A 57,435-nucleotide genomic window follows, 5' to 3' on the forward strand; every position below is an offset into this window, starting at 1 on the left:
GCGAAGTAGAAGTCGGTGACTTCCTGTCCGTCATCCGTCGTATCGGCTGACGCGGCCGTCGCGGGTATCAGCAGGAGCACGAAGGCGAAGAGCGTGCCGAGGAGGGCGCTGACCCACCGGCTGCCGCTCCGTTTCGCCGAGATCGTCGGACTCACAGAACCTCCCAGTCCAGTACACAGGCCATGACAGGGTGTTCATCAGCCTTGATGTACGACGCTATGAGCGTAGTGTGTCGATTCTGTTTCGACCAAGACACGATCGTGCGCATCATGGGGAACCTGCCCGCTGAACGACTGCGGCACAGGGAATTTACGCAGGGTCCTCGCGCTTAGAATTGGTACACCGTCGCCACACTCGCGCTCGCAGGAGGACACCCATGGAACAGCACGACCCGTTCGGATTCGTCGGACTCACCTACGACGACGTGCTGCTCCTGCCGGGGCACACCGACGTGATCCCGAGCGAGGCCGACACCTCCTCTCGCATCACGCGCCGGATCTCGGTCGCGACCCCGCTGCTCTCCAGCGCGATGGACACGGTGACCGAGTCTCGCATGGCGATCGCGATGGCGCGTGAGGGCGGCATCGGCATCCTGCACCGCAATCTCTCGATCGCCGATCAGGCGGCGCACGTCGACCGGGTGAAGCGCAGCGAATCGGGCATGATCACCGACCCGATCACCACCACGCCCGATGCCACGGTCGAAGAGGTCGACGCGCTGTGCGCGAAGTACCGCATCTCGGGCCTGCCGGTGGTCGACCCCGACGGACGCCTGGTCGGCATCATCACCAACCGCGACATGCGTTTCGTCTCGGGCTTCGAGCGTCAGACCACCTTCGTCAAGGACGTCATGACATCCGAGGGCCTCGTGACGGCGCCCGTCGGTGTCGCCGCCGGAGAGGTCATCGCGCTGTTCGCGAAGCACCGTGTCGAGAAGCTGCCGCTGATCGACGGCGACGGCAAGCTCGCCGGACTCATCACGATCAAGGACTTCGACAAGAGCGAGAAGTACCCGCTCGCCACCAAGGACGATCAGGGCCGTCTGCGCGTCGGTGCGGCCATCGGCTTCTTCGGCGACGCCTGGGAGCGGGCAGAGGCGCTGCGCGACGCGGGGGTCGACGTGCTCGTCGTCGACACCGCCAACGGCCAGTCGCAGGGGGTCATCGACCTCGTCAAGCGCCTGAAGGCCGACGAGTCTTTCGCTCACATCGACGTCATCGGCGGCAACGTCGCGACCCGCGAGGGCGCCCAGGCGCTCATCGACGCCGGAGTCGACGCCGTCAAGGTCGGCGTGGGCCCGGGCTCGATCTGCACCACGCGCGTCGTCGCCGGAGTCGGTGTGCCGCAGGTCACCGCCGTGTATGAGGCGTCGCTCGCCGCTCGCCCCGCCGGCGTGCCGGTGATCGCCGACGGCGGCCTGCAGTACTCGGGCGACATCGCCAAGGCGCTCGTCGCCGGGGCGGATGCTGTGATGCTCGGCTCGCTGCTCGCCGGCACCGATGAGTCGCCGGGTGAGATCGTCTTCCAGTCGGGCAAGCAGTTCAAGCAGTACCGTGGCATGGGCTCGCTCGGCGCGATGCAGACCCGCGGCAAGCAGACCTCGTACTCGAAGGACCGCTACTTCCAGGCAGACGTGCCCAGCGACGACAAGCTCATCCCTGAAGGCATCGAAGGTCAGGTGCCGTACCGCGGCCCGCTCTCGGCCGTCGCTTATCAGCTGGTCGGTGGCCTTCGTCAGTCGATGTTCTACGTCGGCGCCCGCACCATCGAAGAGCTCAAGCAGCGCGGCAAGTTCGTGCGCATCACCTCGGCAGGGCTCAAGGAGTCGCACCCGCACGACGTGCAGATCGTCGTCGAGGCGCCGAACTACAAGCGCTGAGACAGACAGTGAAGGAGGGGACGGATGCTGCGGCATCCGTCCCCTCCTTCTGCGTCCCGGATCAGCGGGCGGCGAGAGCCGGTTCTTCCTCTACGGCCTGGACGGGGACGGGGGCGGTCGACTTCCCTGACGGCAGCCACAGCGCGACGACGGTCGCGGCGAGCAGCACGGCGGCGCCCGTGAACACGGCGGGCTTTGCCGCGTCCACGTAGAGGTCGGGGGTGAGCTGGCCACCAGCGCCGACGAAGATCGCGGTCATCACCGCGGTGCCGAGCGCGACGCCGAGTTCGCGGACGGTCGAGTTGACGCCCGCCGCCTTTGCGTGGTCGACGAGCCCGAGGGTCGCGAGCAGCGCCGTCGCCGACGGGGCGAACACAAGTCCCATGCCGACGCCCGCGATGATGAACGGGGCGATCAGGTTCGGGTAGGGCAGGTCGGGAGCGGTGATCTGCGCTATCCACGCGAGGGCGATGCCCTGCAGCAGCAGGCCGGGCACGAGCAGCGCGCGTGTGCCGATGCGCGGCGCGATCATGCCGGCGAGCGGCGCGACGAACATCGGAGCGAGGGTCCATGGAGTGGTCTGCACCGCGGCCTCGAGGGGAGTCGATCCCTGCACGACCTGCAGGTACTGGATCAGGATGAACACCGAGCCGAAGGTGCCGAAGCTGAAGGCGAAGCCGACTACGTTCGTGATCGAGAAGGAGCGGTCTCGGAACAGTCGCAACGGCACCAGCGGCGCCTTCGCGCGCTTCTGCCAGATCACGAATGCCGCGAGCAGCACGGTGCCGAGCGCCAGCTCGAGGATCACGCCGAGCGAGTCCCAGCCGTCGTCGTTGCCTCGAACGATCGCGTGGACGAGAGCGAGGACGCCGGATGCCGCGAGCACGGCTCCGGGGATGTCGATACGAGAGCGGGCGCCGAAGTCGTTACGGAGCACGAGCAGAGCGAGGGGGATGGCGACGATCGCGACGGGGATGTTGATCCAGAAGATCGCCTGCCAGTTCCAGCCTTCCATGATCGCGCCGCCGACGAGCGGCCCGACCGCGACCCCGAGTCCTGAGACGCCGCCCCAGATGCCGATGGCGAGCGGGCGGCGGGATGCGGGGACCGCTCCGGTCAGGAGAGCGAGGGAGAGGGGCATCACGGCTGCCGCGCCGAGGCCCTGGACGGCGCGTGCGGAGATCAGCTGACCTGGGTCGGTGCTGAGGGCGGCGAACAGGGAGCCGGCGCCGAAGAGGGCGATGCCGATCGCGAAGACCGTGCGGCGGCCGAATCGGTCGCCGAGCGCGGAGGCGATCAGGATCGCTCCAGCGAAAGCGAGAGCGTAGGCATTGACGAACCATTGCAGCTCCTCGACGCTCGCGCCCATCTCCTGGTGCAGCACCGGCAGAGCGTTGGTCATGACGAGGTTGTCGAGTGTGGCCATGAACATCGGGAGGGACGCCGCGGCGATGACGAGCGCGACCGGGCGGCGGCTGATCACGGGGGTGGGCTGAGACATGATGCTCCAGTTGTAATTGAATGATTACTTGTCTTGAAGCAATGTAGTAATCGAATGATTACAAAGTCAAGTGATTCGCTGATAACCTTTCGGCATGAGCTCAGCTGCGGCATCCGGCGTCCTCTCCGACGAGTCGGGCAGGCGACTCTCTTCGGACGAGCGGCGCGCGCAGATCGTCCAGGCTGCGCTCGCGGTGTTCGGCGCGCGCGGGTACGAGGGCGCGAAGACCGACGAGGTCGCCAGAGCGGCCGGCGTGAGTCAGCCCTACGTCGTCCGCCTCTTCGGCTCGAAGGAGAACCTCTTCCTCGCCGCGGTGGACGAGGCGCTCGCTCGACTGCTGACGTCGTTCCGAGCGGCGCTCGCCCGCGACGACGACCTCCCTGTGGGCAAGCGCATCGGCGAGGCGTACGTCGACCTCATCGAGGTGCGCGGACTGCACCAGACGCTCGCGCACTCCTACCTGCTCGGCAGCCACCCCGTGATCGGCCCCGCCGCCCGCCGAGGCTTCGCGCAGGTCTGGCGCTTCTTCCGAGACGAGGTCGGGATGGATGCCGACGAGGCGCGGGCTTTCTTCGCGGAGGGCATGCTCATCAGCACCTTGATCGGGCTCCGCATCGTCGACGACTACGGCTCCGACCCGCAGATCACCGAGCTTTTCCGCTCCTGCTTCCCGAGCGAGTTGCCGCACGTGCTCGACGTGCTCCCGCGTGGCGCCGAACGCTGGTGACCGCGGTGAGAACGACGTGATTCGGCTCTCGGTCGCGGTGACCAGCGTCTGCATCTCCGGAGACATGCAGGGCAGAGACATGCAGGGCACGTTCTTCGTCCCACGAACCGAGGGACTGCGTCAGAGATGAGCCGGCCGCACACCTCGTGTGTCGCGCTGTGACGGCGGGTGACCGCGGGTGACGTCGCCCGCACGTCACCGTAGGTCGCCCGGATACCTTCGCCGCATGACTCTTCTCCAGGAACAGCTCTCGCTCGTCGCCGACGTCACCGCCGAGGAGCGTGCGCGGCGTCTCACCTCCGCGGGCACCGCGTGGAATGAGCGCATCACCGCCGACGCGGGTGCGGCCGCCCTCACCTACCGGGTCATCGGTCGCGGCGTCGGATCCGTGGCGACCGAGATCCGTGCGGGCAAGCACCTCTTCCTCGTCGACGAGCCGGGCGCCCTCGCCGGCGATGACGCGGCGGCGAGCCCCGTCGAGTACGCGCTGGGCGCGCTCGTCTCCTGTCAGGTCGTCGTGTTCCGCCTGTATGCACAGGCGCTGGGCCTCACGATCGATGAGATCGAGATCACAGCAGAGGGCGACCTCGACGTGCGCAAGCTGTTCGGCATCGACGAATCCGGTCGCGCGGGATTCCACGACGTGCGCGTGCGGGTCGACATCACCGGACCCGACACGGCCGAGCAGTACGAGGAGCTGCGCCGGGTCGTCGATGCGCACTGCCCGGTGCTCGACCTGTTCGCGAATCCGGTGCCCACCTCTGGGGTGCTGGTCTGAGCATCCGTTCGTCTGCGTCTGTGGCTGTCCGATCCTCGGCCGCGATCCGGTGCCGCTGCGACCGTGATCTCGGCGTTCCGGTCGCGATTCGTGCCGTCTGAATCGCTCGTCGACGGCACAATCTGCGACCGGAACAAGGCTTGAGGCTGAGGAGACGGCGCGGACGGCGACCGGAACAAGGCTTGAGGCTGCGGGCGGGCGGCCCGAATCCCGACCGGAGCACGGCGAAGCGGTGCACATCGAAAGCCTGATAGCCTGGTCGGCTCGCCATGCGGGCGGAAGGACGGCCACGCACGGTGGGGTATATCGATGTCTCCGGCGTCTCATTGACGCTCCCAGATGGCAGACCGCTTCTCGATGAAGCGACGTTCCGCGTCGGTTCCGGTTCGACGAGCGCGTTGATCGGACCGAACGGCGCAGGCAAGACGACGATGCTGCGGATCATCCGCGGCGATCAGGCGGCAGATGCGGGCGTCGTCACGATCGACGGCGGACTCGGCGTCATGGATCAGTTCGTCGGTCACGGCGAGGCGGGCCAGACGGTGCATGAGCTGCTGGTGCGCGTCGCGCCCGGGCGCATCCGTGCGGCGGCCGACGCCCTGGAGGCGGCGGAGAACGCGCTCATCGAGCGCGACGAGCACGACACGCAGATGGCGTACGCGACGGCGATCGCGGAGTATGCGGATGCCGGTGGATACGAGCACGAGACCGTATGGGACCAGTGCACGGTCGCGGCTCTGGGCGTGCCGTTCGAGCGGGCGAGGTACCGCGAGCTCACGACGCTCTCCGGGGGAGAGCAGAAACGCCTCGCGCTGGAGGCTCTGCTTCGCGGACCCGACGAGGTGCTGCTGCTCGACGAGCCCGACAACTACCTCGATGTGCCGGCGAAGCGCTGGCTCGAAGAGCAGTTGCGGCAGACTTCGAAGACCGTGCTGCTGGTCTCGCACGATCGAGAACTGCTCGCACGGGCCGCCGATCGCATCATCACTCTCGAGCCGGGCGGAGCGGGGGCGACCGCGTGGGTGCACGGCGGCGGGTTCGCCACATATCACCAGGCGCGGAGCGACCGGATGGACCGGCTCGACGAACTGCGCCGGCGATGGGATGAGCAGCACGAGAAACTGCGGATCCTCGTGGCGAATCTGAAGGTGAAAGCCTCGGCCAACGACGGCTTCGCGTCGCGATATCAGGCGGCGCAGACCCGTCTGCGCAAGTTCGAAGAGGCCGGCCCGCCCGAAGAGCGTCCGCCTGTGCAGGACTTCGACATGCGCTTGCGCGGAGCGCGGACCGGCAAACGTGCAGTCGTCGCGACAGCATTGGAGCTCACCGGACTGATGAGCCCGTTCGACGCCGAGATCTGGTACGGCGACCGGGTCGCCGTGCTCGGTTCGAACGGATCGGGCAAATCGCACTTCCTGCGGCTGCTGGCTCGAGGCGGCAGCGATCCTGATCCGACCCTCGGCCATGTCACATCCACCGGTGAGCAGCTGAGCGAAGTCGCCCACGCCGGGAGTGCGGTGCTCGGCGCGCGTGTCGTTCCGGGACTGTTCGCACAGACGCATGCGCATCCGGAGTTCCTCGGACGCACTCTGCTCGACATCCTGCACCGCGGGGACGAGCGGCGCACCGGCCTGCCGCGCGACGCCGCGAGCAGCGCACTCGACCGCTACGGCCTCGTGCGGCAGGCGCAACAGAGCTTCGACTCGCTGTCTGGCGGGCAGCAGGCGCGGTTCCAGGTGCTGCTGCTCGAGCTCTCGGGTGCGACTCTGCTGCTGCTCGACGAACCGACCGACAACCTCGACCTCGAGTCCGCCGAGGCCTTGGAAGACGCCCTCGTGCGCTTCGAGGGCACGGTCTTAGCGGTCACGCACGACCGCTGGTTCGCCCGCTCCTTCGACAGATTCCTCGTCTTCGGCTCCGAGGGCGAGGTCTACGAGGCCGACGCCCCCGTCTGGGACGAGAAGCGGGTCGCGCGAGCGCGCTGAGCGTCATCGGGGCTGCTGTTCCGTGTTGACGTAGCGTTTCGTCTCGTTCGCTGCGCTCTCTCGCTCAACGACCGGCGGGTGAGGGCAGACGGAAGGGCTCGGCGGCGCGAGCTGAGGGATCGAGCGCGAGGTCGGCGAGCACGGCTCCGATACCGGGGGCGAACTTGAAGCCGTGACCCGAGAAGCCTGCGCCGACGACGAGGCGCCCGCGGCGGTCCAGCACGAACGTGCCGTCGTCGGTCGAGGTGTACGTGCAGCTCACGGGAACAGCGGATGCCGGTTCCAACCCCGGCATCCACTCCCGCACGTAGTCCGTGAGAGCGTCGGCGTGCGCCGAGCGGTGCGGGCGAGCATCCGGATCGACCTCCTCGCCGACCCGATGGAATCCGACCTTGACGCCCTCACCGGGAGTCGGCATGCCGTACACGGTGGCGGGGTAGCGCTCGGGGTCGGTGTAGTGGTTGAACGACGGCCACTGCGCAGGGCCGGTCGGCGAGAAGTGCGCAGGAGACTCCTCGGTGACGGTCAACCGCGGAAGGCCGATCGAGGGGAGCATCCGCTCGCTCCACGCTCCGACCGTCATCACGGCGACGTCGGCGCGCACCACGGAGTCGGGCAGCGTCAGCTCGACTCCGGCATCCGTCTCCTCGATGCCGAGGACCGGGGTCTCCCAGTGCACCGATCCTCCGCTCTCCACGATCCTCCGCTCCCACTCGATCAGGGCGGAGGAGGCTCGGGCGACTCCGGCGTCGCGCGAGAACAGCACGTCGCCGTCGAAGCGCATGCCGATCCACCTCGACGCGGCGTCGGCGGCGGACATCATCTCGGCGTGGATGCCGCGATCGGTGAGACGCCGGGCGATCGAGGAGAGTTGGACAGCGCCGTGCGTGATCAGTCCGTGCAGACGCAGCAGCGGCTCGCCGTCGACGACCCCGAGGCGATCCCAGCCCTCGCGGGCGCGCACGAGCAGATCGAGGTAGTGCTCCTGGTCGTAGGCGTTGTTGAAGTTGCGGGTGGCGCCGTGCGACGCGCCCTCGTGGTGACCGCGCGAGAACCGCTCGAAAACGGTCGGTCGCATGCCCCTCCGCGTCAGCTCCCAGGCCGTCGCCAGGCCCATCGCACCGCCGCCGACGACGGCGACCTCCACAGCATCCGCTCGCATGCCCCCAGTCTCCCAGCCACGGGGCCCCTCATCGCACCGGGTAGTCTTGATGGGTGACCACAGAGATCGAGCTGGGCCGAGGAAAGCGCGCGCGCCGCGCGTACACGTTCGACGACATCGCGGTGGTGCCCTCACGGCGCACCCGCAATCCGGAAGACGTGTCGACCGCATGGACGATCGACGCCTTCGGCTTCGAGATCCCCGTGCTCGGCGCCCCGATGGACTCGGTGGTGAGCCCGCAGACCGCGATCATGCTCGGTCAACTCGGCGGACTCGGGGTCCTCGATCTCGAGGGCCTGTGGACCCGCTACGAGAACCCCGAGCCTCTGCTCGCGGAGATCGCGGGGCTGAGCGACGAGCTCGCGACCACGCGGATGCAGGAGCTCTACTCGGAGCCGATCAAGCCCGAGCTGATCACGAGCCGCCTCGCGGAGATCCGCGACGCCGGCGTCACCGTCGCCGGGTCCCTGACTCCGCAGCGCACGCAGGAGTTCTACGACACCGTCGCGCGCGCGGGCGTCGATCTGTTCGTCATCCGCGGCACCACGGTCTCGGCTGAGCACGTCTCGAGCGTCGCCCAGCCGCTGAACCTGAAGAAGTTCATCTACGACCTCGACGTGCCCGTGATCGTCGGCGGCGCCGCGACGTACACGGCGGCTCTGCACCTCATGCGCACGGGGGCCGCGGGTGTTCTCGTCGGCTTCGGCGGGGGAGCGGCGTCGACCACGCGCGCGACCCTCGGCATCCACGCTCCCATGGCCACCGCCGTCTCCGATGTCGCCGCCGCGCGTCGCGACTACCTCGACGAGTCCGGCGGCCGCTACGTGCACGTGATCGCCGACGGCGGCGTCGGCACCTCGGGAGACATCGTCAAGGCTCTCGCGATGGGGGCGGATGCCGTCATGCTCGGCGTCGCGCTCGCTCGCGCCACCGACGCACCCGGCCGCGGCTTCCACTGGGGGCCGGAGGCGCACCACCCCAAGCTTCCGCGCGGTCGCCGCGTCGAGGTGGGCGGCATCGGAACGCTCGAGGAGATCCTGTACGGTCCGGCCCCCGTGGCCGATGGCACGGCGAACCTCATCGGGGCGCTTCGCAAGTCGATGGCGACGACCGGATACTCCGACCTCAAGGAGTTCCAGCGGGTCGAGGTCGTCCTCGCACCGTACGAGGCCTGAGAGCCGTCCGCCTCACCGTGACCACCCCTGCGCTGTTCCCGCCCACCCTGCGTGAGGTGATGCTCCGCGGGCGCTGGATCGCCATGCTGCTGCTGTGCCTGCTCGTCGCCGGTGTCTTCGCCTGGCTCGGGCAGTGGCAGCTCGGCCGCGCGGTCGACACGGCGCCACAGGAGCCCGGTGCCACAGAGCAGGTGCGACCCCTCGACGACGTGCTCCAGCCCGGCGAGTATCTCGCGGAGCCGCTCGTCGGGCAGAAGGTCGAGACCGAGGGCCACTGGATCCCCGGCGACTTCATCATCGTGTCCTCCCGCTTCAACGACGGCCTGCAGGGCTACTGGGTCACCGGCCAGCTTCGCGTCGACGATCGCACCTCGATCGCGGTCGCGGTCGGCTGGGCGCCGGACCGCGAAAGCGCGGATGCCGCGGCGGAACGCCTCGACGCCGACTCCGATGGCGAGGTGATCACCGTGAGCGGGCGCATCATCTCGGACGAGGGGCCGGTGCTTCCGACACGCGACGATCCCGACCGCCTCGACCGCATGTCGACCGCCGCGCTGCTCAGCCGCTGGCACGATGTCGAGCAGCTCGACGTGTACCGCCCGTATCTCGCCTCGACCACGGCGACGGCGGGCCTGGTAGACATCTCCTCGCCCGCGCCCGAAGAAGGGTCGTCGGTGAACTGGCTCAACATCTTCTACGCCGTGGAGTGGGCGATCTTCGCCGGCTTCGCGTTCTACCTCTGGTACCGCCTCGCGAAGGACGCGTGGGAGCGCGAGGTCGAGGAGTTCGAGGACGCGGCGTCCGCCTGATCCTCCGCGCAGACCCTTGTCAGTCCTGAGGCTCCCGCGGCGGTGCTGTCGATGAACGGACGATCAGCGTGGTGGACAGCTCGGTGTGCGCGGCCGGCGCGCGGCCCAGTCGCGATTGGACGAGTGCGTCGACGGCAGCGCTTCCCATCTGGGCAAGGGGTTGACGGATCGTCGTCAACGGGGGATCAGCCCAGGCGGCGGCGGTCAGGTCGTCGAATCCGATCACGGAGATGTCTTCGGGCACTCGCAGGCCGAGCTCGCGCAGTGCATGGATCGCGCCCAGCGCCGTGTCGTCGCTCGCCCCGAAGATGGCCGTGGGGCGGCTGGCCCGTGTGAGCAGGAGGCGTGTCGCCTCGTATCCCTGGTCGACGCCGTAGTGCGCGCGGATGATCAGATCGTCGTCGACGGGGACCGCAGCCTGCAGCATCGCGGCCTGGAATCCGGCCAGTCGAGCGATCGCGTTGTCCTGGTCGATCGGGCCGGTGATGGTCGCGATGCGGCGGTGCCCGAGCGAGATCAGATGCTGGGCAGCGTCGAAGGCGCCCTTGAAGTTGGTCGCCGCGACCGACAGCGTGCCGTCGGGAACCTGGTGCAGCGGGTCGACCACGACGAGCGGCACCCCGGCGTCGGCCAGGGCGCGGCGTGCGTGCTCGCTGGGAACCGCGACCACGCTGAGCAGGCCGTCGGTCCCGCGTGACAGCGCGTGACGCACCCAATCGTCGCAGTCGTCGGGAGCAGGGTCGACCGTGAGGACGACATCCTTGCCCTGTGCCCGCGCAGCCTCCACGGCGCCACGCACGACGGCCTCGGACCAGGCGCCGTCGAGATCGACCACACGTACGTGGAGGAACCCGGTATCCGCGGTCGCGCGGGTCCTGATCGCGTAGCCATGCCGCTCGAGCGCCTCCGTGACCCGCGCACGGGTGCGCGCTGCCACATCCGGCCGTGAATTCAGGACCTTGGAGACGGTGGGCACGGAGACACCCGCCTCGGCGGCGATCAGGTCAAGATGGACAGCCATGCTCCTCCAAGGGGCTTTCCGAAAACTCTAGCGCATTGTCACACCATAAATGGCGCGACTATTCGGGGTAGACGGATCTCAGACTCAGCCCTATAGTTTCGATAATGAGGTTCGAAATTTCGGACCGGCATGTCGGAAACACGAAGGAGTGCGCATGCGCAGTTTGCGAGTCACCACAGTCACCGCGATCGCTCTCGGAGCCGCGTTGGTCCTCTCCGGATGCGGCCGCGGAGCCGAAGACGGCGCGGGGGAGAACGGATCCGTCGCCCCGGCCGCGGAGGGCGAGGCCGACGGCGTGATCGAGGTCTGGACGGCCGGAGGCCACGCCGAGAACCTCGAGGTTCTCGCGGAGCCCTGGCTCAAGGCGAATCCCGACGCCACGTTGAAGGTCACGGACGTTCCCTGGGACCAGGTCATCACGAAGGTGCAGACGGCGACCGCGGCGGGAACCGGACCCGACATCATCATGACCGGCAGCGACCAGACCGCCACGATCATCGGCATGGGTGCGGTCGACGAGGTGCCCGACGGCGTGTATGACACCGATGACTTCTATCCTGCCGCCATCGACTCGGCCACCGGCGAGGACGGGGTGTACGCGATGCCCTGGTACGTGGAGACCCGCTTCCTCTTCTATCGCAAGGACATCGCCGCCGAGCTCGGCCTCTCGGCGCCGAAGACCTGGGAGGACGTCGAGACCATGTCCGCCGCGTTCCAGGCGCGTCCCGGGGGGACCTACGGCATCAACCTGCCTCGTCCGGTCGAGCAGCCTGCTCAGGTCCTCGTGCCCTTCGACGCCCAGGCCGGCGGCTCGCTGACGGACGGCGAGAAGTGGACCATCGACACTCCGGAGCTGGTGTCCGCGCTCGACTTCTACGCCGGCTTCTTCCAGCGTGGCGAAGCCCCTCTCGAGAAGACCGACGCCACGTTTGAGAACGGCGGTACACCCATGTTCATCTCGGGGCCGTGGATGCTCGACGTGTTCAGCGAGGCGATCGAGGCGGGAACCGCGCCGGCGGACTTCACGCTCGACTCGGTCGGATACAGCGTCTTCCCGACCGGTCCTGGCGGCAGCAATGACCAGTACATCGGCGGAGGCAATCTGGGCGTCTTCTCGGCATCCGACAACAAGGCATCCGCGTGGTCGTTCCTGTCTTGGGTGGGCGAGCAGGAGCAGCAGGAGCAGTGGTTCACACTGCAGAACGAGCTCCCGGCGAACATCGCGGCCGGTGACCTCCCGGCGATTCAGGAGAATCCGGTCACGCAGACGCTCATGGAGCAGATGAAGGACACGGTCGCGATGCCGAACTATCCCGCGTGGTCGCAGATCTCCGACCTGCTCGGCAAGTACTCGGAGCAGGTCGCCAGCGGCCAGATCACGAGCGAAGAGGCGGCGAAGGAGATCCAGTCCCAGGCCGATTCGATCGGCTTCGGATGGTGAGCGCCGCCCGTCCGCAACGGCCGGGGAAGGTGACTTCCCTGGCCGCCCAGCGGCGGCGTTCCGCCTTCATCGCCTGGGTGTTCGTCGCCCCCTTCGTCCTGACGTTCGGGACGTTCGGACTGATCCCGCTGGTGAGCTCGCTCGCCATGGCGTTCACCGATCTCCGCGCACGCGACATCAGGACGCCGTTCAACGTCGACTTCGTCGGATTCGCGAACTTCGTGACCGTGCTCACCGACGAGTCCTTCCTCCGCGCGCTGCGCAACACCCTGTTCTTCGTGGTTCTCGGAGTGCCGGTCACTCTGTTCATCGCGCTGGTGCTCGCCGTCCTGCTCAACTCGGTGAGCCGCCGCGTGGCGACCTTCTTCCGCGTCGGCTACTACATCCCGGTGATCACCACGATCGTCGCGGTCGCCGTCGTCTGGCGCCTCATGTACCAGGACTCGGGAGTCATCAACACGATCCTCGGCGTGATCGGCATCGACGGGCCCAACTGGCTCAGCGATCCGAACACGGCTCTCGTGGCGATCACGGTGATGGCGGTCTGGCGCAACATCGGCGGATCGATGGTCATCTTCCTCGCGGGGCTGCAGAGCATCCCGTCCGAGGTCAACGAGGCCGCATCGATCGACGGCGCCAACGCCTGGCAGAAGTTCTTCCGAGTGACGATCCCGATGATGATGCCGACGATCCTCCTCAATACGATCCTGATCACGACGGGCTACATGCAGTTCTTCGACGAGCCGTTCGTCATGACCAACGGAGGACCGTTGGAGTCGACCACGTCGATCGCGCTGCAGGTCTACAACCAGTTCAAATACGGGAACTACTCGGTCGGAGCGGCGGGCGCCTACATCCTGTTCGCCCTCGTCGGCATCCTGGCGATCATCCAGTTCCGCTTCTTCCGGCAGAGGACCTGACCATGACACTCGCACGCACGCACCGCCCCGCCTTCCGCTGGGGCAACCTCATCGTCCTGGTCGTCCTCTCGGTAGGGCTCGCCGCGACCATCCTGCCGTTCGTCTGGATGGTCCTCGGCGCATTCAAGACGAACGCGGAGATCATGTCGCGGCCGGTCACCTGGTGGCCGCAGCATCCGACGCTCGACAACTTCAGGGCGTGGCTGTTCGAGTTCGACATCGTCCGGCCGTTCCTCAACTCGGTGATCCTCGCGGGCGCCACCGTCGCCACGACTCTGCTCTTCTCGTCGATGGTGGGCTGGGCGCTCGCGAAGATGACGTTCCCGGGGAAGAACGCGATCATCGTGGTCGTCCTGTCGACGATGTTCGTACCGGGCATCGTCACACTGATCCCGCAGTTCGTGCTGATCGCGAACCTCGGGATGGTGAACACCTACTGGGGGCTGATCCTCCCGGGGATGGTCGGGGCCTTCGGTGTGTTCCTGATGCGGCAGTTCATGCTCGAGATCCCCGACTCGCTCCTGGATGCCGCGCGCATCGACGGGGCCGGAGAATTCCGCACCTTCTTCCAGATCGTGCTGCCTCTGTGCAAGGCGCCTCTCGCGACGCTGGCGATCTTCACGTTCATGGGGTCGTGGAACAGCTTCCTCTGGCCGCTGATCATCTCCCAGGACGATTCGATGTACACGCTCCCCGTGTCCCTGGCGCTGTTCTCGTCCGAGGCGGGCGGGCACGGCGCCGACTACGGTCTGCAGATGGCCGGCTCGTTCCTGATCGTGATCCCCGTGCTCGTGCTCTTCATCGCGATGCAGAAGCACTTCGTCCAGGGCATCACGATGACGGGCATCAAATGAGGCACCACGTCGAGAGCACGAGAAAGGGATTCATCTCACATGACCGGACACACCCCCGCACCTCGGGGTTTCCTCTGGGGGGCGGCGACCGCCGCGCACCAGATCGAAGGCGGCAACGTCAACACGGGGCACTGGGAGCTCGAGTACGCGCCGGGATCGACCATCCCCGAGCCGTCGGGCGACGCCTGCGATTCCTACCACCGCTTTCCGGAGGACATCGCCCTCCTCGCGGATGCCGGACTCACGGCGTACCGCTTCTCAGTCGAGTGGGCTCGTATCGAACCCGAGGAAGGCGTGGTGTCGCGCGCCCAGCTGGACCACTACCGGCGCATGATCGATGCGTGCCGGGACCGCGGCGTCGAACCCGTCGTCACGCTGCATCACTTCACGTTCCCTCGCTGGTGGGAGCACAGCGGCGGCTGGTACTCCGAGCGGAGCACCGACCGGTTCCGCAGGTTCACGGAGGTCTGCACCGCGCTCCTCGACGATGTCGACTGGGTGATCACGATCAACGAGCCGAACATGATGGTCAACCAGACCGAGGCGCGGATCGACACCGAGAACGGCGTGAACTTCCCCGGTCCCTCGCCGTACCTCGCCCGCGCGATCGCGAGCGCGCACCACGCCTCGACCGAGGTGCTGCGCGGGTTCGGAGGGGTGAAGTCGGGGTGGTCGGTCGCGAATCAGGTGTTCCAGGCGGTCCCCGGGTGGGAGACACAGCGCGACGAATGGCAGTACTGGCGCGAGGACTTCTTCCTCGAGCAGGCGCGGCAGGACGACTTCATCGGGGTGCAGTCTTATCTGCGCACGATCATCGGCCCGTCCGACGACGCCGAGGGCTTCGGGCCGCAGCCCTGGCCGGAAGGCACCGAACGCACGCTGACGGGCTGGGAGTACTATCCCGAAGCGCTCGGCCATGCGCTGCGGCACACGCACGAGGTCACCGGCGGCATCCCCATGGTGGTCACCGAGAACGGCATGGCCACCTCAGACGACACGCGGCGGGTCGACTACACCACGGGTGCGCTCTCGGCGATGGCCGACGCGATGGAGGACGGCTGCGATGTGCGCGGCTACCTGCACTGGTCTCTGCTCGACAACTACGAATGGGGCTCGTTCCGGCCGACCTTCGGACTCGTCGCGGTCGATCGGGAGACGTTCGCACGCTCGCCCAAGCCGAGCCTCTCGTGGCTCGGCGGACTGGCTCGCCGCAACGTCGTGCCACGGTTGCGAACGGAGTGATCACGCGGGGAAGCTGCGCATCCGCGCAGAGGAGAATGCGCAACTGAGCGGCGCTTTTGTGCGCTCCCTCCGAGCGGTTTGTCGGACCGGTGAGCACTCGGTGACGAATCGGCAAACAGCGTTGATGATGTCGGGTGCCGTCCGTATGCTCACAGACATATGTGCACCCTGGGAGACCGGTGTGCACCACGGCAGAACCCCACAAGAGTTCACCGTGACCCGAGTCCGAAACGCCGAGGAGACCAGCCGTATGATTCCCGCTCCCGACGACGACGCCCGCAAGGGCGTCGCGTCAGTACCCAGAAGGCGCGGGCGCATCGGCGTCCTCGCCGTGACCTGTGTCGCAGCTCTCGGCTTCGGCTCACTGGTCGCCGCGCCCGCCTACGCCAGCCCCGACGGAACCGGCGTGGTCATCAACGAGGCCTATCTCTCCGGCGGCAGCGCCGGTGCCGCCTACGTCAACAAGTTCGTCGAGCTGTACAACCCGACAACCCAGGCCATCTCGCTCGACGGCAAGTCGCTGCAGTACCGCTCGTCGACGGGCACGGGCGCATCGAACGGCGTCGCCGCGCTCTCGGGTTCGATCCCGGCCGGCGGTCACTACCTCGTGCAGGCGGGAAGCAACGGCGCGAACGGCGCGGCTCTTCCCAAGGCGGATGCCGTCAGCACTCTCAATCCGAGCGGCACCAACGGCACGCTCGCCCTCGTCGACGGCACGGCGGCCGTGACGCTCACGCCCGGCTCCGTCGTGGGTCAGGCCGGCGTCATCGACGTGCTCGGCTACGGCACCTCCAACACGTTCGAGGGCGCTGCGGCGACCCCGCCCACCGGCAACACCGACGTGAAGTCCTTGAACCGCACGAGCGGTGTCGACACCGACAGCAACGCGGCGGACTTCACCCTGTCGGCCACCATCACCCCCACGGCGTCGGGCAGCACCGATCCCGGTACCGACCCGGGCACCGATCCCGGGACGGAGCCGACCAAGGCGACCATCGCCGAGGTGCAGGGCACGACCGACGTCTCGCCGCTGAACGGCAAGACCGTCACCGTCGAGGGTGTCGTCACCGCCGATTACCGCACCGGCGGCTACGCGGGCGTCACCATCCAGACCGCCGGATCCGGCGGAGCCGCTGACGCGACCCCCGGCGCCTCAGACGGTCTCTTCGTGTACCTGAACGCGCTCGCGCCGACATTGGCGATCGGCGACCTCGTCTCCGTGACCGGCTCCGTGAGCGAGTACTTCGGGCAGACGCAGATCAACCCGGCCGCCCTCTCCGCCATCACGGTCGTGCAGCCGGGCGCCGGCGTCCCCGCCGCGACCCCGCTCGCCGACACCGTGCTCGGCGCCGCGCGGGAGCAGTACGAGAGCATGTACGTCGCTCCCACGGGCACCTACCGCGTGGCATCCAGCCACCAGCTGTACAACTACGGCGCGCTGTGGCTGAACGTCGGCGGGGGTCTCGCCCAGAAGAGCACCGAGGCCGCACTGCCCGGCGCCGACGCCGCCGCGATCACCGCAGGCAATCGCGCGAACCGCATCCTGCTCGACGACGGCTGGTCCATCCAGGTCACGAACAAGAACCACCCGAACGAGCAGCCGTACTTCACGAAGGACGTGGTGGTCCGCAACGGCGACACCGTCGACTTCGGCGACAACGGCTACGTGCTGCAGTGGAGCTTCGACGACTGGCGTCTGCAGCCGGTCGTGCCGATCGACAACACGTCGTCGTCCGATCTCAAGGTGGGCTTCACCGCGACCAACCCTCGTCCGGCATCCGCTCCGACCGTCGGCGGAGACGTGCAGGTCGCATCGTTCAACGTCTACAACTACTTCACGACGCTGTCGAGCGAGAACTCCAATGCGCGCGGTGCCGCGAATGCCGCGCAGTTCGCGATCCAGAAGTCGAAGATCGTCTCGGCGATCAACGGTCTGGGCGCCGACATCGTCTCGCTGATGGAGATCGAGAACTCGATCAAACTCGGCGGCACGCTCGACTCGGCGCTCGCCGACCTCGTCGACGGCCTCAACGCCGATGCGGGCAGCGAGGTGTGGGCCTACGTGCACACGCCGGATGCGCTGAACAACGCCGCGATCACCGACTACATCACGAGCGCGATCATCTACAAGAAGGGCGCGGTCTCGCCTGTGGGCGATGCCATGACCGTCGTCGACGAGACCGTCTGGGGCAATGCCCGCGAGCCGATCGCTCAGGCGTTCGACGTCGACGGCCGTATCGTCACCGTCGTCTCGAACCATCTGAAGTCGAAGTCCGACCCGAAGGACGGCACGCCCGTGCCCGCCGACGAGCAGGGCTTCTTCAACTCCGCACGTGTGGCGCAGGCGAACTCGATCCTCTCGTTCACCCAGACGATCGAAGAGAAGACGGGCAGCAGTGACATCCTGCTGATCGGCGACTTCAACGCCTATGCCAAGGAAGACCCGATCCGGGTGTTCACGGATGCAGGCTGGAGCGACGTCGCGCGCGAGAAGGCCCCAGAGGAGCACACCTACTCGTTCGACGGCGAGGTCGGATCGCTCGACCACGTCATCGCGTCGCCCTCGCTCGTGTCGTCGATCACCGGCGCCGGAGTCTGGAGCATCAACTCGCCCGAGTGGAGTGACCGCGGCTACGCGTTCGGCGCCACCGAGGCAGGCACGCCGTTCCGCTCCAGCGACCACGACCCGATTCTCATCGGCGTCTCGGCGACCACTCCTCCGGTGAGCATCGACGTCGTCACGGTGAACGACTTCCACGGCCGCATCGAGGCTGACGGGGCCGCTGCCGGCGCCGCTGTCCTCGCTGGTGCGGTGAAGCAGTTCCGTGCGGAGAACCCGAACACGATCTTCGCCGGAGCCGGCGACCTGATCGGCGCGTCGACGTTCACCTCCTTCATCAACGACGACAACCCGACGATCGACGCGCTGAACGCGGCCGGTCTCGATGTCAGCGCTGCGGGCAACCACGAGTTCGACCAGGGCTGGGCCGATCTGCGCGATCGCGTCCAGGACAGGGCGAACTGGGAGTACATCTCCTCCAACGTGTTCCTCACCGAGACGGGAGAGCCCGCGCTCGCCCCGGCCTGGGTCAAGGAGCTCGACGGCGTGCGCGTCGGTTTTGTCGGAGCCGTCACGGAGGATCTCGACTCCCTCGTGTCACCTGAAGGGATCAAGGATCTCGAGGTGCGCAGCATCGTGGACTCGGTGAACGCCGTGGCCGACGATCTGCGCGACGGGGACGACGCCAACGGCGAGGCGGATGTCGTCATCCTCCTCGTTCACGAGGGCGCGACGACCACTGACGTCGCCAGCATCACCCCCGACTCGCCTCTCGGTGAGATCGTCTACGGGGTGGACGACGACGTAGACGCGATCGTCTCGGCGCACACGCACCTCGCGTACAACCACGTCATCGACGGCCGCCCGGTCGTCTCGGCGGGTCAGTACGGCGAGAACCTGGGGCTGATGAACCTCCAGGTCGACCCGAAGACGAAGGACCTGATCTCGATCACCAATGAGATCAAGCCTCTCGTCGTGGGCGGCGTGGCTCAGTATCCGGCGGACCCCGCGGTCGCCGACATCGTCGCGAAGGCGAAGGCCGAAGCCGACGTGCTCGGCGCCGTCAAGGTCGGAGACATCACGGGCGACTTCAACCGGGCCCGCCAGAGCGACGGCAAGACGGAGAACCGTGGTGGCGAGTCCACCATCGGCAACTTCGTCGCCGACGTGCAGAAGTGGTCCACCGGTGCCGACCTGGCGCTGATGAACCCCGGCGGCATCCGCGCGAACCTCACGTTCGCCTCGACCGGCGCGAGCGACCCCGACGGCAACGTCACCTACCGCGAGGCGGCGACCGTGCAGCCGTTCGCCAACACGCTGGTGACGTTGACCTTGACCGGTGCCCAGTTGAAGAGCGTTCTCGAGGAGCAGTGGCAGCCCGCCGGCTCCGCGCGTCCGTTCCTGAAACTCGGCGTGTCGAAGGAGCTCAGCTACACCTACGACCCGGCCGCAGCACAGGGATCGCACATCACGTCGATCACGCTCAACGGCGCTCCGGTCGACCCGGCCGCGAACTACACGGTGGCCGCGAACTCGTTCCTGGCCGGGGGTGGCGACAACTTCGCCTCCTTCAAGCTCGGCGCGGGCAAGCGCGACACCGGCAAGATCGACCTGCAGTCGATGGTCGACTGGTTCGACGCGAACAAGACGGCCACGCCCGACTACGCGCAGCGTGCCGTCGGCGTCACGGTCAGTGCAGCGGACGCCGACGGCTACAGCGCCGGTGACCAGGTGACCGTCTCGCTGTCCTCTCTCGCGTTCAGCGCCGGCGAGCCGGCCCCCGGCGAGGTCTCGCTGACGCTGGGCGACACGGTTCTCGCGACCGGCGCCGTCGATCCCACGGTGGTCACGGCCACGGATGAGGTCGGTCGCGCAGTGCTGACGTTCGCGGTTCCCGAGGGCGTGTACGGAGAGCAGTCGCTCACCGTCTCGGTCGCGGGCACCGGAACCACGGCACACGTGCCGTTCACCATCACGGGCGAGCCTGAGCCGGAGTTCAACGGCGCGATCACGCTCGACTCGTCGAAGGTGGCCGCGGGCAAGAAGCTCACGATCTCCGGAACCGGCTACCAGCCGGGGGAGACGGTGACCGTGCAGCTGCGGCCGAAGAAGGGCGAACCCATCTCGGTCGGCACCATCCAGGTGGGCGTCGAGGGCTCGTTCACGGCATCCGTCACTGTTCCGAAGGGCACGCAGCCCGGCAAGTACACCGTCGCAGTGGCGCAAGCCGATGGAGACGAGGCGACCGCCACGGTCACCGTCAACCGTTCGGGCGGCATCATCAAGGACATCATCGACTGGCTCTGGGATCTGCTGACCGGCTGGTTCTGACCACGATGATCTGAGACCCCCTCGGGGGGAGAGACGAAGGCCGTCGGGAGTGATCCCGGCGGCCTTCGTCGTTGTGGGGATGGCTCCGAAGACTTCTTGTGTTTGTGTTGTTCTTTGTTGTAATGTGTGGGAAACAAATCCCCGTCAACGGAGTCGGCATGTACGCAGTGGAGCGCCAGCAGCGCATCGAACGGATCCTGGTCGAAGAGGGCCGCGTGGCCGTGGTCGACCTGGCCCACCGTTTCGACGTGACGACCGAGACCGTGCGTCGTGACCTCGCCGTCTTGGAAGAGGCCGGATCTCTCGTGCGAGTGCACGGCGGAGCGGTCGCGAAAGACGCCGACAGCACGAGCGAACCGACCGTCGTCGAGCGTGCGAGCCGCCACGGCGCCGCCAAGAACGCGATCGCCGAACGGGCGCTCACGGCTCTCGGCCCCGGGTTTCACGGTTCTGTCTTCATCGACGCGGGCACGACCACCGCCGCTGTCGCGGCGGGACTCGCCGAGCGCCTGAGCGCGGTGCAGCAGGGCAGCCGGCCCATCGAAGCGGTCACTCACTCGCTCACGATCGCACCGGCTCTCGCGGCGACCGACGACGTCTCTCTCACGGTGGTCGGCGGACGCATCCGCGGCATCACCGCCGCGGCCGTCGGCGTCGAGACGGTGAGCGCCATCCGCCGGCTCCGTCCTGACGTCGCGTTCATCGGCACCAACGGGGTCTCCGCCGACTTCGGGCTCAGCACGCCCGATCCCGACGAGGCATCTGTCAAGACCGCGATCGTGCAGTCCGCGCGTCGTGTGATCGTCGTCGCCGATGCGAGCAAGCACGACCGGGAACTGCTCATGACGTTCGCCTCGCTGGAGGACATCGACGTCCTCGTCACGGATGCAGAACCGCCCGCCGCCCTCGGCGCGGCTCTCGCCGACGCAGGAGTGGAGGTCTGGATCGCATGATCGTCACCTTCACCGCGAACCCCGCACTGGATCGCACCATCACGCTGGGCGCCGCGCTGCGACCCGGAGAGGTGCAGACCGCCGACTCGGTTCGCGAGGACGCCGGAGGCAAAGGCGTCAACGTCTCGCGCGTGGTCGCGGTCGCAGGCGTCGAGACCATCGCGGTTCTGCCCGTCGCTGTCGACGATCCCTACGGCGCCATCGTCGCCGCGGCCGGTGTTCCGATGAGGGCCGTCCCCGTTGCGCGCCACGTCCGCACGAACCTCACGATCGCCGACCACGAGGGCGTCACCACGAAGATCAACCTGTCGGGTGAGCCTCTGGCCGATGCTGATGCGGTGGCCGTCACCGCGGCGGTCGTGGAAGCCTGCGAAGGCGCCCGCTGGCTCGTGCTCGCGGGCTCTCTGCCGGGAGGCGTGGCCGACTCGTTCTACGTCGATATCGCGGAGGCCGTCCGTACGCGTTGGGGCGGGGATGCGCCGCGCATCGCCGTCGACACCTCGGGGCCGGCGCTGCGCGAGGTCGTCGAGCGCGGTGCCGCCGATCTCATCAAGCCGAACGACGAGGAACTCGTCGAGCTCACCGGCCTCGCGCTCGATGAGGGGGCGCTCGCGGATGCGGTCCATCGCGTCGCCCGTCGCATCGTCCCCGTGCGCGCAGCATCCGCTCTGGTGACTCTGGGTGGCGCCGGGGCCGTGCTGGTCACCGCTGAGGGGACATGGTTCGCCGAAGCTCCTCGCATCAAGGTGGCGAGCACCGTCGGCGCCGGAGACAGCTCGCTCGCCGGTTACCTGCTCGCCGAGCACGCCGGCCTCGCACCGGCAGTTCGACTGCAGTCGGCCATCCGCTACGGCGCCGCCGCGGCATCCCTGCCTGGAACCCAGGCGCCCACCCCCGCCGATCTCGGCACCGGCGACATCGCCGTCCGTTCCCTGTAATCCCACGACCACTGGAGGTCATCGTGTCCGACACCATCACCGCCGAGCTCGTCAGCATCGATGCTGACCTCGGTGCAGACAAGGCGGCGGTCATCCGCGCACTCGCCGACCGCGTCGCGGCACAGGGCAGAGCCGACAGCGGTCAAGCCCTGTTCGACGACGCCTGGGCACGCGAGCAGAAGGACGAGACCGGACTGCCCGGCGGCATCGCGATCCCGCACGCGAAGAGCGCTTCGGTGACCACACCCACGCTCGCCTTCGCGCGTCTCGCGCCGGGCGTCGACTTCGGAGCTCCCGACGGTCCCGCCGACGTGGTGTTCCTCATCGCCGCGCCCGACACGGCGGCCGAAGCGCACCTCGCGATTCTCTCGAAGCTCGCGCGCAGCCTCATGCAGGACGAGTTCACGGGCGCGCTGCGCGCGGCCGACACCCCTGACGAGATCGTCGCGATCGTCGACGCGGCGATCGGGGAGGGGCCTGCTGCGACGCCAGCCGCCGCTCCCGCTGAGAGTGCACCGGTTCCGGCATCCGACGCCGCGCCCCGGGCTCGCATCGTCGCCGTCACGGCCTGCGCCACCGGCATCGCGCACACGTTCATGGCTGCGGATGCGCTCACGGCTGCGGGCAAGTCCGAGGGCGTGGACCTCATCGTCGAGCCTCAGGGCTCGAGCGGATACAAGCCGCTGCCGCAGAGCGTCATCGACGAGGCGGATGCCGTGATCTTCGCGGTCGACGTCGACGTGCGCCAGCCGGAGCGCTTCGCCGGCAAACCGGTCGTGCGCTCGGGCGTCAAGCGAGGGATCGAGGAGCCGAAGCAGATGATCGCCGAGGCGATCGCCGCGTCGAAGGATCCCGCAGCTCCTCGAGTCTCCGGGACCGCGGCCACCTCGTCCGCTGCGACTCCTGCGGGCTCGCAGTCGCTCGGCCGCCGCATCCAGCGGATCCTGCTCACGGGTGTCAGCTACATGATCCCGTTCGTCGCCGGCGGCGGACTGCTGATCGCGCTCGGCTTCCTGTTCGGCGGCTACAACGTCACGGAGCACGCGAAGGACGTCGTGCTGAACAATGCCTTGTGGGCTCTGCCCGACGGCGGCCTCGGCCAGTACCTCGGCTCGGTCTTCTTCATGATCGGATCGACGTCGATGGGCTTCCTGGTCTCGGCGCTCGCGGGCTACATCGCCTTCGCGATCGCCGACCGTCCGGGCCTCGCGCCCGGCTTCGTCGCCGGTGCCGTGGCCGTGCTCATGAACGCGGGCTTCATCGGCGGCATCGTGGGCGGTCTGCTCGCCGGTTTCATCGCTGCCGCGATCGGGCGCATCGAGGCGCCGCGGTGGCTCCGCGGCCTGATGCCTGTCGTGATCATCCCGCTGCTGGCGTCGATCGTCGCGTCCGGACTGATGCTGCTGTTCCTCGGCCGCCCGATCGCCTGGCTCATGCAGGTCATGAACGAGTGGCTGACCGGTCTCGCCGGCACTTCGGGCATCGTCCTCGTCGGCGTGATCCTGGGCCTCATGATGTGCTTCGACCTCGGCGGGCCGGTGAACAAGGTCGCCTACGCGTTCGCGACCGCGGGGCTCGCCTCGGCCACCGCCGACAACCCGGCGCCGTACCTCATCATGGCTGCCGTGATGTGCTCCGGCATGGTGCCGCCTCTGGCCATGGCGCTCGCATCGACCGTGCTCGACCGCCGCCGTTTCACCACCGTGGAGCGCGAGAACGGCGTCGCTGCATGGCTGCTCGGGGCCTCGTTCATCAGCGAGGGCGCGATCCCGTTCGCGGCGGCCGACCCACTGCGCGTGATCCCCGCGTCGATGCTCGGCGGTGCGCTCACCGGCGCCCTCAGCATGATGTTCGCGGTCCAGTCGCTGGCCCCGCACGGCGGCATCTTCGTCTTCTTCGCGATCAATCCCGTCTGGGGCTTCCTTATCGCCCTCGCAGCGGGCACGATCGTGAGTGCACTCGCCGTCGTCGCACTGAAGCGCTTCGTGGGCGCGAAGACGCCGGCCGCCGAAGCCGTCGCAGCCTGACCATCGACACCACTCAAAGGAGAACAGAAATGACCGAACGCCAGGCCACCATCGCCAGCAGCTCCGGACTGCACGCCCGCCCCGCGAAGCTCTTCGTGTCAGCGGTGAAGGAGAAGGGCATCCCGATCACGATCTCGGTCGAGGGCGGTGCCGAGCTCAACGCCGGCAGCATCCTCGCGCTGATGGGCCTCGGAGCGGCGAAGGGATCGGTCGTTACTCTGCGGTCCGACGCCGACGGCGCGGACCAGGCTCTCGACGAGCTCGTCGCCCTGCTCGAGACGGACCTCGACGCGGAGTGACGACGCACGAAGGCCGCCGGGGAGACCCGGCGGCCTTCGTCATGTGCGTGGGCCCCGACTCCCTGACACGATGCGCGGAGCGGGGCCGGGCAGCGGCCGTTGCGTCGAGGTGCGCGGTACGGTCGCCTTCGTGAGAGAAGGTGGCATCGAGGCGCACCTCGGCTCCTGAGCGCACCAAGTTCGGTGGTGCGACCGGATGCAGGGCAGGGATGCTTTGGATGCCGCGTCCTGACCGTTGCGTCGAGGTGCGTGTTGCGGTCGCTCTCTTTGGGAGAAGGCGGCATTGGAGCGCACCTCGGTTGGGCGCGCATGCGCGTGTCGTCCCCGGCGCGGCGGGCAGCGGCGGTCGCTGCGTCGAGGTGCGCGGTGTGGTCCTCTTCTTGAGAGAAGGCGGCATCGCGGCGCACCTCGGACGGGCGGAGGCCGGCATCCGGCACCCACACCGACGGGAAGCAGCCAGGCGGTGCGGATGCCGCGCCTTACACCTCCACGGGCGACCAGACGAATCCGTCAGGATCCTCGGCCGAACCCGGCGTGCCATGTACGGTGATCCGGTGCGAGCCGCTGCCTTCCGCGGACACTCCTGCGGACTTCGCGAGGGCCGCGCGTCTGTACAGTCCGAGGCCGATCGTGCCCTTCGGGGTATCGAAGTCGACGTAGCTGCCGAAGCTCTTGCGCACCTCGAACCCCTGCTCGGTGTAGAACGCGCGACTGGCGCGGACATCGGCGGCTCCGATCAGCAGCACGAGGTCGTCGAAGCTCTTCGTCGCCGGAGCGGAGTCCTTCTTCGACGAGGTCGCGATGTTCCAGAGCGCTCCGTCGGGCGCCTCGACCACGCCCCCGAAGCCCCAGAGCGACTTCGCCGCGGGTTTGCGCACCGAAGCCCCGGCCGCCACAGAGGCATCGAACAGGAGACGCGCATCAGCGGGCTGCGCGACGATGAGCGAGAGCGTGTATCCGCGGAATCCTGAGGAGGCGGTATCCGCTGTGCGCAGTCGCAGCCGCCCGCCGAGGTCGAAGGCCTCGTCGTAGAAGGCCCGGGCTGCGGTGACATTCGGAACGTCGAGGGTGAGGGAATCGATCGTGCTGTTCATGTCTCAGACGGTATTGCCGGCGGCCGGGTCAGGACTTCTCGATTCCTGACCGATAGGGCTCACGAGCTGACGACATCGACTTTCGCCTGCGCGAGAGCCGCGGCGAGCTCGCCGCCCGGGGGAGTGTCGGTGACGAGGAAGTCCGCCCGGTCGAGTGGAGTCACCTGCGCGAACAGGCGCCGGTCGAACTTCGAAGAGTCGGCCAGAACGGCGACCCGCTCCGCTCTCTGGATCATCTCGCCCATCATGGCGGCGTCGCCGAGGTTCGATGTCGAGTAGCCGTTCTGATCGACGGCGCCGACGGCGATCAGCGCCAGATCGCAGCGGATGTCGACTTCCGGTCCGCCGGCTGTCATGCGGAACGCCACCGGCCCCGTCGTCGCCTGTGTGATCGCGCGCACGGCGCCGCCGAAGACGTAGAGATCCCGGAAGGCGGAGGGGGCGATCTCCGCAGGGATCCTGAGATTGTTCGTGGCGATCGTGAGGTCGTGATGGTTGCGGAGGGCCCTCGCGAGGGCGAGGGTCGTGGTCCCCGCGTTCAGCATGATGACGGCGCCGTCGTCGATCAGCCCCGCGGCGAGCCGGGCGATCTTGTCCTTCTCCTCGGTCTGCATGCGCAGGCGCACGTCGAGAGCGCGATCCTTCGGCTGTCCGTCCGCTGCGCTCACCGCGCCGCCGTGCGTGCGTATCACGACGCCCTCGCGATCGAGCTGATCCAGATCGCGGCGGATCGTGTCGATCGACACGCCGAAATGCTCGGCCAGATCGCCCACGGTCACCTCTCCCGCCTGCTCGACGTAGGCGGCGAGGTCCGCCTTCCGTCCCGCGGGGAGTCGACGTCTGGCGGATGTTCCCGGTGCTTCCATGCAGATATCTCTAGCACATCCGTGGCCGATAACAAGCGTACTCCGGCATAAAACAGCAGATCGACGTATGTGGGCCGCGTTTCTGGTCCACCCCGGATGCCAGCTGCAGCCGGATTGTTCTGCAACTCCCTCTTGACGTTCTTGCAAAGCACGGCATAACATGGCGTAAAACCGCATGAACGAGCACCCGAAGCGCGTGATGCGGCACGATCTCGAAGAGGAGAAGTGATGATCACAATGGGGCGAGCACGCCGACGCATTCTCACGCTGGCCGGCGCTGCCACTGCAGTCGTCTCGGTCCTGGCGATCTCCGGTTGCTCCGGTGGAGACGCCGGCACCGAGGGCGGAGACGGGGGAGACGTCACGATCGAGTTCGCGCAGTGGTGGGAGCCTGAGCTCCCCGACGGCGAGTTCCGTGCTCTGATCGACAAGTTCGAAGAGGAGAACCCGGGCATCAAGGTCGAGCTCGTCAGCGGCCCGTACGCCTCCACCAAGGAGCAGCTGTTCGCGGGTGCCGCATCGGGCACGATGCCGGACGTGGTCGGTCTCGACGGTGCATGGGTGAACGATTTCGCGTCTCAGGGCGTCATCGCCGATCTCAGCGCGCTGATGAAGGAATACGACCACGACGACAGCGAACTCGCGAGTCAGATCCAGGTCGACGGCAGCACCTACATGATCCCGGTCGTGAACTTCGTCTACCCGATGTTCACGAACGACACTCTGCTCGCCGAAGCCGGCGTCACGGCGCCGCCGACCACTCGCACCGAGTTCGCAGACGCCGCGGCCAAGGTCTCCGCCCTCGGCGGCGACGCCTCCGGCTGGGTGCTCCCGCTGTCGCTCGAGGCCCCCAACGGCGTGCAGAACGACGTCATGTCCTGGGTCTGGGCATCCGGCGGCTCGATGCTGAAAGACGGTCAGCCCGACCTGACCAACGACGACGTCACCTCCGCGGTCGACTTCATCAGCGACCTCTGGAACGACGGCTCGATCGCCTCCGGTTCCTTCACCATGAAAGAGCAGGACAAGGTCGAGGAGTTCACCAACGGCCGCGTGGGCATGATGATCGACTCGTTGGCGCACATCAACCTGATCCGCGAGACCAACCCCGATCTGAAGTTCTCGATCTCGGCGCTTCCCGCCGACGACGGATACGACGGCGAGCGCGGCATCCCCTACGCGTCCTGGGGCATCGGCGTCGCCGAGAACTCCGAGCACAAGGAAGCGGCCTTCAAGCTGGTCGAGTTCCTGATGAGCGAGGACACGAACTCCGAGCTGTCGACCATGGCGAAGGCGTTCCCCGGCAACTCGAAGTCGGTTCCCGACTTCGTGAACGACGACGAGCTGTTCAAGAAGGCCTTCGAGATCTATCAGGCCGGCTACCCCGCCAACGAGTTCACCGGACTGCCCGTCGCGGAAGAGCTCATGCGGCAGCTCGGAGAGCAGCTGCAGGCGGCGTTCGACGGCCAGCAGTCGGTCGACGACGCCCTGAAGAAGGCGCAGGAGGCGTGGAAGGCGGAGTTCTGATCCTCCTCCTCGCCGCATGAACGGGGTGCCGCATCGCGAGATGCGATGCGGCACCCGACCAACCAAGGAGCATCGGTTCCCCATGAGCCTCAGAACCACGGACGACACCGAGGTGATCGTCACCGGAGTCTCGTTGTCCCGCAGACGCCGCCAGCTGCGCAAGACCACCGAGTCGTACGCCTTCCTCTCGCCGACCCTCATCCTGCTGTTCGTGCTGATGATCGTTCCGATCGTCATGGTGATCGGCTACTCGTTCCAGGACAACGTGATCCTGAACAAGTCGCCGCATTTCGTCGGCGTCGCGAACTATGTCGAGATCCTCTCGGACCCCGGCTTCTGGAAGGCCACCGGCAACACGATCCTCTTCACGGTCGCGAGCGTGATCGCGCATCTCGTCCTCGGTCTCGGCTTCGCGATGATGCTGAACAGCCCGCTCCTCGGACGCTTCTCGCGTTCGTTCTTCCGGGCGCTGTACATCCTCCCGTGGCTGTTCACCGTCGCCGTGATCGCCGTCCTGTGGCGCATGCTCCTCGCGCCGAACGGTGTCGTGAACTTCTTGCTCAACACCGATATCGAATGGCTCGCCTCCCCGCAGCTCGCGTTGGGGACCATCATCTTCATCAACATCTGGGCGGGCTACCCCTTCTTCATGGTGAGTCTCCTCGCCGGTCTTCAGGGCATCCCCAACGAGCTGAACGAGGCGGCGACGGTCGACGGTGCGGGGGCGATCCAGCGGTTCTGGAATGTGACCATCCCGCAGCTGCGGCCGATCATCGTCAGCCTCGTGCTGCTCGACCTCATCTGGACCTCTCAGCAGTTCGCGCTCATCTGGATGACCACGGGCGGGGGCCCGATCGACGTCACCGAAGTGCTCAGCACCTTCACCTACAAGCTCGCCTTCGCCAAGTACGACTTCTCGCTCGCGGCGACGTCCGCCGTGTTGGTCCTCGCCATGTCGATGGTCCTCGCCGTCTTCTACGTCCGTCACCAGAAAGCGAGGGACTGACCATGGCTCTCACCGTGCAGAGTCAGCGTCGCGCCGCAAAGGCCGGCCTGATGATCGGCCTGATCCTCGGGGCCGTGTTCGCAGCGGGCCCCGTGCTGTGGATGCTGTCGAGCTCGTTCAAGTCGAACACGCAGATCTTCGAGCTGCCGCCGCGGCTGCTCACCGACACGTTCTCGTTCGACGCGTACATCGCGATCTTCACCAACCCCGAGACGATGCGGTTCTTCCTGAACAGCTACATCGTCGCCGGAGCCGTGACCGTCCTCACTCTGCTCGTCGCCATCCAGGCGGCATACGCGTTCAGCCGCTTCGACTTCCGCGGCAAACGGATTCTGAACGTCATCATCGTCAGCGTGCAGGCGGTCCCGCCGATCACGCTTCTGATCCCGTATTTCGGGCTGATGGTGGCGCTCGGGCTGTACAACTCGTACCCGGGACTCATCCTGACCTACATGGTGTTCACGCTCCCGTACGCGATCATCATGATGACCGGCTACTTCAACACCCTCCCGAAGGAGCTCGACGAGGCCGTCCGGGTCGACGGCGCCGGGTCGATGACCGCCCTCTGGCGCGTGCTGGTGCCGATCTCGATCCCCGGCATCGTCTCGATCGGGATCTACACGTTCATGATCGCGTGGAACGAGTATCTCTTCGCACTCACGCTCACCCGCACGATCGACATGCGCACGGTTCCGATCGGCATCCAGCTGCTCATGGGCCAGCACTCGTACGAGTGGAATCAGATCATGGCGATGAGCGTGCTCGGGTCGATCCCCGTGCTCATCCTCTTCCTCTTCTTCCAGCGGTACTTCATCAGCGGCCTCACGGCGGGGTCCGTGAAGAGCTGACGTCGCCCGCTGACGCCCACACACCACCACGAAACAGGAGAATCACGTGCTCTACACCGGAAAATCCATCCTCGACGTCGCGAACGCGAACAACTTCGCCATCCCCGCGTTCAACATCAGCGACTGGGCGATGTTCAACGGGATCATGGACATCAGCGAGGAGAAGTCCGCCCCGGTCATCATCGCGATCCACCCGGACGAGGTCTCGCACATCACCACAGATCTGGTCGCCGCGATGCATTCCCGCGCGCACCGCTCGAGCGTGCCGGTGGCGATCCACTGGGATCACGGCGGCAGCTACGAGCAGATCATCACGGCCATCAAGGCCGGCTTCACCTCCGTGATGATCGACGCCTCGCTGCTGCCGTTCGACGAGAACGTCGCCCTCACCCGCAAGGTCGTCGACGCCGCCCACGCGGTGGGCATCCAGGTCGAAGGGGAGCTCGGCACGATCGGCGCGAACGACAGCTACGGCGAATCGGGGGCGGCGGAGATCATCTACACGAATCCGGCGGATGCCGTGCGCTTCGTCGAGGAGACCGGCGTCGACAGTCTCGCGATCGCGATCGGCACCTCTCACGGCCTGTACCCGAGCGACAAGAACCCCGAACTGCGGCACGATCTTCTCGAGGAGATCAAAGCCGCCGTCGGGATCCCTCTCGTGCTGCATGGAGGTTCCTCGAACCCGGATTCCGAGCTTCGCCGTGCGGTCGAGCTGGGTGTCAACAAGATCAACATCTCGAGTGATATCAAGGTCTCGTACCACAACCGGATGCGCCAGATCCTCGGCACCGACGAGCGTCTGCGCGAGCCGAACGCGATCCAGCCGGCCGCGCTCGAGGCCATGAAGATCACCGCTGCGGAGAAGATCGACCTGTTCGGGGCGGACGGCAAGGCCGCACTGTACTGAGCAGGAGCATCGGGAGGAGAGGGGCGACGTGGGCAGAACCTTCGTGCTCGGACTCGGCGGCACCGTCGACTACGAGCTGGTGTGGGATCCGTCGGTGATCGACAGGCTCGCTCTCGATCACGGTGTGCGGCGGCACGAGCTCACCACAACGGCGCCGATCACCGACGAGCGCTCGCTGCTGGTGGCGGTTCTCGCCTACGTGGCATCGGGCGCGGGGGCCGAACGGTTCGTGACGTCGTCAGAGGTCATCGAGTCCTTCGTCTCGCATTTCGCCCACCGGATCACGCTCGGGGGCACGGGGGTGCGGGCAGGACTCGTGCTCGACGCCCTCGGCATCCCCAGCGTTCAGCATCTGGTGAGCATCGACGACAACGTGCGTCGACTGCTGCCCGCATCGGTCTCGTACATCTCCTCGGCCGAAGAGGACACCCTCGATCCGCACCTCATCGTGCAGTATCCGGTCGGCGCACGGGTGCAGGTGGTCGACGGCGAGGTGCTCTCGCCGGCATCCAACCGCCTGATCTTCGCCAACGACCCTCCGAATCGGCGGATGCTGCTGTCCCCCGATCTTGCGAGGTCGCTCGTCGATGCGTCGATCTTCCTCGTCTCCGGTTTCAACACGATGCAGGATCATGACCTCCTCGAGGTGCGCCTGTCCGAGCTGCAGCGGGCGATGCGGAGCCTGCCCGACGATGCGCTCGTCTACTACGAGGACGCGGGCTTCTACGCTCGCGACTTCGCCGACACCGTTCGCGCACATCTGCTGCCGCAGATCGACGTGTATGGCATGAACGAGGACGAGCTGCAGGAGTATCTCGGCCGCTCGGTGAACCTCCTCGACGCGGACGACGTCATCCGCGCCCTGCGAGAGGCGCACGCGATCATCCCCGCCCGTGCACTTGTCGTGCACACGCGCTATTGGGCGATCGCCGTCGGACCGGATGCCGCACGTCACAGCGCTGCGCTCGAGAGCGCCGTTCGTGTGGCGGCGACCCGCTATCGCGTCGGCGACGCCCTCCGACTCGCAGACGTCGACGACACGGCGACGATGCGGCGACACGATGGTGGCGAGGCCGTCGTCGCCGCCGTCGGGAGCGCGCTTGCGGGCGCCGTCGGCATCGCGGCGTTCTCACTCGACGTCCCGAGGCCGACCACGGTCGGCCTCGGCGACACCTTCGTCGGCGGCTTCCTCGCCGGCGTCGCGCGATCCGCGGAGCGAGCATGAAACCCGTGCGTCTCGGTTCGAACCGCCCCGCGGAGCGCTTCTACCGCGGTGGTGCTCGCATCAGCGCCTTCCGCGGCGAGGGGACGTCGGCGCCCCGTGAGCCAGAGGACTGGATCGCGTCCGCGACCACGGTCCGCGGCGAGCCGCTGCTCGGTCTCTCCCGGTTGCCGGACGAACGGCTGCTGCGCGACGCGATCGCCCAGGACCCGGTCACCTGGCTCGGTGACGAGCACGTCGTCCGCTGGGGCTCCGATACGCGCCTGCTCGTCAAGCTGCTCGACGCGGGTCAGCGACTGCCGGTGCACGCGCATCCGCACGACGACTTCGCAGCGACGCACCTCGGAGCCGCTCATGGCAAGGCCGAGGCGTGGTACATCCTGCAGGGCGGAACAGTGCACATCGGCCTCCGAGAGGACGTCGCCGCGACGGAGCTCCTCGGGCTCGTCGCCCGCCAGGACGTCCCGACCCTTCTCGGCCTTCTGCACGAGGTCGACGTCGCAGCGGGAGACGTCGTCTGGGTTCCGCCGGGGGAGCTGCACGCGATCGGCGCCGGCGTCCTGCTGCTCGAGCTGCAGCAACCGGAGGACCTGTCGATCCTCCTGGAGTGGGAGGGATTCGATATCGATGGGCCTGCGCTCGGTCATCTCGGGCTCGGATTCGAGACCGCGCTCGCCGCGGTGAACCGGCGGGCACGGTCGAGCGCCGGGCTCTCGGGGCTCGTGGCGGCCGCACCGGCATCAGGCTCGGTCTTCCCTCCGGCGGCCGACGAGTACTTCCGGCTCGAGCGGATTCCGGTGGAGGGCGCCGCCGTCGTCGAACGCGGCTTCTCGGTCGTTCTGGTCGACGACGGCGAGGTCTCGATCGATGGAGAGAGCAGCTCCCGCGGCAGCACCCTGTTGGTGCCCCATGCGGCCGGCGCGCTCGACGTGACGGGGGAGGGCGAGCTCCTGGTGGCGCGCCCGCCGGCACCGTGACCCCGGATCGGGCACGAGTCGCGGCCGTCTAGAATGGACTCATGCCCGAACCGAAAGTCGCCAGTTTTCCGGCGATCCGCGGTGCGCTGAAGTTCTACCAGATCGCCTCGATCATCACCGGAGTCATGCTGCTCCTGCTGGTCGCCGAGATGGTGCTCAAGTACACGCCGATCCACCTCGAGCTCTTCCTCGGCGGATCCGGAGGCTTCCTCTGGTTCGCTCAGGTCGTCCAGGGACCGGAAGGCCTCGTGTCGACCGGCGACGGACTCAACCTGTCGCTCGGCATCCTCGTCGCGCACGGCTGGTTCTACGTCGTGTACCTGTTCGCGTGCTTCCGCGTGTGGAGCCTGATGCGCTGGCCGTTCCTGCGTTTCATCATGCTCGCCCTCGGCGGTGTCGTGCCGCTGCTGTCGTTCTTCATGGAGGCGATCGTCGCCCGCGAAGTGAAGGCCTATCTCGCCACCAGGGAGGCCGCTGAGGCTCCCGCCACTGCCACGGAAGGTGTCCGGTGACCGAACAGTCCGAGACCCAGCAGCGCCCTGCGCTCGTCGTCGATTTCGGCGCGCAGTACGCGCAGCTGATCGCACGTCGCGTCCGCGAAGCGGGTGTGTACAGCGAGATCGTGCCGCACACCGCGACAGCCGAGGAGATCGCCGCGAAGAACCCGGTCGCGATCATCCTCTCCGGCGGACCGTCGTCGGTCTACGAAGAGGGCGCCCCGCGCCTGGACCCCGCGGTCTTCGACCTGGGCGTGCCGACGCTGGGCATCTGCTACGGCTTCCAGTACATGGCCCAGACCCTCGGCGGCGAGGTCGCGAACACGGGCCTGCGCGAATACGGCGCGACGGATGCCGTCGTCACCGGCGACGGCGGAACGCTGCTCGGCGGGCAGCCGGTCGAGCAGAACGTGTGGATGAGCCATGGCGACCAGGTCGCGAAGGCTCCTGAAGGCTTCGAGGTCCTCGCGACGACTGAGGCGACGAAGGTCGCCGCGTTCGCGAACGAGGAGCGCGGCTTCTACGGCGTGCAGTGGCACCCCGAGGTGAAGCACTCAGACCACGGCCAGCGCGTGCTGGAGAACTTCCTGCACAAGGGCGCCGGGCTCGCATCCGACTGGAACAGCGGCAATGTGATCGCCGAGCAGATCGAGCGCATCCGCGAGCAGGTGGGCGATGCCCGCGTCATCTCCGCCCTGTCCGGCGGCGTCGACTCCGCCGTCTCGACGGCTCTCGTGCACAAGGCCATCGGCGACCAGCTGACCGCCGTCTTCGTCGACCACGGCCTTCTCCGCAAGGGCGAGCGCGAGCAGGTCGAGAAGGACTACGTCGAATCGACCGGCGTCCGTCTCATCACGGTCGACGCAGCTGACACCTTCCTCGGCCACCTCGCCGGTGTCACCGACCCCGAAGAGAAGCGCAAGATCATCGGGCGCGAGTTCATCCGCGCCTTCGAGAAGGTGCAGCTCGATCTCGTCGCCGAGGCCAAGGCATCCGGCGGAGCTGCCGTGAAGTTCCTCGTGCAGGGCACCCTGTACCCCGACGTGGTCGAGTCCGGCGGCGGTGCGGGCACCGCGAACATCAAGTCGCACCACAACGTGGGCGGGCTGCCCGACGACCTCGACTTCGAGTTGATCGAACCGCTGCGCGCCCTGTTCAAGGACGAGGTCCGTGCGATCGGCCGCGAGCTCGGCATCCCCGAGGCGATCGTCGGACGCCAGCCCTTTCCGGGGCCCGGTCTCGGCATCCGGATCATCGGTGAGGTCACCGCTGACCGTCTCGAGATTCTGCGTGAGGCCGACGCCATCGCCCGCGAGGAGTTGACCAAGGCAGGCCTCGACCAGGAGATCTGGCAGTGCCCGGTCGTGCTGCTCGCCGATGTCCGCTCGGTGGGCGTGCAGGGCGACGGCCGCACGTACGGTCACCCGATCGTGCTGCGTCCGGTCTCCAGCGAAGACGCCATGACGGCCGACTGGACACGCCTGCCCTACGACGTGCTGTCGAAGATCTCGAACCGCATCACCAACGGCGTCCGCGACGTCAACCGCGTGGTGCTCGACGTGACCTCCAAGCCCCCGGGGACGATCGAGTGGGAGTGATGCGGTCGCTCCCGCTCGGGTGAATCGCGCGAAGGGCGCGGACTTCGGTCCGCGCCCTTCTGCGTACCCTCGACGCGGGAAGCGCGCACACGGGTCTCGCGGTCGTGCGCGGGGACCGGGCCTAGAACCGTCGACCCCCGGAGCGGCCGGACGACCGGCTTCCACCGCCGAACGATCCGCCGCCCGAACGACCGCTCGAACGGCTTCCCGAACGGCTTCCACCGGAGGACCATCCGCCGGACGAGCGCGACGATCCGCCCCACCCCGAGGAGCTTCCGCTCCCGCCGCTGCTCCCGTTGCCGAATGCGCCGGAGAGGGCGCCGAGCACGGCGCCACCGAGCACGAACAACACGATGACCCCCGGTTCGTCGGCCGCCACGCCCAGGCCGCCGAAGAACCCGACCGCTCCGCCGCTGAGTCCGCCGACCGCGGCCTTCCCGGCCATGCCGTCGTCGGAATCCGTCGAGGAGTATGAGCGGCGCCACTCCGACGCTTCAGCCGCGTCTGCGGAGTCGTACATGACGGCCTCGTCCGCAGCGGCGCGAGACGGTCTGACGAATCGACGGCTCTCGGGTGCGATCGGCGCGCCGACCAGCGACTGCACCTGCTCTGCCGCGGTGAGTGCGGCCTTCGCGTGCAAGTCTCCGTTCTCGGTGCCCGCGGCGTCACGCGCCAGGGTGAGTTGCCGTTGTGCGGAGCTCAGTCGCGTCAGGAGGAACGAACCCACCTGGCCTGGACGCGCCTGCACCGACTTCTCCGCCGCCTGTACGGCCGCAGTCGCCTGATCCAGGATCGAAGCGGTCGCGCCGGCAGTCGACTCGCCAGGCTGCGATGCGGTGCCCGCATCTGCCTGCACCGTCGTATCCGCATCGGCCGGCACCGTCGAACGCGCGGCGAGGGCGTCGGCCTGAGCGGCGACGGCGTCGTGCAGGTCCTTCGCTTCGGCGAGGAGCCGCTCGATCTCGTGCACGGCCTGAGCCACGGCTCGGGGCTTCCGGCCGTCCGTGGCCTTCTGCATCACGTCGAGCTGCGCGTCGGCCTCCAGCAACCGCGCTCCGATTTCGTCGGCATTGTCTGCGACACCGACGAGATCCGCGGGCGGGAAAGCGGCGGCGAGGACTGCGAGTCGTTCGGCGGCTTCCGTCTGGAGGAGCGCAGCATCCGCACGCGCCGACCTCAGCCGGGCGAGGTTGTCCGCAGCACCGTCGGCAAGAGAACGCAGCGATGCGATCTTCTGCGTGCGCGCGTCGAGGTCGGCATCGATCTGTGCGCAGAGCTGAAGGATCTCATCGGTCCATGACCGGGTCTCCTGGGGCGTGTCCTCATCGGCGTCCTGGAGCTTCTCCAGGATCTGGAATCCTCGCTGCAGGCGCGCTCGGTTCTCGGCGAGCACGTCGGCGAACTCGGCCGTCGTCTCTTCGCCGAACTCCGCGGTCACGAACCCGAGCTCCTGCTCGCTGGTGCGAACCGCCTCATCGGCCTGGACGAGTCGTTGCGCCGTGCGCTTCTTCTGCCCGTCGAGTGTCCGCAGCTCGGCGGCCAGCGCCGCGCGACGGCGCAGGAAGACCACCAGACGCGTGACCGCGAACACGATCAGAGCGAGCACGACCAGGCCGAGCACCCATACCCACCACGGCCAGGGGGTCTTCGAGAACTCGTCCGCCACGTATCCGATCCCGCCCGCCCAGTCGTCGCCCGACAGATACTCGGATCCCAGCCGATCCTCGATCTCGAGGATCCTGGACTCGGAGAGCGGGCCAGCCTCGACGCCGTCGCCGCCGTACTCGGCCGAGATGGCAAGGCTGCGGCCGTCGGTGGCGATCGCGAGAAGATACTGGTCGGGGGCGAGATTGTTGCGCAGTGCGGTGTCGTCCGCCCAGGCGAGGGCGTTGCCGGGGCTCTCGAAATCGGGCACGAGGACGACGAAGAGCTCAGGAGCGCCGTCGGCGGATGCCAGTTCGTCGAGTTGCTGTTCGAGCTGCGCCTCGTCCGCGTCGCTGAGCACGTCGGAGCGATCGCTGATGTACCCGGGGCCGAGCGACGGCGGAGTGTCCGCACTCGCTGCGGACCCCCAGGCGAGTCCGGCGAGCACCGCCAGCAGCCCCGCTGTCGTCGCTGCTCGCAGCATCCGGTTCCTCATCGCGCCCCCTCGCTCGGAATGCGGTTCCCGAACATCATGACACGGGTGCCTCTTCAGGCGAGGTGCTTCAGCGCCTCGCGTTTCGACAGACCGCTGAGCTCCGCCTCGTGCGCGCGGACGAAGGCGCGCACCCACTCCGGATCTGACTTGGCGTATTCGCGCAGCGCCCAGCCGATCGCCTTGCGGATGAAGAAGTCGGTGTCGTGGATGTTGGACTCGATGGCGATCGTGAGCAGCTGACGGTCGGTGGCGTGCTTCCGGCGCAGTTGGGAGATGATGCTGACACGTCGGATCCACATGTCGTCGTCGGCGGTCCACCGCAGCATCAACTGCGTGACCTCGAGCGGGTACGCGTCGAGCACCTCTGCGATGCGCCCGGCGACTTCATCGACATGATCCCACCAGGCGCCGGTGCGGATCATCTCCTCGTGCAGGTCGAGCATCTCGATCCGCGCCCTCAGCGCACGAAGGCCGATCAGCGTCGTCGCGGCGTAGCGCTCCTCGCGGTGCGTCGCCTCACGCCAGAGCAGCGTCGCAGCGTGCCGCAGCTGCGCCGGGTCGTCGACCTCGCGCGCAGCCTGCTTCGTCAGACGGCGGGTGAGGGGCAGCGTCACCCCGAGGTACGGCATCGCGGACTTCATGTAGGCCTGCTGCCCGGGTGCCAGGGCCGGATCGGCGGCATCGCGCAGGGCGAGGCGGATGCTGTCGACGAGTTCAGCCGCGGTCACCCCGCGAGTCTAGAGCGGGGTGCAAGAGAATTCCGAGAAGTTTTTCGAGCGGATGTCGATCGGCGGCATTCCCGTTCGACGTCTTCAATGAGAGGGTCGAGACACGGCCCACCGATCAAGGAGATCATCATGAAGTACATGCTCATCATGCGCGCGACCGACGAGGCTGTGGAGGCCTACAAGGAGATGCCGTTCGAGCAGGTCATCGAGGCCATGGGCCAGTACAACGAGTCCATGATCAAGGCGGGCGTCCTCGCCGCAGGCGAGGGACTGACGGATGCCGCCGAGGGCTTCGTCGTCGACTTCAGCGCCGAGACGCCCCTCATCACCGACGGCCCTTATGGTGAGACCAAGGAGCTGTTCAACGGCTTCTGGATCATCGAGGTGTCCTCTCGTGAAGAGGCCGCCGAGTGGGCGAGTCGTGCACCGCTCGGGAAGGGTTCCTTCCTCGAAGTGCGTCGGGTGACCGACGCGTCGGACTTCCCGGCTGACAACGAGTGGATCGAGAAGGAAGCCGGCTGGCGCGAGGAGCAGGCGCAACGCGCCCAGCAGTGAGATGACCGACTCACCCCTCAGCGAGACGGCGCGCTCCGCCCCCGACACGGGAGCTGCGGAGCGTGCCGTCGCCGCGGTGTGGCGCATCGAGTCGGCGAAGATCGTCGCCACGCTGACGCGGCTGGTCGGAGACTTCGGGCTCGCAGAGGACCTCGCGCAGGAGTCGCTGATCGACGCGCTGGCGCAGTGGTCCGTCGACGGCGTGCCGCGCAACGGCGCGGCGTGGCTCACGGCCGTCGCGAAGCGCAAGGCGATAGACGGTTGGCGGCGGCGGGAGCGCCTCGATGAGCGCATGGCCCTCCTCGCACACGATCTCGAGCGGCAGCAGGACGAGGCTGCCGATGCCCTGCCCTGGGACCCGGATGCCGTCGACGACGATGTCCTCCGTCTGATCTTCATCTCGTGCCACCCCGTGCTCTCGCGGGAGGCGCAGGTGGCGCTGACGCTGCGTGTGGTCGGCGGCCTGTCGAGCGAGGAGATCGCGAGGGCGTTCCTGGTGCCCACCGCGACGGTGCAGCAGCGCATCGTGCGCGCCAAGAAGACGCTCGCGGCCGCGCACGTGCCGTTCGAGATGCCTGGTCGTGAAGAGCATGCGGTCCGGCTCGGCGCGATCCTCGGCGTCCTGTACCTGATCTTCAACGAGGGTCACTCGGCGTCGAGCGGCTCGGACTGGATGCGCCCGGAACTCAGCATCGAGGCCATCAGGCTGTGCCGTGTGCTCGCAGCCCTCATGCCTCGTGAGCGTGACGTGCACAGCCTGCTGGCTCTCATGGAGCTGACGGCGGCTCGGTTCCCGGCTCGTCTCGACGCGCACGGCGACCCGGTGCTGCTCGGCGACCAGGATCGACGGCGCTGGGAGCGAAGCCGCATCTCCCGCGGACGTGCGGCGCTCGCGACAGCCGACGGGCTCGGGGGCGGGCGCAGCGCATTCGGACTGCAAGCGGCGATCGCCGAATGCCATGCGATCGCGCCTTCGGTGGAGCAGACCGATTGGGAACGCATCGTGCTGTTGTATGAAGCGCTGGGGCGTATCGCGCCGTCACCCGTCGTCGAGCTGAACCGGGCGGCGGCCGTCGCGATGGCGACGGGACCGGCATCCGCCCTGCTGATCATCGACGCGCTGAGCGCCTCGGGAGCGCTGCGGGGCTATCACCTGCTGCCGGCGACCCGGGGGGAACTGCTGCTGAGGCTCGGCAGGATCGAGGAGGCGCGCAGCGAATTTGCGACGGCGGCTGCGCTGGCGGGCAACGATCGCGAGCGGATGCTGCTCGAAGCGAAGGCCGCCGGGCACTGAAAAACCCGCCCCCTTCGACCGCCGTGGCGTTCGAAGGGGACGGGCGTGCTCAGGTCGTCGGTCAGTCGCGCACGCGCTGACCGCGGCCGGCAATGAGGCCGTAGATCAGCAGCACGATGATCGAGCCGACGATGGCGAGGAGCCAGGTGCCCAGGTCCCAGAACTCGGTGAGAGGACGGTTCAGGATCAGGCTGCCGAGCCATCCACCGAGCAGCGCGCCCACCACGCCGAGCAGAAGTGTGATGAACCACCCTCCGCCCTGACGGCCGGGAAGGATCAACTTCGCGATGGCCCCGGCGATGAGGCCAAGAAGAAGAAAGCCGAGAAAGCTCATGGTCAGCTCCTTTATGTCGGGAGCCCCGGGGATACCGGGGCTTCGTGTGATCCACTTTCCGCCAGTCGGTTCGTGTTGAACACCCCCTTGCATCTCTCGCCCGGATATGCCAAGAGGCCCGCCTCCCAAGGGAGACGGGCCTCTTGTGCTGAGATTTCGACTCTGCGTTTCGTCTCGCTTCGCTCGCTCAACGACCGGCTTGCCGGGTCGCGGCGTTGTTCCGAGACGTCAGTTGCTGCGGGCGATCGCGATCATGCGCAGGATCTCGACGTACAGCCACACGACGGTAACCATGATGCCGAAGGCGCCGAGCCAGCCGTACTTGCGCGGAGCGCCGTTGCGCACGCCCTGCTGGATCTGATCGAAGTCCATGACCAGCGAGTATGCGGCCATGAAGACGACGAGGACGCCGATGATCAGCCCGAGCGGGATGCCGGCGATCTTGGCGTCGCTGAGGAGGCCGAACGCTCCCTGGGAAACGTTGGTCCACATCAGCACGACGTTCAGCAGCGAGAAGACGAGGTAGCCGCCCATCGCGATCATGAAGATCTTGGTCATCTTCGCAGTGGCGCGGACTTTGCCGCTCGCGAAGAGCGCGAGGGTGACGGCGACGACCGAGATGGTCGCGAGCGTGGCCTGCATCACGATGCCGGGCCACAGCACCTCGAAGAACGCCGAGATGCCGCCGATGAACAGGCCCTCGAACACCGCGTAGGTGAAGATCAGCGCCGGGCGCACCTTCTTGCGCGAGGTGAACGAGACGACCATCGCCAGGATGAAGGCGCCGAGTGCGCCGACGATCCAGGGAAGCATGTTCGGAGCGAACTCGTTGTAGGGGTCGCGTTCGGGGACGGCGACGCCGCCGAGCGTGAACACCCAGGCGATCGCCGCGGTGACGAGCATGATGCCGAAGAGGGCGGCCGTCTTCCAGACCGTGTCTTCGACGGACATCCGGTCGGTCTCGATCGCGCCGGCCGGGGGAGCGGCGTACATGCCCTCCAGCTGTGCGTTCACGGCCGCGTCGACGCCGGCGTGCTGGAACGATGCGGCCTGTGCACCCTGAGCCGCCTGCGGTGCGCCAGGGTAGGTCGCGACGTTCCGCGGATCCTGCTGCTGGAACGCCGGATTGTTGAATGCGAAGTTGCTCATGGTGGGCCTCACTCCAAAGTGGTTGTAGGTCGCTTTCTTCCACGATACCGGGGAGGGGGACGTCGGTGGGTGTTCTACGCTGAGAGCGTGCCCAGGAAAACACCGCTCGTGATCGGGCATCGGGGTGCTCCCGGCTATCGTCCGGAGCACAGCCGCTCGTCCTATGAACTGGCCTTCGCGATGGGTGTGGATGCCGTCGAGCCCGACGTCGTGGCAACGAAAGACGGGGTTCTCGTCGTCCGCCACGAGAACGAGATCTCCGGCACGACCGATATCGCACGGCATCCGGAGTTCGCCGACCGCAAGACCACCAAGCGGGTCGACGGTCAGGCGCTGACCGGATGGTTCACCGAGGACTTCACGTGGGCCGAGCTCTCGACCCTCCGCTGTCGCGAGCGCCTTCCCGAGCTGCGCACCTCGAGTGCGACCTTCGACGACGCCCAGCCCATCCTGCGGCTCACCGATCTGCTCGACCTCGTGCGCCGCGGCTCCACCGAGCACGGACGTGAGATCGGCGTCGTCCTCGAGATCAAGCACGCCACGTACTTCTCCTCGATCGGGCTCGAACTCGCTCCGCTCATCGCGCGCGATCTCCGCGCCACGCGCTGGGCCGATGGAGAGCTTCCGCTGATCGTCGAGAGCTTCGAGTCGACCGTTCTCGGCCAGCTGCGCGAACTGGGCGTCTCGGCTTCCTACGTGTATCTGATCGAGGCCGCGGGCAAGCCGTACGATCTGCTCGTCGCCCAAGGCGCGAAGGCGCTGTCGTACAAAGCGACCGTCACGCCCGCAGGGCTCGACGGTCTGGTCGGCCACGTCGACGGCATCAGCGTGAGCAAGAAGATGCTGTTGACGACCGGCAACACGATCGTGGGCGACGCACACGCCCGGGGTCTGACGGTGTTCACCTGGACATGCCGTCCGGAGAACGGCTTCCTCTCGCCCGAGTTCCGGGGCGGCGGAGGCAAAGCGGCCTACGGAGACTACGAATCGGAGTGGGGCGTGATCGCCGCGACCGGTGTCGACGGCGTCTTCGTCGACCAGCCCGACCTAGGGGTCGCGTTCTTCCGCGGCTGAGCCTCAGAGCGGGCCGAGAACCTCGTGCACGTCCGCGTCGAGTGCGAGCGTGCGCAGGGGCTGCAGGATCTCGCGCTCCTCGAAGCGGAAGTGCGATTCCATGATCGCGTTCACACCGTCGAGGTGGCCCTCGATGGTCTGGGCATCCGCGCCGCTCTCCACGGCACCACGCAGCGCGCCCAGCAGGTGCGAGAGCATCGAGTGGTCCTGCATGAGCTTGTCGATCTTGTCGCCCAGCTCGGGGTGTTCGGCGCGCAGCGCGGGGAACAGAGCCTGATCTTCGCTGCGGTGGTGTCCGTCGAGCGCGGTGCAGAAGCCGATGCAGAAGAGGGCCAGATCGGATGCCGCGTCCGGCGCGGCCTCTCCTGAGCCGAGTGCTTCACGCGTCGCGGCGAGAGCGGCCCGGAGCCGGGTGTGCGCGGCGCGGAGCTCTGCGTCCCAGGCGATCAGGCGGTCGGCTTCCATCTGTCCGAGTCTAAGCGCAGCTCAGAGCCGGCGGTCGAAAGCGCCGTCTCTGGTCGAGACGATCTCCTTGCCCAACGGCATCAGCGACACGGGGATCATCTTGAAATCGGCGATGCCCATCGGGATGCCGATGATCGTGATGCACAGGGCGACGCCCGAGACGATGTGCCCGATCGCCAGCCACCAGCCGGCGAGGACGACCCAGATCACGTTGCCGATCGCCGAGCCAACGCCAGCCGTGGGCTTCGCGACGACCTCGCGGCCGAACGGCCAGATCGCGTAGCCGGCGATGCGGAACGAGGCGATCGCCCACGGAATCGTCACGATCGGGATGCACAGCAGGATGCCGGCCAGGACGTAGCCGAACCACAGGCCGAGACCGGCGAAGATCAACCAGATGATGTTGAGGATCGTGCGCACGTCTCGATTCTTGCACTGCCGCCTGGGCGTGCGCTTCAGCGTGTGGCCGTCGAGCCGTCCTGTCCGCCATCCGCAGTGTCCCCGGCGACGCCTAGACTCGTAAGGCCATGACCGAAGCCCCCCTCATCGTCCCCGGATCCGTCGGCCCTCGCTCCACGTCGGAGCAGGGGCACGACGACCTCCTCGCCGGCCTCAATCCGCAGCAGCTCGAGGCGGTGACCTATCGCGGCCCGGCTCTGCTCATCGTCGCCGGCGCCGGCTCGGGCAAGACGAGCGTGCTGACCCGGCGCATCGCCTCGCTGCTGCGCGCCCGCGAGGCCTGGCCCAGCCAGATCCTCGCGATCACCTTCACCAACAAGGCTGCGGGCGAGATGCGCGAGCGCGTGGAGCAGCTCGTCGGGGACGCGGCTCGCGGCATGTGGATCTCGACGTTCCACTCCGCCTGCGTGCGGATCCTCCGCCGAGAGGCCGAGCAGTTCGGCTTCACCAAGTCGTTCACGATCTACGACTCCGGTGACTCGCGAGCTCTCATCAAGCGTCTGGTCAAGGAGCACGAGGCTGACGCGTACGGTCTCACCCCGGCATCCGTCCAGTCGCGCATCTCGAAACTCAAGAACGAGCTGTCCGACGCCGAGGCCTACGCCCGCCAGGCGAACATGTCCGACCCCGCCGAGCGGATCTTCGTCGAGCTGTTCGCCGACTACCAGCGTCAGCTGCAGAAGGCGAACGCGTTCGACTTCGACGACCTCATCGGGCAAACCGTCTATCTATTCCGCGCCTTCCCCGACGTCGCGAACACCTATCGTCGGCGGTTCCGGCACATCCTGGTCGACGAGTATCAGGACACCAATCATGCGCAGTACGCACTGATCCACGAGCTCACGCGGCCGGCCTCCGCCGACGCTCCCGACCCGTATGCCTCGAGCGGCATGATGATCTTCGAACCCGAGACGACGCCCGCGCTCGAGGGGGCCTCGCTCACCGTCGTCGGCGACTCCGACCAGTCGATCTACGCGTTCCGTGGGGCGGACATCCGCAACATCAGCGAGTTCGAGCGCGACTTCCCCGGGGCCAGGGTCGTGCTGCTCGAGCAGAACTACCGCTCGACCCAGAACATCCTGTCCGCCGCGAACGCCGTGATCGGCAACAACTTCGATCGCAAGGACAAGAAGCTCTGGAGCGACAAGGGCGACGGCGACAAGATCATCGGGTTCACCGGCTACTCGCAGCACGACGAGGCCCAGTTCGTGGCCGACGAGATCGAGTCGCTTCGTCGCGCCGGCTACCCGTACTCGGAGATGGCGGTCTTCTACCGCACCAACTCGCAGTCCCGCGCGCTCGAGGAGATCTTCATCCGCTCTGCGGTGCCGTACAAGATCATGGGCGGCACCAAGTTCTACGAACGAGCCGAGATCAAGGACGCGCTGGCCTACCTCGTCGCCGTGGCGAACCCGGCAGACGAGATGGCCGTGCGGCGAATCCTCAACAAGCCGCGCCGCGGCATCGGCGACGTCACCGCGACGGCGATCGCCCGCTTCGCGGAAGCGCACGGCATCACCTTCCGGCAGGCGCTGTCGGTTCCGACCGAACTCGGCTTCGGGCCCAAGATCCAGGCGGCGATCGCTCAGCTCGATGCGGTGCTCGCCGAGGCCACCGAGATCATGCTCCCCGCGACGGGCGAGGTACCCGCACCCACGACGGTCGCCGACGGTCTGAGCGTGCTGCTCTCGAAGAGCGGGTATCTCGACGCCCTTCGAGCCAGCCGCGACCCGCAGGACGAAGCCCGCGTCGAGAACCTCGACGAGTTCGTGGCGGTCGCTCGTGACTTCGCGCGCAACAACCCCGAGGGCACCATCGTCGACTTCCTCACCGAGGTCGCGCTGGTGTCCGACGCCGACGATCTCGACGACGAGTCGGGCTCGGTGTCGCTCATGACCATGCACACGGCGAAGGGTCTCGAGTACGACGCGGTCTTCGTCACGGGGGTCGAGGAAGACCTCATTCCGCACCGCATCTCGGCAGGAGAGCCGGGCGGCCCGCAGGAGGAACGACGGCTGTTCTACGTCGGCATCACGCGAGCGCGAAAGCGTCTGCACCTGTCGCTCGCCATGACTCGGGCCCAGTTCGGCGAGGTGTCGGTCGCGATGCCCAGCCGCTTCCTGCAGGAGATTCCGGCAGGCCTCATCGACTGGCGCCAGTCGCCGGGCGACGTGAACTCCCGCGGCGGCATGCAGTCCCGAGCACTCAACGCCCGGCGCGCCGGCGGATTCGGCGGCACAGGCGGCTCGGGTTCTGGCGATCGATTCGCCGTCACGCCGCTTCCGGGGCGCGACTCTCTGAAGCCTCTGTCGACGGCCATGGACAAGTTCCCGAACCGGGTCACGGCCAAGATGCGCGACAACGGCGACCTCGAGCTGGCCCCGGGCGACCGCATCCGTCACACGGACTTCGGCGACGGGCGAGTGGATGCCGTCACCGGCGAGGGCGCGAAGCGCATCGCTCACGTGCGCTTCGACTCGGCAGGGCAGAAGAAGCTGCTGATCAAGGTCGCGCCGATCGAGAAGATCTGAGCCCCATCTCGTCGACGGGCTCTCGCGCAGCGCACGTTCGCGGGTCCGCGCCGCGGCCGGGCCTCGGGTGGTCGACTTGTGCGTGTTGAGGTGGCCTGGCGGGGCCCCGGCGAAAGTCGGAGCGACTTCGTGGCGCGCAGAGACCGCGCCGTCGCCGGTTAGGCTGGCACATTATGGCTCTGTTCTCCCGCCGCAAGAAGTCCGCTGACACCGCTGTCCCGGCATCCGACATCGCCGAATCCGAGATCACGGAATCAGACGCGGACGCGCCCGGATCCGAGGGCGCTGTCGAGGCCGAACAGGCTCCGACGATCGGCATCTCGGTCCAGGCGTTCCGCGGCGTCGGCGCGCAGGCCGGCCCCGAGGTCTCCCTGGCGGAGCCCGAGCAGGCGCCCGCGCCTGCAGCATCCGCTCCCGCCCCGGCAGCACCGGCTCAGCCCGCCGCCGTCGAAGAACGCCGTCTTCCGCTCGCACCGCCGATGCCGCCCGAGCAGACCGAGACCGTGCCCGGAATGAAGGACAACGTCCTTCTGCGCGAGGCGCTCAAGGAGATCGAGGCCGGCGCTTCCAACGACCAGCTGCTCGGCGTGATGCGCCAGGCGCTGCAGGGGCACCTGTACATCCGCGTCAACGGCGACGCCCGGGCGCAGATCGCCGAGGGCAAGCCGCTGTCGGTCGCCGTCGTCCGCGACGGAGACCGGCAGTTCATGCTCGCGTTCAGCTCGGCAGCGGCCGTGCGCGACTCGGTGCAGCTCGAGAAGGACCCGTCGGCGACGTCGGCCGTCGCGCAGCCGGTCACCTCGGTCATGCAGCAGGTCGTCGCCGGCGACTTCGCCGGACTCATCGTCGACAACGCATCGGCTCCGCACCGCGTCGTGTTCCCCACCGAGCTCCTGCAGAAGGCGCTCGAGCAGGGAGACGTCGAGATGACGGTGAAGTCGCTCCTGGCCGCGCCCCGTGAGCAGGACACCGCCGCCAAGGTGGGCGAGGCGCTCGCCGCCAAGAGGATGTGGGTCGCCGTGAACGACGGGGTCGAGGGGGCCCCGGTGGGCATCGCCGAAGCCCAGACCCCTGACGGGAAGAGGTTCCTGCAGCTGTTCTCGCACCCGCTCGAGGTCATCGCCCTCGGACGCGGCGATCGCCCTCTGCCGTTCGAGCCTGCGCAGCTGGCGAGTGTCCTCGTCGGCCACACCGAGATGGCCGGTGTGATCGTCGATCCGGCGGGTCCGACCCTGGTCGTCGAGCGCGACGCCCTGGCCCCCGTGGTGGTCCTGGCGGCCGACGCCCAGGAGTGATCGCGGGGCTTCCGCGCGTCGGATGCTGCCTCTAGGGTCGAGTCATGGCCTCAGAGCGCGTCACCCTGACCATCGCCGATCCTGACGGAGAGCGCGAGGTCGCGCTGTCGAGCCCGAACAAAGTCGTCTGGCCCGGCATCGGTATCACCAAGGCCGAACTCGCCGAGTACTTCCAGGTCGTGAGCGGACCGTTCCTCGAGGCGAACGGCAACAGGCCGGTGTCGCTCGAGCGGTTCCGCAACGGCGTCGGCGACGGTGCAGGCTTCTTCTCGAAGAACCCGCCCGCCGGCACGCCCGAGTTCGTCGACGCGGTCATGGTGACGTACAACAGCGGGAGGCAGCATCCGCAGATCGTGCTCAACCGCCCGAGTGCCATCGTCTGGGCGGCGCAGATGAACACCATCGTGTTCCACCCGTGGGCGTCGCTCGCGACGGACCCCGACAACCCGGTCGAGCTGCGGATCGACCTCGACCCCCAGCCGGGCACCGACTTCGCAGATGCCATCCCCGCCGCCCACGCGCTTCGCGAGGTGCTGCGCGAGGCAGGACTCGAGGCGTTCGTGAAGACGAGCGGCAACCGCGGACTGCACGTGTTCGCACCGATCGAGCCGACGCACGAGTTCCTCGACGTCCGCCACGCGGTGATCGCCGCCGGCCGCGAGCTCGAACGGCGGATGCCGGACCAGGTGACGACCAACTGGTGGAAGGAGGAGAGGGGAGAGCGAATCTTCGTCGACTTCAACCAGGCGAACCGCGACCGCACGATGGCGGGCGCCTACAGTCCGCGCGCCCTTCCTGGTGCGACCGTGTCGACGCCCGTGCACTGGGACGAGCTCGACGGGCTCGATCCCGCGCAGTTCACGGTGCGCAGCGTGCCGAAGAGGCTGGCCGAGGTCGGCGATCCGTGGGCCGGCAAGCAGGACGCGCCCGGCCGCATCGACACGCTGCTGGAGTGGTGGGAGCGCGACAAGTCGAACGGTCTCGGCGAGCTTCCGTTCCCGCCGGAGTTCCCGAAGATGCCTGGCGAGCCTCCTCGCGTGCAGCCGAGCAAGAAGGTCGCCGCGAACTGGGACGAGAATGGCGATCCGGTCGACGACTGACCTCAGCTGAGCACGTCGGCGAGATCGTAGCCCGCGACCGTGTCGAGCTGTTCGTATGTGCATGACCGCGCGTCACGGTCAGGTCGCCACCGCTCGAACTGCACGGTGTGGCGGAATCGTGCACCTTCGAGCTGGTCGTAGCGCACCTCGAGCACGCGTTCGGGGCGCAGCCGCACGAACGACACGTCCTTCGCCCCGCTGAAGCGCGAGCGCTCACCCTCACCGGTCACCGCCTCGCCGGATGCGTCGCGCTCGACGAGCGGAGCGAGCTCCTCCACCAGCTCCTGGCGGCGTGCGTCGCTCCAGGCCGCGACCCCGCCGACCTGGCGCAGCATCCCGTCGGAGTCGTACAGCCCGACGAGCAGCGATCCGACTCCCGAGCCCGACTTGTGGATGCGGTAGCCGAGAGCGACGACGTCGGCGGTGCGGGCGTGTTTGATCTTGACGAGGGTGCGCTTGTTGGGCGCGTATGGCTGGTCGAGCGGCTTCGCGACGACGCCGTCGAGGCCCGCCCCCTCGAATTCGGCGAGCCACCGGACGGCGGCGTCGCGGTCGCGCGTGGTGCGGGTGAGGTGCAGCGGATGCTCGACGCCCGCCATCAACAGCTCGAGACGCTCGCGGCGCTCGGAGAACGGTGTCGCCTGCAGATCGTCGTCGCCCTCTGCGAGCAGATCGAAGGCGACGAACATCGCCGGCGTCTCGATCGACAGCTTCGACACTCGCGACGCTGCAGGATGGATGCGCTGGCTGAGGGACTCCCAGTCGAGTCGCTGCGCCCCCGCAGGTCCCGTGGCGACCACGATCTCGCCGTCGAGCAGGCACGGGCCGGGCAGCAGCCGAGGGATCGCCTCGACGAGCTCGGGGAAGTAGCGCGTCAGCGGCTTCGCGCCTCGCGACCCGATCTCGACGTTCTCCCCGTCCCACGCGACGAGCCCGCGGAAGCCGTCCCACTTCGGCTCGAACAGCAGCCCGCCGCTCGTCTTCGCCGGATCGGGGACGGATGCTGCGGCCTTCGCCAGCATCGGAGCGGGGATGTCGTAGCGCATGAGGTCCATCTTGGCGCGCGCCAGGTCCGCGGGGTAGTGCGGATGCTGCGGGACGGGTTTGACGGGGTCAGCGGAACAACTCGCTGAGGGCCGCAGGAGTCCCGGCGTCGGCGAGGGCGGTGCGGGCGGCGTGCCAGCCGGCCATGCCGTTCACGCCGGGGCCTGGCGGAGTCGACGCCGAGGCGAGGTACACGCCCCGCATCGGGGTGCGCCACGGCTTCGTGCCGAGGACGGGGCGCCGCAGGGCCTGAGGGATCGTGAACGCGCCGCCCAGGATGTCGCCGCCGATCTCGGACGGGTTGATCGCCTCCCGAGCGGATGCCGGCACGGCGTGCGCAGCGAGGATCATGTCGCGGAAACCCGGAGCGAAGCGCTCGACCTGTTGCGTGATGAGCTCGGTCGCGTCGAGATCGGATCCCTGAGGCACGTGGATGTAAGCCCACAGCACGGCCTTGCCCGCCGGAGCGCGGCTCGGGTCGAACACCGAGGGCTGCACCGTCAGGACGTACGGTCGGTCGCTCACCCGTCCCGCGGCGACGGCGTTCTCGCTCGCCCACACCTCGGCCTGCGTGCCGCCCACGTGCACCGTCGGAGACTGCGCGACGTCATCGTTCGCCCACGGGATCGGCCCGTCCAGCGCGAAATCGACTTTCGCCGCGGCAGGGCCGTAGGCGTACGAGCGCAGGGCGCGTGCGTAGCCGTGCGGGATGTCGGGGTGCGTGAGCGCGAGCCGCGGCGAGGTGTTCAGCAGCAGCAGGTCGCCGCGCGTCGCATCGCCCCAGTCGAGCGCGCCGAGATCGGTCACGTGCACGCCGGTCTCGACCGAACCGCCATGCGCCTCGAGGTCGGCCACCATGGTGTCGGCGATACGCTGAGCACCACCACGCGGGTACATCCACCCTCCGGCGTGGGCCTGTGCGGCGAGCAGCAATCCGGCTGCGGCGCCCGCGAGCGAGGGGAGCGGCGTATTCGCGTGAGCGAGGACGCCCGAGATCAGGCCGGCCGCTTCTTCCGTGTGGAAGGTCCTCTTCGCGAGCGGCGTTCCCTCTTCGAGCATCCGCATCGCGTACCTGATCGCGGTGATCGGCTGTTGGGGGATTCGCAGCATCTGGTTGCCGGTGAAGTCGACGACGCCGTCGATGTGCCGGCTCAGCGGGCGCAGCAGCGACAACCATGCCTTTCCGTCGTCGCCGAGAGCGGATGCCGTGCGCTCGATGTCGCGCCAGGCGATGCCGGCGCGGCCGCCGTCGAGCGGGTGCGCGTAGGAGATATCGGGGACGATCCAGTCGATCCGCTCGGCGAGACCGAAGGCCTGAAAGAACGGCGAGGCGAGGGCGGCGGGGTGGGCGGCCGAGCAGACGTCGTGCACGAAGCCGGGGAGGGTCGACTCGGCGGAGCGCACGCCGCCGCCGATCGTGTCTGCGGCCTCGAGCACCCGCACTTCGTAGCCGGCCCGCGCGAGCGACACCGCGGCCGCCAGTCCGTTGGGGCCGGACCCGATGATCGTCGCGCGCGTCATGCCCCCAGTCTTCCACGAGGGAGGCGGTGTTCGCGCTGCTCCTGAGGTGAGATCATTGAAGAGATGACTGAACCACAGGGACCCACACCGACCGGCACTTCCCGCCCGTATCGATCGCTCACGGAGGCGCTCCGCGCGCACCGCATCGCCCTGGAGAACTACGAGTTCATCACCGCGGTCACGGATGCCGTCGGCATCTCGAGCTACATCGATCGCGGACGCTACATCGAGGCGATCCGTCGAGGCGAGGGCGCCGCCCTCCACATCGGACGCACCTACACGAACGGCTTCGCGCAGGACGAGGTCGTGACCATCGGCTCTACTGCGCTGCGGCTTCAGCCCAGCGAGGGGCGCGAGCCGTACTTCTTCGTCACGCACCCGAGCGAGTATCCGCCGGCAGCGACGACAGCCCGCTCGATGCGTCCGAGCACTCCGCGGGCGCCCAAGGTCCCCGGCGCCGGAGCATCGCGGACGGCGACGACGACGCGGAACGCGAAGCCCATCGAGCGCGACTACGGCGTGTGCGACGTGTGCTTCATGGTGAAGACCGCCGCTGGCGGCTGCGCCTGCGACTGACGCTCAGACGAACGCGCTCATCCCCGTGATGTCGCGTCCGAGGAGCAGCGCCTGCACGCTCTCGGTGCCTTCGTAGGTGTGGATCGCCTCGATATCGGCCAGGTGCTGCATGACGCCGTTCTCGAGCAGGATTCCGTTGCCGCCGAGCAGGTCGCGGGCGGTGGATGCGACCCGGCGTGCTGCCCGCGTGTTGTGGAACTTCGCGAGTGAGGCCTGCGTCGGGCGCAGTTCTCCTGCGGTCTCGAGATCCGCGAGGCGGCGGCAGTACAGCTGCATCGCGGTGAGGTCCTCGAGCATGTGCGTCAGGCGCTCCTGCACCATCTGGAACTTCGCCAGCGGCTTGCCGAACTGCACGCGCTGGGTGGAGTAGGCGAGCGCGGCCTCGTAGCACGCCGTCGCATGGCCCAGCGCCGACCAGGCGACCCCGGAGCGGGTCGCGTAGAGCACCGTCGAGGCGTCCTTGAAGCTGTGAGTGCCGGGGAGCACGGCGTCCAGCGGCACGCGCACGTCGTCGAGGACGATGTGCGCCTGATGGATCGCGCGCAGTGAGGCCTTGCCGCGGATCGCCGTTCCCTTGTAACCGGGAGCGTCCTGTTCGACGAGGAAGCACCGCACCGCACCGTGCTCGGGTGCCGTCTCGTCGTCGACGCGTGCCCACACGAAAGTGATGCCGCCGGACGCGCCGTTGCCGATCCACTTCTTGGCGCCGCGGATGACCCACTCCTCGCCCTCGCGGCGTGCGACCGTCTCGAGGGAGACCGAGTCTGAGCCGTGGTCGGGCTCCGTGAGTGCGAACGATCCGAAGACCGAGCCGTCGGCGAGAGCCGTCAGCCACTTCTCCTGCTGAGCTTCCGATCCGAAGAGCGCGAGCGTGCGCAGGGCGAGTCCGCCCTGGACGGCGAGAACCGTGCCGAGCGAGCCGTCGCCCCGTGAGATCTCCATGTTCACGAGCCCGGCAGCCAACGGCGACAGGCGGGTGAGCGACGGATGCTCGATGCCGTCGACCACGAGATCCATCTCGCCCATGCGCCGGGCGGCGTCGAGCGGGTACTCGGCGCGGTCCCAGGCATCCGCCATCTGCGGTCCCACCTCGTCGATGTACGCCTTCGCTCGGTCCCAGGCTGTGCGATCGGCGGCGGGGATGTCGACGAAGACAGCGTAGTAGTCGCTGTCCTGCCGGCCCGTGATGTCGTACGACGAGACGCGCTCGCCGGGGAAGGGGGAAGCTTCGATGCTCATGGGGGCTCCTTCGTGGCACTAAGTATCGTACAGCGCGACACTCGGTTTCACGAGCCTGGGTGCGCGACGCGGTCGCCCGGGTGTGAAAGGTCCCTTCTCTGGTGCGAAGGGCGCACTCCTCCGTGCGAAAAGTCGGAGGTCGCGGGCGACGCGCCGACGCGCGGACCGACCGCTCGGCGTGTCGCAACAAGACTCCGACTTTTCGCACCGGAAGGCCCGGACGGGGAGGCGGGAGCGGGAGGCGGCACCGGGCGGCACCGGGAGACCCGCGCGCGGGCGAACCGGAGGTGGTCTGTGTCGGGAGCGGGTCAGTCGAGCTGGGTCCGCAGGCGACGCGTGATCTCGGCGATCGGCATCGAACGAGGGAACACTGCGACCACGACGTCATCGGGCGCCTCGGCGGGCGTCTCGGCGAGCACTCCGTAGCGACGGCGCACGTCGGTCAGGGCGGACTGCAGAGTCGACAACGGGATCTTCTTCTTGCCGCGGAGCAGCTGCCGCAGCACGTGGTTGTGCACCGCGGTGACGAGAGCGGCGAAGCCGACGGCATCCAACGGGTCGATGCCGGGAAGCGAACTGCGCAGATACTCGTCGAACAGCCGCTCGTAGCGGAACACCGTGATGATCTCGCGCTCGCGCAGCACCGGCACCTGCCGCACGATCTGGTAGCGGCGTCGGGCGAGTTCGGGGTCGTGCGCGAAGTAGGAATAGACCGACTCGGATGCTGCGCACACCGCGCCCCAGGGGTCGTCGTGCCCTTCGGCGAGGAAACCGCGGAGCTGCTCGATCAGCACTTCGTGATCCGCGAAGACCACATCCTCCTTGCCGCCGAACTGCCGGAAGAAGGTCGAGCGCGAGACCCCCGCCGCCTTCGCGATCTGCTCCACGGACGTCTGGTCGAAGCCCTGGCTCTGGAACAGTTCGAGCGCGGCGGCGACGACGGCGGAGCGCGGCGATGCGGATTCGTGCATGAGAAGAGCCTAGAACCTCGGCGCCGCGACATGACGGCGAGTGTCGTCATCGACCGCGTCCGTCCGGGAGCCGGTGACGCCCGCTCCTCAAGGGCCGGTCAGCAGGGGGTAGTAAGCTGGGGGACTGGTCGATGTCTCGACATCGAGAGAATTACCAGGCCGAATCCCAGTGAAGGAACCACAGTGGATCTGTACGAGTACCAGGCACGAGACGTTTTCGAGAAGTACGGAGTGCCGGTCCTCGCCGGCATCGTCGCGGACACCCCCGAGGAGGTGAAAGCGGCAGCCGAGAAGATCGGCGGCGTGGTCGTCGTCAAGGCGCAGGTCAAGACCGGTGGTCGTGGCAAGGCGGGCGGCGTCAAGGTCGCGAAGACCCCCGATGAGGCATATGAGGCTGCCAAGGCGATCCTCGGTCTCGACATCAAGGGCCACATCGTCAAGCGTGTGATGGTCGCCCAGGGCGCGGCGATCGCCGAGGAGTTCTACTTCTCCGTGCTGCTGGACCGCGCCAACCGCTCCTACCTCTCCCTCTGCTCCGTCGAGGGCGGCATGGAGATCGAGCAGCTCGCCGTCGAGAAGCCCGAGGCTCTCGCCCGCGTCGAGGTGAACCCGCTGACGGGCATCGACAAGGCCAAGGCCGTCGAGATCGCCCGCGCCGCGAACTTCCCGGAGGACCTCGTCGAGAAGGTCTCCGACGTGTTCGTGAAGCTCTTCGACGTCTACAAGGGCGAGGATGCCACGCTCGTCGAGGTGAACCCGCTGGTGCGCACCGAGTCCGGCGACATCATCGCTCTCGACGGCAAGGTCACGCTCGACGACAACGCGTCGGAGATCCGCCACCCCGAGCACGAGGCGCTCGAGGACAAGGACGCCGCAGACCCGCTCGAGGCGAAGGCCAAGCAGAGCGGCCTCAACTACGTGAAGCTCGACGGCGAGGTCGGCATCATCGGCAACGGCGCGGGCCTCGTCATGTCGACTCTCGACGTGGTGGCATACGCCGGTGAGAACCACAACGGCGTGAAGCCCGCGAACTTCCTCGACATCGGCGGCGGCGCCTCGGCTGAGGTCATGGCCGCAGGGCTCGACGTCATCCTCGGAGACCCGCAGGTCAAGAGCGTCTTCGTCAACGTCTTCGGCGGCATCACCGCGTGCGACGCCGTCGCGAACGGCATCAAGGGCGCCCTCGAGACGCTCGGCGCGACGGCATCCAAGCCGCTCGTCGTCCGCCTCGACGGCAACCGCGTCGACGAGGGTCGTGCGATCCTCGCCGAGTACGCGCACCCGCTCGTCACGCTCGCCGCCACCATGGACGAGGGCGCCGACAAGGCCGCCGAACTCGCCAACGCCTGACGCCCGCTTCGACACAAGGACTAGAGAAGAAAATGTCGATCTACCTCAACAAGGACTCCAAGGTCATCGTCCAGGGCATCACCGGCGGCGAGGGCACCAAGCACACCGCTCTCATGCTGAAGGCCGGCACCCAGGTCGTCGGCGGCGTGAACGCCCGCAAGGCCGGCACCACGGTGTCGCACACCGACAAGGACGGCAACGCCGTCGAGCTCCCCGTCTTCGCCTCGGTCGCCGAGGCCATGAAGGAGACCGGCGCCGACGTGTCGATCGCCTTCGTCCCCGGCGCCTTCACGAAGGACGCGATGATCGAGGCCATCGACGCCGAGATCCCGCTGCTCGTGGTCATCACCGAGGGCGTCCCCGTCGGCGACTCGGCCGAGGCATGGGCCTACGCCCAGAGCAAGGGCAACAAGACGCGCATCATCGGCCCGAACTGCCCCGGCATCATCACCCCCGGTGAGGCGCTCGTCGGCATCACCCCGGCGAACATCACCGGCAAGGGCCCGATCGGTCTCGTGTCGAAGTCGGGCACCCTGACCTACCAGATGATGTTCGAGCTGCGCGACCTGGGCTTCTCGACCGCCATCGGCATCGGCGGCGACCCGGTCATCGGCACGACGCACATCGACGCGCTGGCTGCGTTCGAGGCAGATCCCGAGACCAAGGCGATCGTCATGATCGGCGAGATCGGCGGCGACGCCGAAGAGCGCGCGGCCGACTACATCAAGGCGCACGTCACCAAGCCGGTCGTCGGCTACGTCGCGGGCTTCACGGCTCCCGAGGGCAAGACCATGGGTCACGCCGGCGCCATCGTCTCCGGCTCTGCGGGCACCGCGCAGGCGAAGAAGGAGGCCCTCGAGGCCGCCGGCGTCAAGGTCGGCAAGACGCCATCCGAGACGGCAGACCTGATGCGTGCGATCATCGAGGCGCTCTGATCTGAGCTACGCTTGAACGGAAGGCCCTGGGCTCCACCCCGGGGCCTTCTTTCATGCCCGGGAGGACAGGATCTTCACGTCAGCGCGGCAGACCCCTGCGTTCGTCGGCTCAGAATACGGATGTCGGCCCGGAACCTCGTTCCGAGCCGACATCCGTGTTTCCGGCCGACATCCGTATTCTGGGTCGACCGACGTGCGAGGATCAGGCGCCGAGCAGCGCCTCGATCGGTCCCCGGGCGAAGAACAGCACGAATCCTGCGCCGACGACCCACAGCAGCGGGTGGATCGTCTTGGCCTTGCCCGAGAGCGCGTTCACGACGATCCAGCTGACGAAGCCCGCACCGATGCCGTTCGCGATCGAGTACGTCATCGGCATCACGGTGACCGTGAGGAACACGGGCAGCAGCACCCGGAAGTCGCTGAGATCGATGTTCTTGATCTGCGACAGCATCATGGCGCCGACGAGCACGAGCGCCGCGGCGGCGACGGCGCTCGGCACGAGCGAGGTGAGCGGGGTGAAGAACATCGCGAGCAGGAACAGCACGCCGGTGATCGTGGTCGCGAACCCGGTGCGCGCGCCCTCGCCGATGCCCGAGCCCGATTCGACGAACACGGTCGCGGAGGATGACGAGGTGCCTCCTCCGACGATCGCTCCGACGCCCTCGACGACCAGCGCCGACTTGATGCGGGGGAAGTCCCCCTTCTCGTCGGCGAGGTCCGCCTCTTTGGCGAGACCGGTCATCGTGCCCATGGCGTCGAAGAAGTTCGAGAACAGCAGGGTGAAGACGAACATCACGAGCGTCACTCCGCCGACCTTCGCGAAGTCGAAGCCGAAGTCGACCTGGCCGATCAGGCTGAGGTCGGGCACGCTCACGATGCTGCCCGAGAAGGCGAAGCCCAGGCCCTCGGACGGCCAGATCAGATTCGCGATCGCGGCCAGCAAGGTCCCTCCGACGAGCGCGATGAGGATCGCGCCCTTCACCCGCAGGGCGATGAGCACGCCTCCGATCATCAGCGTGACGACGAACATCAGGGTCGTGAGGGATGCGACGGATCCGCCGATGCCGAGATCGACCGGGGGAGAGGCGTTCTTCGTCGAGGTGACGAATCCCGCGTTCACGAAGCCGATGAAGGCGATGAACAGGCCGATTCCCACGGTGATCGCGAGCTTCAGCTGCACGGGGACCGCGTCGAAGATGAGCTTGCGCAGACCGGTCGCGGCGAGCAGCACGATGATGACGCCGTTGATCATGACGAGCGCCATGGCCTCGGGCCAGGTGACGGAGCCGACCACGGTGAACGCGAGGAACGCGTTGATGCCGAGACCCGCTGCGAACGCGAACGGCAGGCGCGTCGTGAGGCCGAACAGGATCGTCATGACGCCGGCGGTGAGGGCTGTCGCCGCGGCGACGGCCCCGCCCGGCAGCACGTCGCCTGCGACGTCGGGGGTGGAGAGGATGATCGGGTTCAGGATCACGATGTAGGCCATGGTGACGAAGGTCACCACGCCACCGCGGATCTCGGTGCC

At 67.8% G+C, this 57,435-nt stretch carries 49 protein-coding genes (2 of these 49 only partly in view); 32 read left to right on the top strand and 17 right to left on the bottom strand.

Features of this window, described 5'->3' with window-relative positions; all coding sequences use genetic code 11:
- Positions 1 to 155, bottom strand: the beginning of a protein-coding gene (locus tag QFZ53_RS07800; RefSeq protein ID WP_292905559.1) for a branched-chain amino acid ABC transporter permease. The gene continues 1,192 nt to the left of window position 1, outside the view; the window shows 155 of its 1,347 coding nt (coding positions 1-155); it begins with the start codon at positions 153 to 155; the stop codon falls past the left edge of the window.
- Positions 156 to 376: 221 nt separating this feature from the next.
- Between QFZ53_RS07800 and guaB the strand changes: the two genes are divergently transcribed.
- Positions 377 to 1,879, top strand: coding sequence for an IMP dehydrogenase (gene guaB / locus QFZ53_RS07805; RefSeq protein WP_292905557.1), 1,503 nt, complete (start codon positions 377 to 379; stop codon positions 1,877 to 1,879).
- 61 nt (positions 1,880 to 1,940) lie between these two features.
- Here the strand turns inward: guaB and QFZ53_RS07810 are convergent, their stop codons facing one another.
- Complete coding sequence (locus QFZ53_RS07810; RefSeq protein ID WP_307295193.1) at positions 1,941 to 3,380, bottom strand: DHA2 family efflux MFS transporter permease subunit; 1,440 nt, start codon at positions 3,378 to 3,380, stop codon at positions 1,941 to 1,943.
- A gap of 94 nt (positions 3,381 to 3,474) precedes the next feature.
- On the opposite strand from QFZ53_RS07810, the gene QFZ53_RS07815 reads away from it, so the two are divergent.
- The 3 genes from QFZ53_RS07815 to QFZ53_RS07825 all read left to right on the top strand — a co-directional run bounded on the left by QFZ53_RS07815 (position 3,475) and on the right by QFZ53_RS07825 (position 6,870).
- Positions 3,475 to 4,107 (top strand): TetR/AcrR family transcriptional regulator, encoded by a 633-nt coding sequence (locus QFZ53_RS07815; protein WP_307295196.1) that lies wholly within the window; start codon positions 3,475 to 3,477, stop codon positions 4,105 to 4,107.
- Between the two features lie 226 nt (positions 4,108 to 4,333).
- Positions 4,334 to 4,885 carry an OsmC family protein gene (locus QFZ53_RS07820; protein WP_307295198.1) on the top strand — a complete coding sequence of 184 codons (552 nt, stop codon included), beginning with the start codon at positions 4,334 to 4,336 and terminating at the stop codon, positions 4,883 to 4,885.
- 296 nt (positions 4,886 to 5,181) lie between these two features.
- Positions 5,182 to 6,870: an ABC-F family ATP-binding cassette domain-containing protein gene (locus QFZ53_RS07825; RefSeq protein WP_307295200.1), complete on the top strand. Its 1,689-nt coding sequence runs from the start codon at positions 5,182 to 5,184 to the stop codon at positions 6,868 to 6,870.
- A 64-nt stretch (positions 6,871 to 6,934) separates the two neighbouring features.
- Here the strand turns inward: QFZ53_RS07825 and QFZ53_RS07830 are convergent, their stop codons facing one another.
- Positions 6,935 to 8,032, bottom strand: coding sequence for an FAD-dependent oxidoreductase (locus tag QFZ53_RS07830; RefSeq protein ID WP_307295201.1), 1,098 nt, complete (start codon positions 8,030 to 8,032; stop codon positions 6,935 to 6,937).
- Between the two features lie 53 nt (positions 8,033 to 8,085).
- Between QFZ53_RS07830 and QFZ53_RS07835 the strand changes: the two genes are divergently transcribed.
- Together QFZ53_RS07835 and QFZ53_RS07840 are read left to right on the top strand one after the other, a co-directional pair.
- Positions 8,086 to 9,207: a GuaB3 family IMP dehydrogenase-related protein gene (locus QFZ53_RS07835; protein ID WP_292905546.1), complete on the top strand. Its 1,122-nt coding sequence runs from the start codon at positions 8,086 to 8,088 to the stop codon at positions 9,205 to 9,207.
- Positions 9,208 to 9,266: 59 nt separating this feature from the next.
- Positions 9,267 to 10,016, top strand: a complete 750-nt coding sequence (locus tag QFZ53_RS07840; protein ID WP_307299372.1) for an SURF1 family protein — start codon at positions 9,267 to 9,269, stop codon at positions 10,014 to 10,016.
- Between the two features lie 19 nt (positions 10,017 to 10,035).
- Here the strand turns inward: QFZ53_RS07840 and QFZ53_RS07845 are convergent, their stop codons facing one another.
- On the bottom strand, positions 10,036 to 11,037 hold the full coding sequence (locus QFZ53_RS07845) for a LacI family DNA-binding transcriptional regulator (RefSeq protein ID WP_307295203.1): 1,002 nt from the start codon (positions 11,035 to 11,037) through the stop codon (positions 10,036 to 10,038).
- Positions 11,038 to 11,191: 154 nt separating this feature from the next.
- Here QFZ53_RS07845 and QFZ53_RS07850 point away from each other — a divergent pair, with 154 nt between their 5' ends.
- The 9 genes from QFZ53_RS07850 to QFZ53_RS07890 all read left to right on the top strand — a co-directional run bounded on the left by QFZ53_RS07850 (position 11,192) and on the right by QFZ53_RS07890 (position 24,602).
- On the top strand, positions 11,192 to 12,478 hold the full coding sequence (locus QFZ53_RS07850; protein ID WP_292905542.1) for a sugar ABC transporter substrate-binding protein: 1,287 nt from the start codon (positions 11,192 to 11,194) through the stop codon (positions 12,476 to 12,478).
- Positions 12,479 to 12,507: 29 nt separating this feature from the next.
- Positions 12,508 to 13,398 (top strand): carbohydrate ABC transporter permease, encoded by an 891-nt coding sequence (locus tag QFZ53_RS07855; protein WP_307295205.1) that lies wholly within the window; start codon positions 12,508 to 12,510, stop codon positions 13,396 to 13,398.
- A gap of 2 nt (positions 13,399 to 13,400) precedes the next feature.
- Positions 13,401 to 14,252 carry a carbohydrate ABC transporter permease gene (locus QFZ53_RS07860; protein WP_292905538.1) on the top strand — a complete coding sequence of 284 codons (852 nt, stop codon included), beginning with the start codon at positions 13,401 to 13,403 and terminating at the stop codon, positions 14,250 to 14,252.
- A gap of 39 nt (positions 14,253 to 14,291) precedes the next feature.
- Entirely contained in the window at positions 14,292 to 15,494 is a 1,203-nt protein-coding gene (locus QFZ53_RS07865) for a glycoside hydrolase family 1 protein (RefSeq protein WP_307295208.1), read from the top strand.
- Between the two features lie 214 nt (positions 15,495 to 15,708).
- Positions 15,709 to 20,385, top strand: coding sequence for an ExeM/NucH family extracellular endonuclease (locus QFZ53_RS07870; RefSeq protein WP_307295209.1), 4,677 nt, complete (start codon positions 15,709 to 15,711; stop codon positions 20,383 to 20,385).
- 158 nt (positions 20,386 to 20,543) lie between these two features.
- Positions 20,544 to 21,338 carry a DeoR/GlpR family DNA-binding transcription regulator gene (locus QFZ53_RS07875; RefSeq protein ID WP_307295211.1) on the top strand — a complete coding sequence of 265 codons (795 nt, stop codon included), beginning with the start codon at positions 20,544 to 20,546 and terminating at the stop codon, positions 21,336 to 21,338.
- Positions 21,335 to 22,276: a 1-phosphofructokinase family hexose kinase gene (locus QFZ53_RS07880; protein WP_307295213.1), complete on the top strand. Its 942-nt coding sequence runs from the start codon at positions 21,335 to 21,337 to the stop codon at positions 22,274 to 22,276. Before QFZ53_RS07875 ends, QFZ53_RS07880 begins: the two co-directional genes overlap by 4 nt.
- 23 nt (positions 22,277 to 22,299) lie before the next feature.
- Positions 22,300 to 24,303, top strand: a complete 2,004-nt coding sequence (locus QFZ53_RS07885; RefSeq protein WP_307295218.1) for a PTS fructose transporter subunit IIABC — start codon at positions 22,300 to 22,302, stop codon at positions 24,301 to 24,303.
- 29 nt (positions 24,304 to 24,332) lie between these two features.
- Positions 24,333 to 24,602 (top strand): HPr family phosphocarrier protein, encoded by a 270-nt coding sequence (locus tag QFZ53_RS07890; protein ID WP_292905526.1) that lies wholly within the window; start codon positions 24,333 to 24,335, stop codon positions 24,600 to 24,602.
- A 479-nt stretch (positions 24,603 to 25,081) separates the two neighbouring features.
- Here QFZ53_RS07890 and QFZ53_RS07895 read toward each other — a convergent pair whose 3' ends face one another.
- Together QFZ53_RS07895 and QFZ53_RS07900 are read right to left on the bottom strand one after the other, a co-directional pair.
- On the bottom strand, positions 25,082 to 25,696 hold the full coding sequence (locus tag QFZ53_RS07895) for a glyoxalase (RefSeq protein ID WP_307295221.1): 615 nt from the start codon (positions 25,694 to 25,696) through the stop codon (positions 25,082 to 25,084).
- 59 nt (positions 25,697 to 25,755) lie between these two features.
- Entirely contained in the window at positions 25,756 to 26,562 is an 807-nt protein-coding gene (locus tag QFZ53_RS07900; RefSeq protein ID WP_292905522.1) for a DeoR/GlpR family DNA-binding transcription regulator, read from the bottom strand.
- A 228-nt stretch (positions 26,563 to 26,790) separates the two neighbouring features.
- Here QFZ53_RS07900 and QFZ53_RS07905 point away from each other — a divergent pair, with 228 nt between their 5' ends.
- The 8 genes from QFZ53_RS07905 (at position 26,791) to guaA (ending at position 35,147) form a co-directional block, all read left to right on the top strand.
- Positions 26,791 to 28,089: an ABC transporter substrate-binding protein gene (locus tag QFZ53_RS07905; protein ID WP_307295223.1), complete on the top strand. Its 1,299-nt coding sequence runs from the start codon at positions 26,791 to 26,793 to the stop codon at positions 28,087 to 28,089.
- 82 nt (positions 28,090 to 28,171) lie between these two features.
- Complete coding sequence (locus QFZ53_RS07910; protein ID WP_307295224.1) at positions 28,172 to 29,095, top strand: carbohydrate ABC transporter permease; 924 nt, start codon at positions 28,172 to 28,174, stop codon at positions 29,093 to 29,095.
- Between the two features lie 2 nt (positions 29,096 to 29,097).
- Positions 29,098 to 29,943 (top strand): carbohydrate ABC transporter permease, encoded by an 846-nt coding sequence (locus QFZ53_RS07915; protein ID WP_292905516.1) that lies wholly within the window; start codon positions 29,098 to 29,100, stop codon positions 29,941 to 29,943.
- Positions 29,944 to 29,989: 46 nt separating this feature from the next.
- Positions 29,990 to 30,853, top strand: coding sequence for a ketose-bisphosphate aldolase (locus QFZ53_RS07920; RefSeq protein ID WP_307295227.1), 864 nt, complete (start codon positions 29,990 to 29,992; stop codon positions 30,851 to 30,853).
- 28 nt (positions 30,854 to 30,881) lie between these two features.
- The gene (locus QFZ53_RS07925) at positions 30,882 to 32,078 is read left to right on the top strand and encodes an ADP-dependent glucokinase/phosphofructokinase (protein ID WP_307295230.1); all 1,197 of its coding nucleotides are present in this window, start codon (positions 30,882 to 30,884) and stop codon (positions 32,076 to 32,078) included.
- Positions 32,075 to 33,052 (top strand): class I mannose-6-phosphate isomerase, encoded by a 978-nt coding sequence (locus tag QFZ53_RS07930; RefSeq protein ID WP_307295232.1) that lies wholly within the window; start codon positions 32,075 to 32,077, stop codon positions 33,050 to 33,052. Before QFZ53_RS07925 ends, QFZ53_RS07930 begins: the two co-directional genes overlap by 4 nt.
- A gap of 41 nt (positions 33,053 to 33,093) precedes the next feature.
- Complete coding sequence (locus tag QFZ53_RS07935; RefSeq protein WP_307295234.1) at positions 33,094 to 33,564, top strand: DUF3817 domain-containing protein; 471 nt, start codon at positions 33,094 to 33,096, stop codon at positions 33,562 to 33,564.
- Entirely contained in the window at positions 33,561 to 35,147 is a 1,587-nt protein-coding gene (gene guaA, locus QFZ53_RS07940; RefSeq protein ID WP_307295235.1) for a glutamine-hydrolyzing GMP synthase, read from the top strand. The genes QFZ53_RS07935 and guaA overlap by 4 nt, the downstream gene beginning before the upstream one ends.
- Before the next feature lie 121 nt (positions 35,148 to 35,268).
- Here guaA and QFZ53_RS07945 read toward each other — a convergent pair whose 3' ends face one another.
- Positions 35,269 to 37,275, bottom strand: coding sequence for a TPM domain-containing protein (locus QFZ53_RS07945; RefSeq protein ID WP_307295237.1), 2,007 nt, complete (start codon positions 37,273 to 37,275; stop codon positions 35,269 to 35,271).
- A 65-nt stretch (positions 37,276 to 37,340) separates the two neighbouring features.
- Positions 37,341 to 38,015 (bottom strand): DNA alkylation repair protein, encoded by a 675-nt coding sequence (locus QFZ53_RS07950; RefSeq protein ID WP_307295239.1) that lies wholly within the window; start codon positions 38,013 to 38,015, stop codon positions 37,341 to 37,343.
- A 129-nt stretch (positions 38,016 to 38,144) separates the two neighbouring features.
- Here QFZ53_RS07950 and QFZ53_RS07955 point away from each other — a divergent pair, with 129 nt between their 5' ends.
- Together QFZ53_RS07955 and QFZ53_RS07960 are read left to right on the top strand one after the other, a co-directional pair.
- Positions 38,145 to 38,570: a YciI family protein gene (locus tag QFZ53_RS07955; protein ID WP_292905500.1), complete on the top strand. Its 426-nt coding sequence runs from the start codon at positions 38,145 to 38,147 to the stop codon at positions 38,568 to 38,570.
- A gap of 1 nt (position 38,571) precedes the next feature.
- A complete protein-coding gene (locus QFZ53_RS07960; protein WP_307295243.1) occupies positions 38,572 to 39,864 on the top strand; it encodes an RNA polymerase sigma factor in 1,293 nt (430 codons plus the stop codon).
- 61 nt (positions 39,865 to 39,925) lie between these two features.
- Here the strand turns inward: QFZ53_RS07960 and QFZ53_RS07965 are convergent, their stop codons facing one another.
- Complete coding sequence (locus QFZ53_RS07965) at positions 39,926 to 40,198, bottom strand: GlsB/YeaQ/YmgE family stress response membrane protein (RefSeq protein WP_292905496.1); 273 nt, start codon at positions 40,196 to 40,198, stop codon at positions 39,926 to 39,928.
- A 228-nt stretch (positions 40,199 to 40,426) separates the two neighbouring features.
- Positions 40,427 to 41,347, bottom strand: coding sequence for a Bax inhibitor-1/YccA family protein (locus tag QFZ53_RS07970; protein ID WP_307295245.1), 921 nt, complete (start codon positions 41,345 to 41,347; stop codon positions 40,427 to 40,429).
- Positions 41,348 to 41,434: 87 nt separating this feature from the next.
- Between QFZ53_RS07970 and QFZ53_RS07975 the strand changes: the two genes are divergently transcribed.
- A complete protein-coding gene (locus QFZ53_RS07975; protein ID WP_292905492.1) occupies positions 41,435 to 42,421 on the top strand; it encodes a glycerophosphodiester phosphodiesterase family protein in 987 nt (328 codons plus the stop codon).
- Positions 42,422 to 42,424: 3 nt separating this feature from the next.
- On the opposite strand, the gene QFZ53_RS07980 is transcribed toward QFZ53_RS07975, so the two are convergent.
- Both QFZ53_RS07980 and QFZ53_RS07985 read right to left on the bottom strand, forming a co-directional pair.
- A complete protein-coding gene (locus tag QFZ53_RS07980) occupies positions 42,425 to 42,886 on the bottom strand; it encodes a hemerythrin domain-containing protein (protein WP_307295247.1) in 462 nt (153 codons plus the stop codon).
- A 21-nt stretch (positions 42,887 to 42,907) separates the two neighbouring features.
- Complete coding sequence (locus tag QFZ53_RS07985) at positions 42,908 to 43,306, bottom strand: YccF domain-containing protein (RefSeq protein ID WP_292905488.1); 399 nt, start codon at positions 43,304 to 43,306, stop codon at positions 42,908 to 42,910.
- 107 nt (positions 43,307 to 43,413) lie between these two features.
- Here QFZ53_RS07985 and QFZ53_RS07990 point away from each other — a divergent pair, with 107 nt between their 5' ends.
- From QFZ53_RS07990 to ligD, 3 genes are all read left to right on the top strand, one after another.
- Positions 43,414 to 45,876: an ATP-dependent helicase gene (locus QFZ53_RS07990; protein WP_307295248.1), complete on the top strand. Its 2,463-nt coding sequence runs from the start codon at positions 43,414 to 43,416 to the stop codon at positions 45,874 to 45,876.
- A gap of 173 nt (positions 45,877 to 46,049) precedes the next feature.
- On the top strand, positions 46,050 to 47,171 hold the full coding sequence (locus QFZ53_RS07995) for an SseB family protein (protein WP_307295250.1): 1,122 nt from the start codon (positions 46,050 to 46,052) through the stop codon (positions 47,169 to 47,171).
- Between the two features lie 44 nt (positions 47,172 to 47,215).
- On the top strand, positions 47,216 to 48,271 hold the full coding sequence (ligD, locus tag QFZ53_RS08000) for a non-homologous end-joining DNA ligase (protein ID WP_307295252.1): 1,056 nt from the start codon (positions 47,216 to 47,218) through the stop codon (positions 48,269 to 48,271).
- A 2-nt stretch (positions 48,272 to 48,273) separates the two neighbouring features.
- On the opposite strand, the gene QFZ53_RS08005 is transcribed toward ligD, so the two are convergent.
- Both QFZ53_RS08005 and QFZ53_RS08010 read right to left on the bottom strand, forming a co-directional pair.
- Positions 48,274 to 49,317: an ATP-dependent DNA ligase gene (locus QFZ53_RS08005; protein WP_307295254.1), complete on the bottom strand. Its 1,044-nt coding sequence runs from the start codon at positions 49,315 to 49,317 to the stop codon at positions 48,274 to 48,276.
- A gap of 67 nt (positions 49,318 to 49,384) precedes the next feature.
- Positions 49,385 to 50,836, bottom strand: coding sequence for a phytoene desaturase family protein (locus tag QFZ53_RS08010; protein WP_307295255.1), 1,452 nt, complete (start codon positions 50,834 to 50,836; stop codon positions 49,385 to 49,387).
- Between the two features lie 63 nt (positions 50,837 to 50,899).
- Here QFZ53_RS08010 and QFZ53_RS08015 point away from each other — a divergent pair, with 63 nt between their 5' ends.
- Positions 50,900 to 51,412, top strand: a complete 513-nt coding sequence (locus QFZ53_RS08015; protein WP_307295257.1) for a hypothetical protein — start codon at positions 50,900 to 50,902, stop codon at positions 51,410 to 51,412.
- A gap of 3 nt (positions 51,413 to 51,415) precedes the next feature.
- On the opposite strand, the gene QFZ53_RS08020 is transcribed toward QFZ53_RS08015, so the two are convergent.
- Together QFZ53_RS08020 and QFZ53_RS08025 are read right to left on the bottom strand one after the other, a co-directional pair.
- The gene (locus QFZ53_RS08020; protein ID WP_307295259.1) at positions 51,416 to 52,651 is read right to left on the bottom strand and encodes an acyl-CoA dehydrogenase family protein; all 1,236 of its coding nucleotides are present in this window, start codon (positions 52,649 to 52,651) and stop codon (positions 51,416 to 51,418) included.
- A gap of 308 nt (positions 52,652 to 52,959) precedes the next feature.
- Positions 52,960 to 53,622, bottom strand: a complete 663-nt coding sequence (locus QFZ53_RS08025) for a TetR/AcrR family transcriptional regulator (RefSeq protein WP_307295261.1) — start codon at positions 53,620 to 53,622, stop codon at positions 52,960 to 52,962.
- A 183-nt stretch (positions 53,623 to 53,805) separates the two neighbouring features.
- Here QFZ53_RS08025 and sucC point away from each other — a divergent pair, with 183 nt between their 5' ends.
- On the top strand, positions 53,806 to 54,972 hold the full coding sequence (sucC, locus tag QFZ53_RS08030) for an ADP-forming succinate--CoA ligase subunit beta (protein ID WP_307295263.1): 1,167 nt from the start codon (positions 53,806 to 53,808) through the stop codon (positions 54,970 to 54,972).
- 32 nt (positions 54,973 to 55,004) lie between these two features.
- Positions 55,005 to 55,907: a succinate--CoA ligase subunit alpha gene (gene sucD / locus QFZ53_RS08035; protein WP_307295266.1), complete on the top strand. Its 903-nt coding sequence runs from the start codon at positions 55,005 to 55,007 to the stop codon at positions 55,905 to 55,907.
- A gap of 202 nt (positions 55,908 to 56,109) precedes the next feature.
- Here the strand turns inward: sucD and QFZ53_RS08040 are convergent, their stop codons facing one another.
- Positions 56,110 to 57,435: the 3' portion of an NCS2 family permease gene (locus QFZ53_RS08040; RefSeq protein WP_307295268.1), read on the bottom strand. It continues 96 nt past the right edge of the window; only the last 1,326 of its 1,422 coding nucleotides appear in the window; the start codon falls outside the window, past its right edge — the gene reads right to left on this strand; its stop codon occupies positions 56,110 to 56,112.

Origin of the sequence: Microbacterium natoriense, assembly GCF_030816295.1 — a bacterium.
GTDB lineage: Bacteria > Actinomycetota > Actinomycetes > Actinomycetales > Microbacteriaceae > Microbacterium > Microbacterium natoriense_A.

Coding starts and splice junctions, on each gene's coding strand:
- guaB (WP_292905557.1), top strand. CDS start 377: ATGGAACAGCACGACCCGTTCGGATTCGTCGGACTCACCTACGACGAC.
- QFZ53_RS07810 (WP_307295193.1), bottom strand. CDS start 3,380: ATGTCTCAGCCCACCCCCGTGATCAGCCGCCGCCCGGTCGCGCTCGTC.
- QFZ53_RS07815 (WP_307295196.1), top strand. CDS start 3,475: ATGAGCTCAGCTGCGGCATCCGGCGTCCTCTCCGACGAGTCGGGCAGG.
- QFZ53_RS07820 (WP_307295198.1), top strand. CDS start 4,334: ATGACTCTTCTCCAGGAACAGCTCTCGCTCGTCGCCGACGTCACCGCC.
- QFZ53_RS07830 (WP_307295201.1), bottom strand. CDS start 8,032: ATGCGAGCGGATGCTGTGGAGGTCGCCGTCGTCGGCGGCGGTGCGATG.
- QFZ53_RS07840 (WP_307299372.1), top strand. CDS start 9,267: ATGCTCCGCGGGCGCTGGATCGCCATGCTGCTGCTGTGCCTGCTCGTC.
- QFZ53_RS07845 (WP_307295203.1), bottom strand. CDS start 11,037: ATGGCTGTCCATCTTGACCTGATCGCCGCCGAGGCGGGTGTCTCCGTG.
- QFZ53_RS07850 (WP_292905542.1), top strand. CDS start 11,192: ATGCGCAGTTTGCGAGTCACCACAGTCACCGCGATCGCTCTCGGAGCC.
- QFZ53_RS07860 (WP_292905538.1), top strand. CDS start 13,401: ATGACACTCGCACGCACGCACCGCCCCGCCTTCCGCTGGGGCAACCTC.
- QFZ53_RS07865 (WP_307295208.1), top strand. CDS start 14,292: ATGACCGGACACACCCCCGCACCTCGGGGTTTCCTCTGGGGGGCGGCG.
- QFZ53_RS07875 (WP_307295211.1), top strand. CDS start 20,544: ATGTACGCAGTGGAGCGCCAGCAGCGCATCGAACGGATCCTGGTCGAA.
- QFZ53_RS07880 (WP_307295213.1), top strand. CDS start 21,335: ATGATCGTCACCTTCACCGCGAACCCCGCACTGGATCGCACCATCACG.
- QFZ53_RS07890 (WP_292905526.1), top strand. CDS start 24,333: ATGACCGAACGCCAGGCCACCATCGCCAGCAGCTCCGGACTGCACGCC.
- QFZ53_RS07895 (WP_307295221.1), bottom strand. CDS start 25,696: ATGAACAGCACGATCGATTCCCTCACCCTCGACGTTCCGAATGTCACC.
- QFZ53_RS07900 (WP_292905522.1), bottom strand. CDS start 26,562: ATGGAAGCACCGGGAACATCCGCCAGACGTCGACTCCCCGCGGGACGG.
- QFZ53_RS07905 (WP_307295223.1), top strand. CDS start 26,791: ATGATCACAATGGGGCGAGCACGCCGACGCATTCTCACGCTGGCCGGC.
- QFZ53_RS07910 (WP_307295224.1), top strand. CDS start 28,172: ATGAGCCTCAGAACCACGGACGACACCGAGGTGATCGTCACCGGAGTC.
- QFZ53_RS07915 (WP_292905516.1), top strand. CDS start 29,098: ATGGCTCTCACCGTGCAGAGTCAGCGTCGCGCCGCAAAGGCCGGCCTG.
- QFZ53_RS07930 (WP_307295232.1), top strand. CDS start 32,075: ATGAAACCCGTGCGTCTCGGTTCGAACCGCCCCGCGGAGCGCTTCTAC.
- QFZ53_RS07935 (WP_307295234.1), top strand. CDS start 33,094: ATGCCCGAACCGAAAGTCGCCAGTTTTCCGGCGATCCGCGGTGCGCTG.
- QFZ53_RS07945 (WP_307295237.1), bottom strand. CDS start 37,275: ATGCTGCGAGCAGCGACGACAGCGGGGCTGCTGGCGGTGCTCGCCGGA.
- QFZ53_RS07955 (WP_292905500.1), top strand. CDS start 38,145: ATGAAGTACATGCTCATCATGCGCGCGACCGACGAGGCTGTGGAGGCC.
- QFZ53_RS07960 (WP_307295243.1), top strand. CDS start 38,572: ATGACCGACTCACCCCTCAGCGAGACGGCGCGCTCCGCCCCCGACACG.
- QFZ53_RS07965 (WP_292905496.1), bottom strand. CDS start 40,198: ATGAGCTTTCTCGGCTTTCTTCTTCTTGGCCTCATCGCCGGGGCCATC.
- QFZ53_RS07970 (WP_307295245.1), bottom strand. CDS start 41,347: ATGAGCAACTTCGCATTCAACAATCCGGCGTTCCAGCAGCAGGATCCG.
- QFZ53_RS07980 (WP_307295247.1), bottom strand. CDS start 42,886: ATGGAAGCCGACCGCCTGATCGCCTGGGACGCAGAGCTCCGCGCCGCG.
- QFZ53_RS07990 (WP_307295248.1), top strand. CDS start 43,414: ATGACCGAAGCCCCCCTCATCGTCCCCGGATCCGTCGGCCCTCGCTCC.
- QFZ53_RS07995 (WP_307295250.1), top strand. CDS start 46,050: ATGGCTCTGTTCTCCCGCCGCAAGAAGTCCGCTGACACCGCTGTCCCG.
- ligD (WP_307295252.1), top strand. CDS start 47,216: ATGGCCTCAGAGCGCGTCACCCTGACCATCGCCGATCCTGACGGAGAG.
- QFZ53_RS08005 (WP_307295254.1), bottom strand. CDS start 49,317: ATGCGCTACGACATCCCCGCTCCGATGCTGGCGAAGGCCGCAGCATCC.
- QFZ53_RS08010 (WP_307295255.1), bottom strand. CDS start 50,836: ATGACGCGCGCGACGATCATCGGGTCCGGCCCCAACGGACTGGCGGCC.
- QFZ53_RS08015 (WP_307295257.1), top strand. CDS start 50,900: ATGACTGAACCACAGGGACCCACACCGACCGGCACTTCCCGCCCGTAT.
- QFZ53_RS08020 (WP_307295259.1), bottom strand. CDS start 52,651: ATGAGCATCGAAGCTTCCCCCTTCCCCGGCGAGCGCGTCTCGTCGTAC.
- QFZ53_RS08025 (WP_307295261.1), bottom strand. CDS start 53,622: ATGCACGAATCCGCATCGCCGCGCTCCGCCGTCGTCGCCGCCGCGCTC.
- sucD (WP_307295266.1), top strand. CDS start 55,005: ATGTCGATCTACCTCAACAAGGACTCCAAGGTCATCGTCCAGGGCATC.